The sequence below is a fragment of the Mesorhizobium sp. B2-3-4 genome (assembly GCF_006442315.1).
In the GTDB taxonomy this organism is placed as follows: domain Bacteria; phylum Pseudomonadota; class Alphaproteobacteria; order Rhizobiales; family Rhizobiaceae; genus Mesorhizobium.
The window spans coordinates 113,858-169,492 of the sequence record NZ_VFVY01000011.1 but is presented as its reverse complement, the minus strand read 5'-3'; the positions used below and the strand labels follow the sequence as shown (position 1 = coordinate 169,492).

Here is a 55,635-nt window from a genome sequence, read left to right as displayed (position 1 = left end):
CACCAGCGGCGCCGAATCCTCGTCGCGCACATATTTCAACGCGATCGAGAAGTGCGTCGGGTTGGCGATGATGAGCGTCGCCTTCGGCACCGCAATCATCATCCGCTTGCGCGCCCGGTCGCGGGCCAGCGAACGCAGCCGCGATTTGACGATCGGGTCGCCCTCCGACTGCTTGAACTCGTCCTTGACCTCCTGCTTGCTCATGCGCAGATCCTGCTTCCAGTGGAAGCGCGACCAGACGATGTCGATCGCCGCGATCAGTCCCATGACGAAGACGATCGCCACCAATATGTCGACGGCAATGCCGCGGATGACGAGGCCGAAAGCGACCGGATTGGTGATCATCCCGGCAAGCAGCTTGCGGTGATCTTCCGACAGCGTGAAGGTGAGCACGGTGATGGCGAAGCCGACCTTTGCCAGCGATTTCAGGAACTCGACCCAGCCCTGGGTACCGAACATCCGGTTCCAGCCCTTGACGATCGATATGCGCGACATCTGCGGCCTGATCCGCTCGCCGACGAATTGCGGCATGTTTTGCAGCACCGAAGCGCCAATGCCGGCAACACTCAGCAGCACCAGCAGGCTCACGACGGCGCGACCCACTTCGAACAAAACCTGCTTGTAGAGCGCGATGACATCGGTCTCGGTGTCCATCGGCCAGGCCTCGGGCTTCTCCAGAAACATCGCCAGGAACGTGCTGAGGTCGATGACGGCGTCCTTGGCGTAGAAGACCGTGAACACCAGTATAGCGACGAACGATGCGAGGAGCGCCGTTTCCCTCGAATGGGGCAGCTTGCCCTGTTCGATGGTATCGCGGATCTTCTTTTCCGTCGCCTCTTCGGTTTTCGAGTCCTTGTCGGTTGCGTCGGACATGCCTAGAGCGTGATGCCGAAAAGTGTGAAGCGGTTTTCGGGCGACATCATGCTCTAATCCTTTGATTTAGAGGCAATTTCAGACGTCAGGCCAATTCGACCTGAAGTCATTCCGGCTCTAGGCGGCGTTCTGCGTCGAGGGAAGTTCGAATGCGCCTTCGCGCGACAGCCTGATGGTGGTCGTCACGATCGTCTTGCGGGCCGTCATGATGTCGGCGGCGGGGACGCCCTCCGAACCTTGCCCGAGCTCGGCCTCGATCATGCGCCGCGAGCGGGCGCCGATCGCCGACAGCACCGCTTCGGCCAGCGCCGCCGACGTGCCGCGCAGCGCCAGCGTGACAAGCTCGGTCGACAGCCCGTCGAACAGAAGCACGCGCGCCTTCTGGCTGAGCAGCGGCAGATCGTCGAAAGCGAACAGCCTGGCGCGAACGCCGTCGAGATCGGGAGTGCCGGCCGCTTCGAGATCCTGCATGACCTCCTCGAGCAGCGGCTTTTCCAGCTCGTTGAGCACGCTGGCGACGCGCGCCTGCCCGGCCGACGTGTCCTTGGTCGAAGTATCCGACAGCACGCTTGCGCGCAGCCGGTTCTCGACGATCCTGGTGGCGGCGGGCGGCACGTTGGCCATCGTCACCATGCGCTTGATGATTTCGCCTCGCATCGGCTTGGTCAGCGTCAAAAGCACGCTCGCCGCCGCTTGCGGCGCCAGTTTCGACAGCACCATGGCCGCCGTCTGCGGATGTTCGCCCGCCAGGAAGGTACCCAGCCGGGAGGGTTCGAGCTTTTCTAGATCGGGCCAGATCGGCGGCGGTCCTTCGGGCGCCGCCTCCGGCTTCTTGTTGCCCATGATAGCGCTCATCTCTTCGGGCGAGAGAGATTCGTTGAGGATCGTATCCATCCGGTCGGCGGAATCGAGCAGGCCCGCGCCCTCGGTGAACTCGGCCTCGAATTCGGCGACGATGCGCTCGAGATCGCTCTGCGGAATTGTCCTGAGCAGCCGGGCACCCTCGATCAACGCCTTCAGCTCCTCCTGCTTGAAGAATTTCAACAGGCGGCTGGCCGACGGTTTGCCCATCGCCACCAGTATGGCCGCCGCCTTCTGCGCGCGTGTCAGGGTCGCCAGCGGCGTCGTCATGTGTCTCGCCTCCCCCGCCATGGGCACACCCAGCTAGTCATGTCTAGGCGCTCTTCGTGCCGGCGATGATTTCGGTCAGCCTGATGCCGAAGCGCGACGGGTCGCTTTCGAGCACGGTGATCTCGCCGCGTGCGATCTTGCGTCCGTTCACCACGACGTCCACCGGCTCGCCGATGCGGCGGTTGAGCGCGACCGTCGAACCCTTTTGCAATGCCATCAGGTCGGCGACCGCCATCTCGGTGCTGCCCAGGATGATCTGGACATCGACGGGGATGTTCATGATGACGCTCGAATTGGCCGAGGCCGCAGCCCTCGCCGCCATCTCGGGACGCTGCTCTTCCTCGTGCAGGACGCCGCGCAATTCCTCGATGGCGCGATCGAGCTGCTCGTCCGGCTGGTCGGGCTCTGCTTCTACCTTGGTCTTGGCCATGCGTCGTCTCCAATAGCTCAGGCGCGCCCGGCACCGGCCGGCATGAGCCCATCGATGAAGTCCTGCCCGGCATCGAAAGGATGCCTGATTCGGACGGTGTAATTCTGCCCCAGTTTCCCGAACTCGCATACGAACAGCGTCTGGCCGCGCGCGCTGAGGCGAGCCCGGGACTGTGCCGTTTCGTCGAAGTCGATCACCTGGCCCACTTCGAGATTGGCAAGGTCGCCGAGCGTCAGCCGTGCCAGCGGCATGGTCGCTTCGAGCGACACGGTCGAGCGCATGACCTCTTCCGAGAAACGCGCCCGCCAGCTGGTGCCGTGATCGTCCTCGCCGGCGCTGCCCGTACCGTCGCGGCCAGCCAGCACGATACGCTGCGGCATCGTTATCGTGATCGAGCCGCTGTCGACGGGCGTGGAGATGCCGAGGACGATGCGGATCGCGGCGCCGTCGCGCAACACATGCCGTCTGGCCTCGATGCCCGACATGGCGCGCGGCACGGGCAGCCGCAGTTCGAGCGCGCGCCGCCCCGACCCGTTCAGCGCCTGCGCCACCTCCTGGAACACCATGGTCGAGACATCGGTTTCGATCGACGACAGGTCGCGCTCGATCGGCGACACCGGCATGTCCGGGTCGCCGCCGAACAGCGTCGACACGATGATCGCGATCGCGGGACCATCGATGACCAGCGTCATTGCGTCCGAAGATGCCGGCGAGCCGACCACGGTCATGGCGAAGGTATCGCCGGCGCGCGAACGCGCCTCGGGGACACGGCTGACTTCCACGGTCTTGAGGTCGACGGCCACCGGAGCGCCAAGCTCGCTCGCGAGCGCCTTCTGCAACAGCGGTACGGCGCGCTCGGCCATGGCGCGGCCGGCGTCGATGACCTGGTCGGCCTCGCCGCTGTCGCCAACCAGGCGCTCGATGATCAGCGAGCGCGCTTGCGCGGGGCTGCCCGGACTGGTCATGGCCGTGTCGGCACCGATCTGTCGTGCATCGCTCAAGCGGCCTTCTTCTCGGCGGTACCGGTGTTCATCGTGCTTTGCTCGACGGCATCGATGGTCGGCCGCTCATAGGAGGAGATGGTCTTGCGGCCGAACTCGATCGCCACCTGCGGCAGCGCGCCGTTCATGTAGGCGAGCAGCGTCTGCTTGACGATGATGTAGAGGCGGTTCTTCTTCTCGCGCACCGTCTTGATCTTGGTGGCCACGGGCCCGACCACGGCATAGGACAGGAAGATGCCGAGGAAGGTGCCGACCAGGGCGGCGCCGATCAGGCCGCCGAGGATTTCCGGCGACTGGTCGAGCGCGCCCATCGCCTTGACCACGCCGAGCACCGCGGCGACGATGCCGAGCGCCGGCAGGCCGTCGCCGACCGCGACCAGCGCGTGATAGGCCTTCATCTTGTCGGTCTTGATGGTCTGGATTTCCTCGTCCATCAGCGCCTCGATCTCATGCGAACGGGCATTGCCGATGATGATGATGCGGCAGTAGTCGCAGATGAAATTCATCAGGTCGTGATTCTTGAGCACGGTCGGAAAGGCCTGGAAGATCGCCGATTCCTCGGGATTGTCGATATGCGCCTCGACCTCGCTGCGCGACTTGGAGCGCAGCTCGCGCATCAGGCTGTGCAGCACGCCGAGCGTTTCCAGATAGTCCTGCTCCTTCGGCACGGCCTGCTTGAAGGCTTCGAGAATGCCCTTGCCGGTGTCCTTGACCGTCTTCATCGGATTGGCGACCAGGAAGGTGCCGAGCGCGGCACCGCAGATGACCACGGCTTCCCATGGCTGGACCAGCACGTGCAGATGCCCGCCCATGGCCATGAAGCCGCCAAGGACGCAGCCAAGCGTCACCACAAGTCCAATCAGAATGCCCACGACCGGTCCTTCCGCATTTCACGTCGGACAAGGGATAGTCCCCGTGCCTTGTGTGAGGCTTGAATCCAAGCGGTGGGCCCGATTCAGTTTCGCGCAAGGAAGTGAGTTTATTGTGCTGGCATAGCTTCGGCCGGAGGCGTGTCCTTGCTCAGTACCTATACCAGCTACCAGTTGATCACCAAAGACATCAACAAGTCGATCGACCGCATCGAGCAACAGCCGACGGTCGACCGCGAGACGCAATATTATCTCGCCAACATCACCAAGGTGAAGTCGATCGACGATTTCGTCAACAATGATCGGCTGTTCAAATACGCCATGAAGGCCTACGGCCTAGAGGACATGGACTACGCCAAGGCCTTCATGGTCAAGGCGCTCAAGGAAGGCGTCACCGACCCCGACAGTTTCGCCAACAAGCTGACCGACAAGCGCTACGCGCAATTTGTCAGCGCCTTCAACTTCGCCGCTAACGGCGCCGATACGACCATCTACAACAAGGCGCAACAATTGGTGACGAGCAACTATGCGCTGCAGGTCAAGATCGGTGCCGCGCAGAACGGCCTCTCCTACTACCAGAGCGAAACCGCCTACTACGTCACCAACATCTCCAAGGTTAAGTCGATCGACGACCTCATGGGCAACAGCCGCCTTTTGACATACGCGATGGCCGCGTTCGGCCTCGATAGCGAGACCGAACCGGCGGCGACCGTCAGGGCGATGCTCGAAGGTGGCGTCAGCGACCCCAACAGCCCCGCCAACAAACTGACCGACAAGAGCTACGCCAACTTCGTCGCGGCCTTCGACTTCGGCCAGTATGGCGATCAGACCACCACACGCGATGCTGTCCAGCAGGCGGTGCCGCAAGGATACATGACTGGAGCCGGGCTGACACTGGTCAAGCCCAGCGCCCAATACATCAAGGGCGAGGCGGATTATTATGCCGCAAACATTTCCAAGGTGAAATCGATCGACGACCTCATGGCGGACAAGCGGCTGCTTACCTTCGCCATGGCCTCTTACGGACTGGATGCATCGACCGAAAAACCTGCGCAGATCCGCACGATGCTCGAGGGCGGCGTCAGCGATCCCGACAGCCCGGCAAACGCGCTGACGGACAAGCGGTACGCCAACTTCGTCACCGCGTTCAACTTTGCCCAATATGGCGACCAGACGACGACCCGCGACGAAGTGCTGAAGGACACGCCCAAGATCTACACCTCGGGATCAGCGCTTGGCCTGATCCCGCCGAATGCGGATTATATCAAGTCGGAAACCGCGTACTATCTGGCCAACGTCACGAACGTGAAATCCATCGACGACCTGATGGCCAACAGCCGTTTGTACAATTATGCGCTGTCGGCCTACGGACTCGATCCGGCTAAGGAAAGCAAGGATCTGATCCGCAGCGTCCTTACCGGTGGCATCCGCGACGCCGACAGCGTCGCCAACAAGATGACGAACAAGGCCTATGCCGGCCTCGCCACCGCGTTCAATTTCGAACAGTACGGCGAGGACGCCACCACCATCAATGCGGCGCAGCAGCCGACCGTCGACAAATACATGCGCCAGACGCTGGAGGAGGATGCCGGCAAGACCAATGAAGGCGTTCGGCTGGCGCTCTATTTCGACCGCAAGGCACCTGACATCACCAGTTGGTACGACGTGCTGGCCGATACCGCGCTCGCCAGCGTCGTGCGCACCGCGCTCGGCCTGCCCGATTCCTTCGCCACCGCCGATATCGACAAGCAGGCGCAGTTGTTCGAGCAGAAGCTCGACCTCTCGGATTTCACCGACCCCGTGAAACTGAACAAGTTCCTGACCCGCTTCACCAGCATGTACGAGCTCAACAATCCGACCTCGCCGGCCGTGACCTCGATCAGCGTGCTCTTCGCGAAACCCACCACCGTCGGAATCTCCACCGATCTGATGATGGCCATGCAGCAGTTGAAGTTCTGACCATGCGAGACAGTCTCTATGTCGCCCTCTCCGCGCAGATGGCCCTCGAGCGCCGGCTCGATACGATCGCCGACAATGTCGCCAACGCTAACACCGTCGGCTTTCGCGCCACCGGGGTGAAGTTCGAGGATGTTGTGTCGGGGACCGGGCAGAAATCGGTTTCATTCGCGTCGTCCGGCAAGACCTATCTGTCTGGAGCCCATGGTTCCATGACGGAGACCGGCAACCCGTTCGATTTTGCCATCCAGGGCGACGCCTGGTTCGCCATCGACACGCCGGCCGGCACCGTCATGACCCGCGACGGCCGCTTCTCGATGAACGAGAACGGCGAGTTGATGTCGATCGAGGGCCACCCGGTGCTCGACGCCGGCGGCGCGCCGATCCAGCTCGATCCCCGCAACGGTCCACCAAAGGCCGGCGCCGACGGCTCGCTGCGCCAGAACGACCAGCTGGTCGGCTCGATCGGCCTCTACAATTTCGATCCGGGTGAGAATTTCGTGCGCTACGGCAACTCCGGCATCGTGCCTTCGCGCACGCCCGACCCGGTCACCGACCGCTCCGACGTCGGCGTCGCCCAGGGTTTCGTCGAGGAATCCAATGTCAATCCGGTGCTGGAAATGACCCGGTTGATCATGGTCCAGCGCGCCTTCGAGAACACCGCCGCGCTGATGCGTCAGACAGACTCCTCCAGCGACGAGGCGATAAAGACGCTCGGCTCGAAGTCTTAGCATGGCGTCGGAGCATCCATCCATCCGCGCACCTGAAAGACAGCTCCAGCCAGCGCCGGAGCACCGGCTTGCCGCCTTGGAGCGGATCATCAGGCGCTTCGGCGACGGCGACGGGCTGGTCAAGCGCGGCGGCCTCGTCACCGAGGTCACATCGACGCACTACAAGGTGCGCGGCCTTTCCGATTTCGCCCGGCTGGGAGACATTGTCGAGCAACGCGGCCTGGCCGGCACGCGCCGCGGGGAGATCGTCAAGATCAGCCGTGACGAGGTTGTGATCGCCCCCTTCGAACGCACCGCCGACGCCGGCATCGGCGATGCCGTGTTCCGCCGCGGGCCGCTCGCGGTGACGCCGCATGCCTCGTGGCGCGGCCGCGCCATCGACGCGCTCACCCGGGCCATCGATGGCGGTCCGCCCTTGCTCAGGGGCGACGATATGTCGGCCGGCGCAGCGACACCTGGCGCCATGGCGCGGCAACGCGTAGGCACCGCCTTCATGACCGGCGTCAAGGTCATCGATATCTTCACGCCGCTCTGCTTCGGCCAGCGCATGGGCGTTTTCGCCGGCTCCGGTGTCGGCAAGTCGACGCTGCTTGCCATGCTCGCCGGTGCCGACGCGTTCGACACGGTCGTCGTCGCGCTGATCGGTGAACGCGGCCGCGAGGTTCGCGAATTCCTCGAGGATACGATCGGCGACAGCATGGTCAAGACGGTCGCCGTCGTCGCCACGAGCGACGAGAGCGCCATGATGCGCCGGCGCGCGCCCGACACCGCCATGCGCGTGGCCGAACATTTTCGCGACCAGGGCCACCGTGTGCTGCTGGTGCTGGATTCCATCACCCGCTTCGCTCACGCGTTGCGCGAGGTGGCGACGGGAACCGGCGAGCCGCCGGTCGCCCGCGGCTATCCCGCCTCGGTCTTCACCGAGCTGCCCAAGCTGCTGGAGCGCGCCGGTCCCGGCGCCGAAGGCAAAGGTTCGATAACCGCCGTCATCTCCGTGCTGGTCGATGGCGACGACCACAACGACCCGGTCGCCGATTCCGTGCGCGGCATCCTCGACGGCCATGTCGTGCTCGACCGCGTCATCGCCGAACAGGGCCGCTACCCGCCGGTCAATCCGCTGTCATCCATATCGCGGCTGGCCGGCAAGGCCTGGAGCGTCGAGCAGCGAGCCCTGGTGACACGGCTGAAATCGATGATCTCGCGCTTCGAGGACACGCGCGACATCCGCCTGCTCGGCGCCTATCAGGGCGGCGTCGACGCCGAACTCGACATGGCCGTGCGCCAGGTGCCGCTGATTTATGAGGCACTGACGCAATCGCCCAGGGACCGACCGTCCGCCGATCCGTTCTCCGACCTCGCCCGTCACCTCAAGGGAAAGCAGAATGCCGAACCAGGAGACTGAACGCCAGTACACCGAGCGCCTCCTTAACGAGATGATCGCCGAGGCACAGGCCGCGGAGCAGGCTCGCGAGGAGGAAGCCCTGGTCGCCAGGGCAAACGCCGCCGGCGCCGTGGCCGCCAGGACCGCGGCTGTTCTGGCCAGGGCGGCCAAACCGGCTCTGCCGCGATCCGAACCTCTTCTGGTCCGGGCGGCCCCTTCCTCAACGCCTGTGGTTCCCGGCGTCGATGCACCCGAGATGATACAGGCAAGCCGCGAATCGTTGATCGACGGCCTCTTTCCCGACACCGAATGGCCGCAACCGCCAAAGGCGCAATTTCCAAGATTGAGAAAGAAGGCGGACCGGCGCAGCGACCTTGTCATCGCCGCGCTTGGCGTCACGCTTGGCCTGATCTGCGCCCTGTTTCCCTGGTATATCTTCTTCAACCAGGACCAGTTCGGCGTGCAGGCGATCAAATTCGGCGGCACCGGCACCAATTCGGGACGTGCGGGCGGCGGCGTGGTTGCCGCACGCAGCGCGCCGCTGACCGCCAAGGACGTACCCAATGCCGGTGTCGACCTGCTTGCCACCGGCACGGTGCAGGACGATTCCAAACAGGAGCCGCCCGGCGACCAGCCCTTCCCCGCCGATGTTGCGAAGTTCCGCATGGTCCATGTCGCCAACGGCCGCGCCATGATCGAGGACGACACCGGCCTGTGGATGGTTCAACGCGGCTCCACGCTGCCCGATTCCAGCAAGGTATCGGCGATTGAACAGCGCAACGGCAAATGGGTCATGCTCACCAGCACGAACCAGGTGATCGAGCTTTCCAAGTAAGGCCGTCACGACCATCCGCAAGGTCCGCGCAAGACTGGCGGCCTAGTCTTTGGGCACATGCCCGGAGATTCCCATGGAGCCCGTTTCCCTTTTCGATCTCGCCGCCAAGCAAGCGCAGTGGCTGTCAGTGCGTCAGTCCGCTGTCGCCGGCAACATCGCCAATGCCAACACGCCGGGCTACACGGCAAACGATGTCGAGCCGTTCGAGAAGGTGCTCGACCGCACCGCGGTATCGCTGCAGATAACCGAGCCCGGCCATCTCGGCAGCGCCGCGACCAATGCCGGCTTCTCCATCAAGCCGCAGGAAGACGACGGCGTGATCATGCCGTCCAAGAACACGGTCGTGCTTGAAGACCAGCTCCTCAAGGCCGGCGAAGTGCGCCGCTCCTTCGAGCTCAACACGGCCATCGTCAAGGCATTCCACTCAATGATGATGATGGCGGTGAAGAGCTGATCATGGACGCGCTGACCGCAGCCCTCAAAGTCGCAGCATCAGGCCTCGGCGCCCAGTCCGAGCGCCTGCGCGTTGTTTCGGAAAACCTCGCCAACGCCCAGTCGACAGGCACCACGCCGGGCGCCGACCCGTATCGCCGCAAGACCATCAGCTTCGTCTCCGAACTCGACCGCGCCTCCGGCAGCTCCACGGTCGAGGTGAACTCGATCGACCGCGACCCGAGCGACTTTCCGGTCGAATTCCAGCCCGGCAACGAGGCCGCCGACGAGAAGGGCTACGTCAAGATGCCCAATGTCAACGTGCTGATCGAAATGGCCGACATGACCGAGGCCAACCGCTCCTACGAGGCCAACCTGCAAGTCGTGAAGCAGGCGCGCGACCTCATTTCAATGACCATCGACCTGATGAGGAACCAATGATCGTCAACGGCATCGGCGCGCTCAACCTCAAGCCTGGGCTGGGCGACACAGCCACCGACCTGCTGCAGGGCGGCGTTGCGTCGGCGGCATCCGCCAACATCGGCACCTCATTCGCCGAAGCCGTCAGCCAGGCGGCCTCCAAGACCGTCAACACGCTGCAAAATGCCGAGCAGGTGTCGCTGCAGGCACTCAAGGGCGACGCCGACACCCGCCAGGTCGTCGATGCCGTGATGAGCGCCCAGCAGGCGCTGCAGACCGCTGTCGCCATCCGCGACAAGGTCGTTTCGGCCTATCTCGAAGTCAGTCGCATGGGTATCTGAGGAGCAGGCCATGAAAGCACTCGCCATCGCCGCCACCGGCATGAATGCCCAGCAGACCAATCTGGAAGTCATCGCCAACAACATCGCCAACATCAACACCACCGGCTACAAGCGGGCGCGCGCCGAATTCTCCGACCTGCTCTACCAGGTCGACCGCACGCAAGGCGTGCCCAACCGCTCCAACGCCTCGCTGGTACCGGAAGGCGTTTCCATCGGCCTCGGCGTCAAGACCACCGCCGTGCGCAACGTCCACACCCAGGGCGAACTGACCAGCACCGGCAACAGTTTCGACATGGCGCTGACCGGCAGGGGCTGGTTCCAGATCGAGGGTGCCGATGGCGGCACGCTCTACACGCGCGCCGGCGCCTTCAACACCAACGCCACCGGCCAGCTGGTGACGGTTGACGGCGCCAGCGTCATTCCGGCCATCACCGTGCCGGTCGACGCCGTCGAGGTCATCGTCAACAAGACCGGTCAGGTCTTTGCCCGCATCGACGGTCAGACCGACCTGCAGAATCTCGGCCAGCTCCAGATCGTCAACTTCGCCAACGAGGCCGGCCTTGCGCCGCTCGGCGACAATCTCTTCCAGGAAACGACGGCTTCGGGGCCGGCCAATGTCGGCGTGCCCGGCGATCCCGGCTTCGCCACCATCCAGCAAGGCTATCTCGAGGCTTCCAACGTCGACCCGGTCAAGGAAATCACCGAGCTGATCTCGGCGCAGCGCGCCTATGAGATGAATTCCAAGGTCATCCAGGCGGCCGACGACATGGCCTCCGTCGTCTCCAAGAACATCAGGTAAGGGATGATGGCGATGCCGATCTCCTGCTCCGCATTCCGCCGCGCCGCGCTGATCCTTGCGCTGGCGGCCGGCGGCATGCCGGCTTTTGCCCAGGAATCGACAGGTCAATCGGCCAATCAGATCGCCAGCAATCAAGCCACCGGCGAGGTCGTGCTGATCCCCAACCGCGTCATCTATCCCGGCGAAACCATCGAGCTCGGCGCCTTGAAGCAGGTCACCCTCATCCCCGGCAAGCACAAGCCCGATGCGATGGCGACGCGCGCCGAGGAACTCCAGGGCAAGATCGCCAAGCGCACGCTGCTGCCCGGCCGCTACATTCCCTCCGCCGCCATCCGCGAGGCCTGGCTGGTCGAACAGGGCGCCGCCGTGCAGGTCTTCTTCGTTGCCGGCGGGCTGACCATCACCGCCACCGCCGTGACCTTGCAGCCGGGCTCGGCCGGCGACTTCATCAAGGTTCGCAACAGCGACAGCGGCAAGATCCTCTCCGGCACGGTGATGGCCGACGGCACCATCCAGGTCGGCGCTTCATGATGCGCCCGCTTACCCTTCTGCTCGCGGCAGCACTTGGCCTGCAGCCGGCGCTGGCCGATGGCCTGACACCCAAGGCCAAGCGTGAGCTCGCCGCCAGGGATGGCGGTGTCTACACCGATCCAGAATATGACCCGGCCACCACCACGCGCATGTTCCGCGTCTCGCCCGGGCCGAGCCAGCTGCCGCCGGGCCAGGTCGCCTCGCGCATCAAGGACATCGCCCAGCTGCAGAGCTCGCGCGACAACCAGCTCGTCGGCTACGGCCTCGTCATCGGCCTCGCCGGATCCGGCGACAGCCTGCGCAATTCGCCGTTTACCGAACAGTCGATCCGCGCCATGCTCGAAAATCTCGGCATCGCCACCGAAGGCGGCAGCGCGCGCGCCAAGAACGTCGCCGCCGTCATCGTCACCGCCAACATGCCACCCTACGTGCAATCGGGCGCCCGTATCGACATCGACGTTTCCTCCATGGGCGACGCCACCTCGCTTGCCGGCGGCACGCTGATCATGACGCCGCTCAAGGCCGCGGACGGGGAGATCTATGCCGTCGGCCAGGGCGCGGTCATCGTTTCCGGCTTCACCGCCCAAGGCCAGGCCGAGCAATTGACGCAAGGCGTGCCGACCGCGGGCCGCGTGCCGAACGGCGCCATCGTCGAGCGCTCGGTGAAGGCCGAGTTCGACGACCAGTCGACACTGACGCTGCAACTGCGCAATCCCGATTTCTCGACCGCCATTCGCATCGCCGACGCCATCAACGACTACACCGCCCAGCGCTTCGGCATGCGCGTGGCGGCCGAGCGCGATTCCCGTACGGTGCAGATCAGGCGGCCGAAAAGCGTCTCGGCGGCCCGCTTCTATGCCGAGATCGAGAACCTGGTGGTCGAATCCGACACGCCGGCCCGCGTCGTCATCGACGAGCGCACTGGCACCATCGTCATCGGCAACGACGTCAAGATCTCGCGTGTCGCCATCAGCCACGGCACGCTGACGGTGCGCATCACGGAGGCGCCGCGCGTCGTGCAGCCCGAACCCTTCTCCAAGGGCGAAACCGCCGTCGAGCCGTTCACCGCCATCGATGCCAGCCGCCCCGACGCCCGCGTCGCCGTGCTCGACGGACCCGACCTGCAAACCCTCGTCTCCGGCCTCAATCGTCTCGGCGTCAAGCCGGACGGCATCATCGCCATCCTGCAGGGCATCAAGTCGGCCGGCGCGCTCCAAGCCGATCTGGTTCTCCAATAGCGATGCCGATGATCCCTCTCCTCTCATCCCATGAAAGCCGCCGCTGCCACGCGATCCTGATCGCGGCCGCGGCTCTCGCGGCCATGTCGTTCGCCGGCGTCACGCGCGCCGAGGACACCGTTCGCCAGGTTCTGCCGGGAGCGCAGCCCGCCGTGGCACCGCTGCAATTGACGCGGGAGAAAGCGCCCGACCAGAGCGAGATCGAGCGCTTCTGCTCCAACATCGCCGACGCCGCGCGCGACCGCCGCTATGCCTTGCAGGCGGAGGAGCTGAAACAGCTCCAGGCCGGCATCGACCAGCGCATGAAGGCACTGGACGAGAAGAAAGCCGAATATGAAAGCTGGCTGAAGCGGCGCGAGGTCTTCCTGGCGCGGGCCGAAGACAGCGTCGTCAAGATTTATGCCGGCATGAAGCCCGATGCGGCGGCCGAACGGCTGGCGATCGTCAACGCCGACCTGGCCGCGGCCATCCTGATGAAGCTCGATTCGCGCAAGGCCGGCGTCATCCTCAACGAAATGGACCAGAAGGCGGCGGCGACGCTCACCGGCATCATGGCCAGCGCAGCCCGAAGGGTAGATCCGTCATGATCCGCAGAATACTCATCCTGTGCGCGGCGGCGGCCTTGTCCGGCTGCGGCACCAACTTCAAGGAGATCGGCAGGGAACCGTCGTTGTCGCCGGTCGGATCGGGCATCGGCAGCGACGGGGTCGCGCCCTACAGCTATCCCCAGCCGCCCGCCGCGCCGGTCAAGAAGTTCTCGCTTTGGGACGACCGCCAGAGCCGGCTGTTCACCGATCCCAGAGCGCTACGCGAAGGCGACATCCTGACTGTCAGGATCAAGCTCAACGATAAGGCCAACTTCAAGAACCAGAACGACAGAAGCCGCACCGCCGCGCGCAAGCTGGGCTACGACGTCACGCTCGGATGGGAAGGCAACAGCACCAGCGGCAAAGGCGACGCCGGCCTGAGCTCCAGCACCGAAACCAACGCCGACGGCGAAATCAAGCGCTCCGAGAATCTGGAGCTCAATGTCGCCGCCGTCGTCACCGAGGTCCTGCCAAACGGCAATCTGATGATCAGGGGTTCCCAGGAAGTGCGCGTCAACTACGAGCTCCGGGTGCTTACGATCGCCGGCATGGTGCGCCCGTCGGACATCGGCGCGGAGAACACCATCTCTTATGAACGCATCGCCGAGGCGCGCATCTCCTATGGCGGCCGCGGTCGCGTCAGCGAGGTCCAGCAGCCGGCCTACGGCCAGCAGGTCCTCGACCAGGTTCTTCCGTTCTAGGTCTTGGCCTTCTGGGGATTGGGGAGCAAAGCACCGTGGCCAATGTCGAACAGGTTCAGCCTCGCAAGGGTCCCTCCCTTGCCGTCCAGGGTGCCATGCTGCTCCTGGTGACGGCGGCCGCCATCGGCATGGGCTGGATGTCGGGCGGCTATCTCAAGGGCGTCGGCGCGCCATCGTCGGTGCCGGTAGCGCCTGAAAACGAGGGCAAGGTCGCCCAGCCCGAAGCCGCCCAACAGCCGGGCACAGGCCCGACACTCGTCGCGCTGGCGCCGATCACCACCAACATCGCCTCGCCGGCCGATACCTGGATCAGGATGGAAGTGTCCGTGGTCTACGACGCTCCGCAGCCGCCGGCGATGACCGAGGACATCCACCAGGACCTGCTGGCCTTCGTGCGCACGCTCAAGATGCACCAGATCGAAGGCGCCAGCGGCTACCAGCACCTGAAGGCCGATCTCGACGAACGCGCCTCGATCCGCAGTCAGGGGCACGTCAAACAGGTTCTCGTCAGGACATTGCTGCTCGAATGAGAAAATTTCTTCTTGCCGCGGCGCTGATCGGTGCCGCCACCTCCGTCGCGGCGGCCCAGCAACTGGACCTTGGCGGCATCGGCAAGGCCGATGGCACCACCGTCGGCTACATCATCCAGATGTTCGGCCTGCTGACCGTCCTGTCGGTGGCGCCGGGGCTGCTGATCATGGTGACGAGCTTCACCCGCTTCGTCATCGCCTTCTCGATCCTGCGTGCCGGCATCGGCCTGCAGTCGACTCCGGCCAACCTCATCCTCATTTCACTGTCGCTGTTCATGACCTTCTATGTCATGGCGCCGACCTTCGATCAGGCTTGGAACACCGGCGTCAAGCCGCTGATGGACAACCAGATCAGCCAGACCGAGGCCTTCGAGAAGATTTCGGATCCATTCCGCACCTTCATGCTGCACAATGTGCGCGACAAGGATTTCGACCTTTTCGCCGATCTCGCCCGTGAGCGCGGCCAGGTCGTCGCCAAGGAGACCGTCGACCTGCGCATCCTGGTGCCTGCCTTCATGATCTCCGAAATCAGGCGCGGCTTCGAGATCGGCTTCCTGATCGTGCTGCCATTCCTGGTCATCGACCTGATCGTGGCCACCATCACCATGGCGATGGGCATGATGATGCTGCCGCCCACGGTCGTGTCGCTGCCGTTCAAGATCCTGTTCTTCGTCCTGATCGACGGCTGGAACCTGCTCGTCGGCAGCCTGGTGCGCTCCTTCACCTGATCCGCCGCTCCGGCATCAGGCATCGTTTGCCCCTCCGTGCCGGGCGGAGGGCCGCGGGCGCGAATTTTCTCCAAATTATTTTCGATTAACCGTCCAGTTTAGGTCTTTGGTAGGGACTGGCCGCCATAGTCGCTCGCAGATGGCGGGTGACCCAAAACGCAACGGTCATTGGCATGATGCCGCTCCGTCATACCGGACAAACCGGTATGCAAAAAAACACCCTGTAAAAACAAGGTACGAGTAGCCATGGCCAGTATCATGACCAACGCTTCGGCGTTGACCGCCCTGCAGAGCTTGAATGCCACCCAGAAGAGCCTCGACACCACTCAGGCCCGCATCTCGACGGGCTACCGCGTCTCCCAGGCTTCCGATAACGCCGCCTACTGGTCGATCGCCACCACGATGCGCTCCGACAACCAGCAGATGTCGACCGTTTCGGACGCCCTCGGTCTCGGCGCTTCGAAAGTCGACACCGCCTACACCGGCATGAACAGCGCGATCGACACCATCAACCAGATCAAGACCAAGCTGACCGCTTCCTACGGCCAGACCGATGCCGACAAGGCAAAGACCCAGGTCGAAATCGCCGCCCTGCAGAAGCAGTTGAAGGCCTATGCCGACGGCGCTACCTTCTCGGGTACCAACATGCTTTCGGTCGACAGCGGCACCGGCACTGCGGCAGCCGACGTCAAAATCGTTTCGGCCTTCAATCGCGACGCTTCCGGCAAGTCCTCGATCAGCACGATCGATGTCAACGTCGAAAGCATCAAGCTGTATGAAGCCGGCACCACGACGGGCACCAAGAAGGGCATCCTCGATGCCGACCGCCTCGGCACCACCGGCGCTGCCGTCACCACGGCTGCCCAGAACCCGACCGCAGGTGCTGCCCCGGCAACCGGCGACACCTATTCGGTGGCCACGCTCGCAGTCTACGACACGACCACGGGCAAGGGCTTCAGCGATGCCCAGATCGCTCAGCAGATGAACGTTGTCGACGCCGCGCTCAAGGGAATGACGGACGCCGCCACCAAGCTCGGCGCCGCCAAGAGCTCCATCGATCTGCAGAAGACCTTCACGTCGAGCCTGATGGACTCCATCGATCGTGGCGTCGGCCAGCTCGTCGATGCCGACATGAACAAGGAATCGACCCGTCTCCAGGCCCTACAGGTTCAGCAGCAGCTCGGTGTCCAGGCGCTTTCGATCGCCAACGGCTCGTCGCAGTCGATCCTGTCGCTCTTCCGCGGCTGATCTTACTAGCTCAAGCAGTACAAACAATCATGCGGGCCGCGCCAAAAGCGCGGCCCGTTTTGCGTTTGCACCAGCCCCGCGCAACGCTCGTTCCTTAACCCTCGAAGCCGGTCTTTTAACTGACCATTAACCATACCGCGCTAGTTATGGTTAACCAACGCTTACGACGGATTGCCCAATCGGCCTCCTTGGCACGGCGATCCACAGGCGGGCCGACCGGCCCGCGAGGGTTAAAGCCGGTGAGGGCCGGCCTTGGAAAAGGAGTGAGTTTCTTGGCGAGCATCATGACGAACGCTGCGGCGTTGACTGCACTTCAAAGCCTTAACGCCACCAACAGATCGCTCGAGCAGACGCAGGCCCGGATTTCGACCGGGTACCGCGTCTCCGAAGCCTCCGACAACGCCGCCTACTGGTCGATCGCCACGACCATGCGTTCCGACAATCAGGCTCTCTCTACTGTGCAGGATGCGCTCGGCCTCGGCGCCTCGAAGGTCGACACCGCCTATACCGGCATGAACAACGTCCTGACGACCATCGGCAACCTCAAGACCAAGCTGCTTTCTACCATTGGCCAGACGGATGCCAACAAGGCAAAGACGCAGACCGAAATCACCGCGCTTCAGGCGCAGATGAAATCGTTTGCCGATGCTGCTACTTTCTCCGGCTCGAACTATCTGTCGGTGACGTCCAAGCAGGTCTCCGCCGCCAATGACGGCGTCCAGCCTGACGCCCAGATCGTGTCGTCGTTCAATCGCTCTTCGTCGGGCGCGATCTCGCTCGGCACGATCGATGTCGATGTCGAGAGCACCAAGCTTTTCGACAGCGGGCTTCCCACCGCCGTCAAGAACCAAGGCATTATCGACCGTGCAACCTCGGTCTACGCCACGGCCGCGGCCCAGAATCTCTACGATACCGCCTATGCCGCCTCGATCGCCAGCGGCAGCACCGACATCGCGGCCAACACCGCCGGCCAGACCGCCGCGGGCACGACGGTTGCCAAGATAGACAACGTCTCGGCCTTTAATCTCGACATCACGGCGTCTGGTGTGACCGACGACATCATCACGCAGATGGTCAACAAGATCGACGACGTCATGAGCCAGTTGACCGACTCCGCCACCATTCTCGGCGCCGCCAAGAGCTCGATCGACCTGCAGAAGACCTTCACGCAAAGCCTGATGGACTCCATCGACCGCGGCGTCGGCCAGCTCGTAGATGCCGACATGAACAAGGAATCGACCCGCCTCCAGGCGCTGCAGGTTCAACAGCAGCTCGGCATCCAATCCTTGTCGATCGCCAACAGCTCCTCGCAGTCAATCCTGTCGCTGTTCAAGAACGGCTAGGCTGATCTTAGCCGACGGATTGCATTTGCTTCCAATTGACGGGCCGCGCCGCAAGCGCGGCCCGATTTCATTTTCGCACAAGCTTCGAGAGCTAGTGTCCCGGCTGACAGTCATGCTGGGAGTCGCTCAACCGTGCCGGAACAGATCCAGAGCATCATCTCGAATCTCCGCGGCTTTGGCGTCAGGCGCCTCGCCATGCTGGCCGGCATTGCCGTGCTGGTGATGGCGGTCATCGGCGTTGCCTCGGTCTACCTCAACCGCCCGGCCTATGACACGCTTTATGTCGGGCTCGACCGCTCCGACGTGAACCAGATCGGCCTGGTGCTGGGCGAGGCCGGCATCGGCTTCGACGTCGGCGCCGACGGGACTTCCGTGCTGGTGCCGGCCGGCACCACGGCGCAGGCACGCATGCTACTTGCCGAGAAGGGCCTACCGACCAGCGCCAATGCCGGATACGAACTCTTCGACAATGTCGGCGCGATGGGACTCACCTCCTTCATGCAGCAGATCACCCGGGTGCGGGCGCTGGAAGGCGAGATCGCCCGCACCATCCAGTCGATCGCAGGCATCAAGGCGGCACGTGTCCACATCGTCATGTCCGAGCGTGCCAATTTCCGCCGCGACGAACAGCAACCTTCTGCCTCGGTCGTCATCCGCTATGCCGGCATCGACGCGGAGAAAAGCGCCATGTCGATCCGCCATCTCGTCGCCGCCGCCGTTCCCGGCCTGTCGGCCGACAAGGTGACGGTGCTCGATTCCAACGGCAACCTCCTGGCCGCGGGCGACGATCCATCCAACACCAGCGCCGCCCGTACGCTCGGCGTAGAGCAGACCGTCGAGGCGCAGATCGGCGACAACATCCGCCGCGCGCTGACCCCCTATCTCGGCCCGGACAATTTCCGTGCCAGCGTCAAGGCCGACGTCAACACCGACACCCGCCAGACCGAAGAGACGATCTTCGATCCGGAATCGCGCGTCGAACGCTCGGTGCAGTCGGTGCGTGCCAACGAGAACAGCAACCAGAAGCAGGCCTCGACCCCGGCCAGCGTCGAGCAGAATCTGCCGGAAACCCAGGCGACCAGCACCGAAGGTCCCCAGACCTCCTCGGCCAACGACCGCAAGGAAGAGATCACCAACTACGAGATCAACTCCAAGAAGATCGCCACCGTCTCCAACGGCTACAGCGTCACCAAAATGTCGATCGCCGTAGTCGTCAACCAGGACAGGCTGAAGGCGATCCTGGGCAAGGACGCGACGCCGGAACAGATCGCCAAGCGCGTCGCCGAAATCCAGAAGATGGTGAGTTCCGCCACCGGCTTCGACGACAAGCGCGGCGATGTCATCGACGTCTCGGCGGTGGAGTTCATCGACGGACTGGACGGCGAGGCGGTTCCGCAGGCGGGAATGCTCGATTCCATCGGCCAGCATGCCGGCACGCTGATCAATGCCGGCGCCTTCATCGTCGTGGTCTTCCTGGTCGCCTTCTTCGGTCTGCGGCCGATGGCGGCGGCTCTGACGGCCAAGGCGACGCCCGCCATAGCGGGCCCCAATTTCGATGAGGTCCAGCGCTCGCTGCCCACGCCGGAGGCGGTCGCCTCCGGTGACGCGGGTGCCACCGTCAGCGCCTTGCCTGGCACGCGTGCCGGCGCCACCTCGCTCGATGACCTGCGCCAGAAGATCAGGCCTGCCCCGCAGGAACGGCTCGCCCGCATGGTCGATATCAACGAGGAACGCACCGCGCAGATCCTGCGCAAATGGGCGGCCCAGGAAGTCGCGGCGTAGACCATGGCTTCCGCAGCCCTCTTCGATCTTCTCCCGGATTTCGGCACGCGCGCGCAACGCGCCAGCCCGCCTCAGACCGTCGCCGAGCACAAACCGGAGGCGGCGGCACCGACGGCCGATATCGGCACGCTGATCGCCGAAGCGGTCGCTCAGGCAGAGACAACGCTCGCCGAACGGCTTGCCGCGGCTCATGAGGCAGCGCTGGAAGCGGAGCGTCAGGCCAATGCCGAGGAGGCGAGGGCCTTTCTGGAAAGCTTCGGCGGCGATGTCGGCAATGCGGTCTCGTCGCGCATCGACGCCATGGAGGCGCGCGTGACGGATCTTGTCGCCGCCACGGTCGCCCGCATCATCGGCGGCGTCGTCAGCGACGATCTGCGCAAGCGTTCGCTTGAAGCGCTCGCCGGCGCGGTCCGCGAAGCTGTCGGCGATGGCGAAGCTGTGCGCATCGCCGTGCGCGGGCCGCACTCGCTGTTCGAAACGCTCAAGGCATCGCTTGGGCCACGTGCCGAAAATCTCGACTTCATCGAAGCGCCCGGCTTCGATCTGACGGTCACCGTCGACGAGGCCGTGTTCGAGACGCGCATGGCCGAATGGTCGGCAACCCTTTCCGAGGTTCTGTCATGAGCGTCGCCGATGCCGATCATGGCAGGCACGAGATCATCATCGTGCGGCGCGGCCATGACGACCACGACGAAGGCCATCATGGCGGCGTCTGGAAGATCGCCTTCGCCGACTTCATGACCGCGATGATGTGCTTCTTTCTGGTCATGTGGCTGATCAATGCCGCCAACGAACAGACCAAGACGGCCGTCGCCTCCTACTTCAACCCCGTCAAGCTGGTCGACCGCGAGTCGAGCCGAAAGGGCCTTAAGGATCTCGGCAATGGTCCGCGCTCTGTCGGGTTGACGGCCGACGACCCGCAGGAAGCGACAACCAAGGCCGGACAGGACGGCACCGGAGCCGCGGGCTCATCCGACCGCAAACAGGACAAGCAGGAGCCGCAGCAGGCGCAACAGTCGGACGAGCATCTTTTCGCCGACCCCTATGCGGTGCTCTCGGAGATCGCCACCGATACCGGCGTCATGCAGAATGTCAGCCAGAAGGGCGATGGCGGCGCGCAGAATTCCGGCCCGGCGACCGGCGCCTCCGGCGGCGCGTCCTACCGCGATCCTTTCGAGCCGGACTTCTGGTCGCAGCAGGTCGCCGCGCCCGGCGCCGAGGCGAGTGCCCAGCGCCCAAGGATCGAGGGCGACCCGCTCAAGCCTGGCGACAAGGCGGCCGAGACGCAGGTGGCCAGGGTCAAGGCCGTGCCTGCGGCTCCGCCCATCAAGGACGCACCGCTCGAGCCCCTGGCCGCGGATGGCAAGGAAGCCGCCGCGACAACGGTCAAGACCGGCGATGCCAAGGCGGGCAACAGCAAGGCTGGAGACGACAAGGCCACGGACGCGGACAAGGCGGATGTGGACAAGGCGGGCACGGACGCCGCGAAGCAGGAGGCCGCGAAATCCGAGGCCGCGGACAAGGCTCCTACCGCCGCCGCCCTGAAGGCGGCAGCCGACGTCAAGCAGCAACTGGCCGCCGCCTTCAAGCTCGGTGACAAGCTGCATGACGGTGTCTCGGTCGAGGCCACCGACAAGGGCGTCGTCATCTCCATCACCGATCAGCTCGACTTCGGCATGTTCGAGGTCGGCTCGGCGGTGCCGAGCCGTGAGCTGGTGCTGGCGATGGAAAAGATCGGCCGCATCGTCAACAGCCAGAAAGGCACGATCAGCATCAACGGCCACACCGATGCGCGCCCCTTCCGCAGCGCCAACTACGACAATTGGCGGCTGTCGACGGCGCGGGCGCACTCCGCCTACTACATGCTCGTGCGTGGCGGCGTCGACGAACGCCGCATCACCGAGGTTGCAGGCTTTGCCGATCGCCAGCCCAAGGATGCCGCGGATCCGCTGTCGGCGGCCAACCGTCGCATCGAGATCCTGATGGCGACCGGCGGATGAAGCGGGCGGCGCTCACCAGCCGCCTGATGGGCCTGTTGCTGCTGGCCGCGGCGTATCCGTCAGCGGGTCTCGCCCAGGATATGCTGCAGCCTTATCAATTGGTGCGCTCGTTGCAGCTCGTCCAGGACCGCATCGCGGCCGGCGATCATGCCGCGATGCCGATGCAGGCCAAGCTGCTCGAGATGACCGATGCGCGGTTGCGCGCGGCGGATGCCGAGGATTTCAAGGACCCCAGGAACTTTCGCGCGCTCCTGGTCTACGGCATGAGTGGCGGCAATCCGGTGACGGTCGAGGCGGCCGTATCGCGCGCCGCCTCGGATTCGCAGAACCTTGCCATAGCCAAAGGTGTGATCGACTATCTGAACGGCCGGCCCGGCGCGGCGATCGAGGCACTGGGGCCAGTCGACCCGATGACCCTGCCGGGCGATCTCGGCGCCTTCCTCGCTTTGGTCAAGGGGTCACTGCTTGCCACGGACCAGCCGGCGGCCGCGCTCACGCTGCTCGACGAGGCCAAGCTGCTCAGTCCCGGCACGCTGGTGGAAGAAGCGGCCTTGCGGCGCTCGGTCGGCATTGCCGTCGCGCAAGGCGACGCGGCACGGTTCGCTCTTGCCTCCACCCAGTATGTCGAGCGCTACCTCTACTCGCCCTACGCCAGCCAGTTCGCCGATTCCTTCGTCTCCGGCGTGATCACCCTGCACATGTCGGTCAGCCAGGACAAGCTTGCCGACATCACCTCGATGATGGATCCAGAGCGCGAGAAGGTGATCTATCTGCGCATCGCCCGCCGCGCCGCGATCGATGGCATGAGCGACTTGTCGGCCTTCGCATCGGCGAGGGCCGAACAAGGTCGCGACGGCAATACCAATCAGGGCGATCCGCGCGCCTTGCTCTATTCCAGCCTGTCCACCGTCACCTCCGACACCATCGAGGACGTGCGCGCCAAACTGGGCAAGATCGACCGCAGCAAATTGTCGGACGGCGACCGCGCCTTGCTCGACGCCGCCCAGGCCATCGCCGGGGAAGTGGTGGCACCGCCTGCTTCCCTTCCGGCTGTAAATCCGGCGCCGGCCGCGGCCGCGCCATCGCCCGAACCCGAGATTGCCGCATCGGCCACTGATGCCGCCGGATTGCCGCCCGTCGAGGGTGCCGTCTCCGAACAGCCGGCGGTTGCACCGTCGCCAGACGCGGCTGTGGCTGCGCCGAGCGCGTCCGAGCCCGCGCCCGACGCGGCAACCGTGCTGCCGGCATCGGCTCCGGCGGCGCCGGCCAGCGCCGACACGACCGACCCTACCGACGCAGCCATGACAAAAACCCGTCGACAGCTCGACCTGATCGACCAGATGCTTGGAGCCGCCCCGAAATGACCCCCAGCCTCGGCTCGGCCCTGCCAGGATTTACCGCCGCGCGCACGGCCGAGCAGCCGGCCGCCGGAAAAAAGGACGATGCCGGCTTCGGCAAGATGGTGCATGGCGGCGCAGGCCCCGTCCATTCGGAAAAGCAACCACCGACCGAGGCAGGTTCCCGCGATCCGCGTTGGAACAGGCTTGCCGCGAATCTCGCGGCAAAAGCAGGCGAGGACGAACCGATGCCCGCGACCAAGGCAAGGGCAACGCCGACCGGATCACACGCGGCGAAATCCATGAAGGACGGCAAGAACGACGCGACGCAAAAGGATGCCGACATCGACGCATCGGCAACCGACGCCGGCGCGACGCCGCTCGACGAGCATTTGCCGCTGCTGATGGCGTTTCATGACCTGCGCCATTTCTCGACATCGGCCAAGTCGGCCGGCTCGGATGCGAGCGCAACAGGTCAGGACGCCGCTGTCGACGGACAGCTTCCATCCAAGGCTTACCGGCAGGATTCCAGCGCTGGTCTGGACGAACTCGAGCCCATGTCAAAGCCTGAGCGGGTGTCGCTCGTCGATGGGCCGTTGACGAAGCTCGACGGCAAGGCCGCCCGCGAACCGGCCGGCGCGCCAAGACACGACAGCATGATCGCGGCCGGCCCCCTGCCCGAGGCGGCGCCCGCCGAGGTTCCCAGCGTGGAGCCGAAACAGGCTGCGCCGCAATTGAAATCCATGGCCGACCTTCAGTCCTCATTGCGGTCCGAGCCAGGCAAGCAGCTGTCCGCGGCGGCACGCGTCGACGTCGTTTCCGAGCGCAGCTTCCCCGCGCCGCCGCAGGCACCGATCAGCCAGGCGGCCCTCAATGTCATCGGCGCCATTTCAGCCGACGGCGGTCCGAACCAGGTGCTTTCCGCGGCCTCCGCGACCGCTCAACTGACGGGCTCTGTTGCCGTTCCGACACATGTATTGAAGATCGAACTTCACCCGGCCGAACTGGGCGTGGTCACGGCCCATCTGCGCCTGTCAGGAGAACAACTTTCGATTGAGTTGAAGCCCGAAACACACGATGCCTATCGGCGGCTCTCCAGCGACAGCGAAGCGATCGTCAAGTCGCTGCGCGGGCTTGGCTTCGAGGTTGATAAGGTCACCATCCTGCAACCTTCGATAGCTGTCCCCTCTACAACCCGCACGGATGCCACCGCCTCGCCGGGCGCCGCGCCCGGCCGCGATCCGTCATCCTTTCAGCCCGGAAATTCCGGCGGCGGCAATGGCGGGGCCGCCGGCCAGCAGTCCGGTCAGCAATCCGCAAGGGGTAGCCATGATGACGCGCAAGCACACGGCCGCGCCGCTTCGCATCCTCGCGAGCGCGCTGGCGGCGATATGTTTATCTAGCCTCGCCAGCGGCGCCGGCGCCGCCACCAATCCTTGCGAGCCCGAGATCCTGCGTGCCGCCGACCGCTACGGCGTGCCCGCCGGCATTCTCTATGCCGTCGGGCTGACCGAGACCGGCAACAAGGGCAGCCTTCAGCCCAACGCCTTGAATATAGAAGGAAAAGCGGTCTTTCCGAGAAACCGGGCCGAAGCGCTTGCCGCCTTCGCCAACGCCCAGCGGGAGGGTAAGACGCTGATCGATCTCGGTTGCATGCAGATCAATCATCACTACCACGCCTCGCATTTCCGCAGTGTCGAGGACATGCTCGACCCGCGCCAGAACGTCGACTACGCAGCGCGCTTCCTGGCCAGCCTCCACGCCCGTCATGAGACCTGGTCGATGGCGGTCGCCCGCTATCATGCCGGTCCCGACAACGACCCGGCGCAGAAGGTCTATGTGTGCAGGGTGATCGCCAACATGGTTGCCACCGGCTTTGGCAAATGGACGACGAACGCCCGCGCTTTCTGCAACCCGTAAGCGCATTTTCTGCTTCTAATACATCAAATCCGTGGCTGCCAGGCCACCGATTCGACTTGGTCAAGACTTGGACCGGCAAGCATATCTGGCTGCACGCTAATGCAACCGATACGATTCCAGACTCCCAAGAAACTAGTTACAAGAAATGACCGTGTTCAGGATTCCCGCCAGCGGATACGCCTTTCCCCACGGGGCAGATGAGCTGATTCGGAAGGCGGGGCCGATGATCGTTATCGTTGACGAGCGAGAGCTCGTGACAGAGGGCTACAATTCACTTTTTGACCGCGAGGGCGTCGCCTGCGCCGGCTTTGCGCCAAGCGAATTCGGCGAATGGGTGAACTCGGCCGCCGATACCGATCTGCGCTCGGTGCGAGCCTTCCTGATCGGCGATTGCCGTGACGGCGCGATCTCCCCACGCCAGATCCGCGACCGCACCGGAGCTCCGGTGATTGCGCTCAGCGAGCAGCATTCGCTGGAAAACACGCTGCGGTTGTTCGAAAGCGGTGTCGACGACGTCATCCGCAAGCCGGTGCACATCCGCGAAATCCTGGCCCGCATCACCGCCATCCGGCGCCGTGCCAACGAGGATGTCGCCTTTACCGAGATCGGCGCCATGCGCATCTTCATGGACGGCCGCGATCCCGAGATCGACGGCCAGCCGCTGCCCTTACCGCGCCGTGAGCGCCGCATCCTGGAATATCTGGCGAGCAACCGCGGACGTCGCGTCACCAAGACCCAGGTGTTCAACGCCATCTACGGCATCTTCGACGAAGAGGTCGAGGAGAACGTGGTGGAAAGCCACATCAGCAAACTGCGCAAGAAACTGCGTGAGAAGCTGGGCACCGACCCCATCGATTCCAAGCGCTTCCTCGGCTACCGGCTCGTATTCTGATGCAGCACCGCGCCAGCCTCGCGCAAGACAGGACGCGTAGCCTCGAAGCCAGTGGCATGGATATTGCGGAGACATCTCGATGAGCCTCTACGGAATGATGCGGACCGGCGTTTCCGGCATGAACGCCCAGGCAAACCGCCTGTCGACGACAGCCGACAACATCGCTAACTCCGACACCACCGGCTACAAGCGGTCCTCCGCCGAATTCTCGACGCTGATCATGCCGTCGACGGGCGGCGCCTACAATTCCGGCGGCGTCACCACGACGATCCGCCAGGCGGTAAGCGATCCCGGCGTGCTTCAATACACCACCTCGGTTTCCGACCTTGCCGTCAGCGGCGACGGCTTCTTTGTCGTCCAGGATCCAAGCGGCACCCCTTTCCTGACCCGCGCCGGCGCCTTCGTTCCCGACGCACAGGGCCGGCTGGTCAATGCCGCCGGTTTCCAGTTGATGGCCTACAGCTACGCCAACGGCACGCCGGCAGCGACCGTCAACGGCTTCGAAGGTCTCGAGCCCGTCGTCATTTCCGACCAGGGATTGACCGCAACGCCGAGCACCGAAGGTAATTTCAGCGGCAATCTGCCGGCAGGTGCAACGCCGGTCGCCGCCGGCAGCCGGCCCACCGACAACGTTGCCGGCTCGCAGTACACCCAGAAAACGTCGATGGTCGCCTATGACAACCTCGGCAACAAGAAGCTGCTCGACGTCTATTTCACCAACACCGGCGCCGGCACCTGGCAGGTGGCGGTCTTCGACCAGTCCAAGGCCACGGCTGGAACCGGGTTTCCATACGCTGCCGGCGGCGCGCTGGGCTCGGCCAACCTGACCTTTGATACCACCACCGGCAAACTCACCGGCACTCCCACCGGCGTTACGTTCACGGTGCCGGGCGGCGCCAGCCTCGATCTCGATCTGTCGGCGCTCACCCAGCTTGGCACCGGCTTCACCGTTTCCGACGCCAAGGTCAACGGCAACGCGCCGAGCACCATCGACAAGATCCAGATCAGCAAGGACGGTACCATCTACGCCCAGTACAAGGACGGCACCTCCAAGGCGCTCTACAAGATTCCGCTGGCCGATGTGCAAAGCCCCGACCAGCTCAAGGCATTGCCTGGCAACGTCTATGCGCAAGGCACCGAGTCCGGTGCGATCCGTGTCGGCTTTGCCAATGAAGGCAAGGCCGGTTCCATCATCTCGGGCGCGCTCGAAAATTCCAACGTCGATATCGCCGAGGAATTGACCGACATGATCGCGGCACAGCGCAGCTACACCGCCAATTCGAAAGTCTTCCAGACCGGTTCCGATCTGATGGACGTCCTTGTCAACCTGAAGAGATAAACCGGGCTCCGCCCGTGAAAGACCAGCATGTCGCTTTCCTCCGCATTGAGTATCGCCCAATCGGCGCTTCTGGCCACCTCGCGGCAGACAAGCGTTGTCACGCGCAACGTCTCGGACGCCTCCAATCCGGACTATACGCGCCGCATCGCCGTCGTCTCCAGCACGACGCCGGGCGCCCGGGTGGTCGATATCCAGCGCGTGACCAACGACCTGCTGTTTCGCCAGAATCTCGGCGCGCTGTCGGCCTATAGCGGCCAGAACGCGCTCTACAGCGGCATGGATCAGCTGAGCGTGGCGGTCAATGGCGTCGACAATGCGTCCTCGCCCTCGACGGCCATCGCCAATCTGCAGCAGCAGCTGCAGCTTTACGCCACCTCGCCGTCCAACCAGAATCTCGGCTCCACGGTCATCGACGCGGCCAAGCAGGTCGTGCGCTCCCTGAACGAAGGCTCCAAGGCCATCCAGGACTTCCGCACCCAGACCGACGGTCAGATCGACACCGCTGTCAAAGATCTCAATTCGTTGCTCGGCCAGTTCCAGGATGCCAACCAGGCCGTCATCTCCGGAACCCGTTCCGGCACCGATGTTTCCGACGCTCTCGATCAACGCGACGCGCTGCTGAAAAAAATCGCCGACTATGTTCCGGTCTCGACTTTCACACGCGGCGACAACGACATGGTCATCACCACTGGTGACGGCACCACATTGTTCGAGACCATCCCGCGCACGGTCAGCTTCACGCCGTCGGCCGGCTATGCCGCCGGAGCCGCCGGCAACACCGTCTATATCGACAACGTCCCCGTCTCGGCGGGTGCCGGCGCCAATACCAGCGCCAGCGGCAAGCTTGCCGGCTTGCTGCAGCTGCGCGACGGCGTTGCCTCGACCATGCAGGGCCAGCTCGACGAGACCGCGCGCGGCCTGATCACGGCCTTCGCCGAGACCGCGCCTTCGCAGCCCAACGCCGCCGGCCTGTTCACCTGGCCCGGCGCGCCGGCCGTGCCGGCCGCGGGCACGCTGGTCAACGGCCTTGCCGGTTCGATCAGCATCAACGCGGCGATGGATCCGAGCGTTGGCGGCAACCCGACATTGCTGCGCGACGGCGGCGCCAATGGTGCTGCTTATGTCGCCAATACCGATGGCGGCGCGTCATATTCCAGCCTCCTGGTTGCCTATGGCGACCGGCTCGACCAGCCGATGACGTTCGATTCCGCCGCCGGAATTTCGGCGACATCAAGCGTTTCCGACTACGCCGCCAATTCGATCGGCTGGCTCCAGGCCATGCGCCAGCAGGCTTCGACCGCGTCGGACGCCAAGGAAGCGCTGGCCCAGCGCAGCGCCGAGGCGCTCTCCAATGCCACCGGCGTCAACGTCGACCAGGAAATGTCGTTGATGCTCGATCTCGAACATACCTATCAGGCGTCGGCCCGGATGATGAAGACCGTCGACGATATGATGACGGCCCTGTTGAACGCGGTGGGATAATCCATGACCTCAGTCTCCTCGGCCGCCCTCACCAACGCCATGCGCTACCAACAGATGCGCATGCAGGCGGACCTCGTCAAAGCCACCAAGGAATCGTCGACCGGCAAGGTCGCCGATGTCGGCCTTGCGCTCGGCGGCCGCACGGCTCAGTCGGTCACCTTCTCGCGTGACCTCGACCGGCTGAACGTGGTCATCGATTCCAACGGACTGGTCGCCGCCCGGCTTTCCTCGACCCAGACTTCGCTCGGCCAGCTTTCCACCGTGGCGCAGACTTTCCTGTCCAGCCTGACCACCGCTTCGTCAGGCGACAACTCCGACAGCCTGACGCAATCCAATGGCCAGACGACGATCCAGCAGCTTGCCTCGATCCTCAACACCAGCGTCAACGGCGAATATCTGTTCGCCGGCACCAACACCGACGTCAAGCCGATCAACGACTTCACGGCGGCTGGCTCACCGGCCAAGGCTGCCTTCGATGCCTCCTTCGTCGCCAAGTTCGGCTTCGCGCCCGATGATCCGGCCGCGGCCGACATCACCGCCGCGCAGATGGACGACTTCATCACCAACGACGTCACGCCGCAGTTCCTCGGCGCCGGGTGGCAGACCAATATGTCGAATGCCACCGACCAGCAGATCGTCAGCCGCATCGCGCTCAACGAAACCACCGCGACCTCGACCAGCGCCAACAGCGACGGCATCAAGAAGCTCGCCATGGCGGCGGCAATGGTTTCGAGCCTGATGTCCACCAACATCAGCCAGGCTGCGAAAGGCACGATTGTCAGCCGTTCCGAATTGCTTGTCGGCGAGGCGCTGAGCGGTATCGGCCAAGTCCAGTCCGAAACCGGCATCGTCCAGAAGCGGGTGTCCGACGCCAGCGACCGCATGAAGACGCAGGTCGACCTGTTCGAGCGCCACATTCTCGATCTCGAGGCCGTCGACCCGGCGGAAGCCGCGACCCGCGTCGCCAATCTGACGCAGCAGATCGAGAACTCCTTCGCATTGACGGCGCGCCTGCAGCAGCTCAGCCTGCTGAATTACCTGACCTGACAACCCTAGCGGACCGGTAGAGCCAACGATGTACCAATTCTCCTACGCCGACATCCAGAGCAACTCCGTCTCGGATGCCAAGGATCGCGAGCGGGAGCTCCTGACCCGCTCGATCGACATGTTGTCGGCCGCCGCCGCGGCCGGCCAGGATTCGATGGAGGCGGTGGAGGCGCTGCATTTCACCAACCGCGTCTGGACCGCCTTCGTCGAGGACCTTGGCTCCAGCGACAATGCGCTCCCCAAGGAATTGCGCGCCAACCTGATCTCCATCGGCCTGTGGCTGCTGCGCGAGGCCGAGGACATCCGCCAGGGTCGCACCAACAATTTCGAGGGGCTGATCGAAGTATCGCAGATCATCCGCGACGGCATTCAATGACCAACACGCTGAAGATATCCCTGAAGCCCAACGAGAAGATCTATATCAACGGCGCGGTCATCCGTGTGGACCGCAAGGTCACCGTCGAGCTGATGAACGATGTGCAGTTCCTCCTCGAGAGCCATGTGATCCAGGCCGACGAGGCGTCGACGCCGCTGCGCCAGCTTTACTTCATCGTCCAGGTCATGCTGATGAACCCCGCCGGCGCCGATGAAGCACGCGAAATGTTCCGCCGCTCGCTGCCGCTGCTCATTGCCAGTTTCGAAGACGCCGGGATCGGCAGCGCACTGAAGCAGATCGACCGAATGGTCGGTGAGGATCATATCTATGAGGCCTTGAAGGCGATCCGTTCGCTTTATCCTCTCGAACGCCGCGCGCTTGGCGGCAATGACGATGTTCCGGGCGCCGCGCGCCCGATGGCCGTGGGAGCACGATACTAATGACCGTGGACATGACGACGACGATACCGGTTGGCGCCAACCAGACCACCACGCAGACCTCCAAGACCGCCGTCGACTACAACTCGTTCCTGAAGCTTCTGATCGCCGAGATGAAGAACCAGGACCCGACCAAGCCGATGGATTCGACGCAATACGTCGCCCAGCTCGCCACCTTCTCCCAGGTCGAGCAATCGGTGCAGACCAACACCAAGCTCGACCAGATCATGCAGTCGTCGGCGCTGTCGCAGGCCGACGCTCTCATAGGTCGCAACATCACCTCGGCCGATGGCAAGACCACGGGCACGGTGGCGTCGGTCACGCTTGGCAGCAACGGCCTGATCGCGGTGCTGCAGGATGGCACCACGGTCCCCGTCGGCGCGGGCGTGTCGATCAAGCCGGCGAGCTAGGCCTGACGCCCACATGAACGAGGCCGACGCTCTCGACATCGTCCAGTACGCGGTGTGGACGGTGCTGACCGCGTCCGCGCCGGTGGTGCTGGTCGCCATGGCGGTCGGCATCGGCATCGCCCTCATCCAGGCACTGACGCAGGTCCAGGAGATCACCTTGACCTTCGTGCCCAAAATCGTCGCCATCATGCTGGTGGTGGCGCTCACTGGCCCCTTCATCGGCGGTCAGATATCGGCCTTCACCAATGTCATATTCGAGCGCATCCAGAACGGCTTCTGAACGATACCCGGAAGGGTCGCTCGACCGACTTCCATACAGACTTGCGCCCGGATGGAACGCTGCTTGCAGGCGGTGGCGTTGCGGCTAGAGTGCCGTTCCATGATCCGGCAAATTGTCGGCCGACATAGCGGTATTGTCTCGATGGCGTCTCGCACACCCCTCAACCAGGCCGGCACGCCATGTGCGGCATAGCCGGCGTCTGGCGCAAACGCGATCCGATCGGCGGTGGCGACATCGCCGACGTCATCAGCATGATGCAAGCGCTGGCCCATCGTGGGCCGGACGACCATGCCAGCTGGAACGACAGCCGGCTGGCACTGGGTCACCGCCGGCTCTCCATCATCGACCTGTCGGCGCAGGCACGCGAGCCGATGCTCACCGCCTGTGGCCAGGGCGTGCTGGTCTACAATGGCGAGGTCTACAATTATCGCTCGCTGCGGGACACGCTGCAGGCTGAAGGCAGACGGTTCCGGACGGTTTCTGATACCGAAGTGGTTCTCGAAGCGCTGCACCATTGGGGACCGGACAAAGCCATCCCGATGTTCGACGGCATGTTCGCGATCGCCTATTTCGACGCCCGTGCCGGCGCCCTGTGGCTTTCGCGCGACCGTCTCGGCATCAAGCCGATGTCGGTGGCCGAGACGGGGGAGCGGATCCTGTTCGCCTCCGAGGACAAGGCGATCCTGGCCTGCGATGGCGTCGCCCGGACCGTCGACGCGCGCGAGATGACGTTGCGCCTCGCCTGGCAGAGCCGTGATTCCTGTTCCAGCCTGTTTCAGGGCATAGAGCGGCTGCCGCCGGCGGGCCTATGGAAGATCAGTGATGCCGGCGTCGAGAAGCGCTGTTTCTGGCATGTCCTCGATGTGCTGGAGGCTGGCCGCATCGTCGGCGATAGAGCCACCGACGCCGAGCACATGGCAACGCTGGAAGCGCTGATCGAGGACAGTGTCAGGCTCCATTGCATCGCCGACACCAGCCTGGCCGCGGCCTGCAGCGGCGGCGTCGATTCGGGCCTCGTCACCACGCTGGCCAAACGCTTCAGGCCGGAGATGACGGCCTATGTCGTCGATCCCCGCATTGGCCACAGCGAGGCCGGCGACGCTCAGCGCACCGCCAGCCACGCCCAGGTGCCGCTGAACAGGGTGCCGGTGGACAAGGACCGGTTCCTCGACCTCTGGCCAAGGACCATATGGCATCTGGAAAGCGACGGCTGGCATGCAAGCCATGTCTGCCTGCTCGCGCTCGCCGAACAATGCCGGGCCGATGGCGTCAAGGTGCTGCTCACCGGCGAAGGCGCCGACGAACTCTTTGGCGGCTACGACTGGCAGGAAGCCAGCCTGAAATTGTGGCGGCCCTGGTCCTGGCCGGGTCGGCTGTTCCGGTCCAGGCAAAAACTCGCCCGCAGGTTCGAGCGCCAGCGCCATGCCCCCTTCCGGACAGCGCTCGGTTTTGCCCATGGCTGGGATCGCAACGCCGTGCTCAGGGCGCTCTCGCCGGAATTGAATTTCCTCCAGGCAAGGATCTTCGACCGGCTGGAACCGGTGACGCCGCTTGGCGATCGCGCCTTCCTGGGATGCTGCCTTCACGACATGTATTCGCATCTGCAGGACCTGCTGAACCGGCATGACCGGCTCAGCATGGCAGCCTCGGTGGAACTCAGGGTGCCGTTCCTCGAAAACCGGCTGATCGACTTCGCGATCCATCTGCCCCGGCGACACAAATACCGCCAGAAGCAGGGAAAATGGCTTCTGAAGAAGGTAGCGGAAAAACACATTCCGCTTCAGAACGTGAAGGCCAGGAAGAACGGTTTCCAGGTGTCCGCGAGCTTTACCGCCGGCACCGAGACCTTGTTGGATGGTGGCTTTCTACGCGATGCGATGAAGTGGCCGGCATCTTCGGTCGCGGACCTGATAGACCTGGCCAGGCGCGACCAGCCGTCGAGGCTTCGGCTGGTGGGAATGGAGCTTTTCCTGCGTCTCCATGCCGGCGGCCAGTCCGCCAGCCAATTGAGCGAAGCTCTGCATGCGGCCGTGGCCGCGGCGCGCTAAGGGCAGGCCAGGCGTCAATAGGGCGGCGTGGCCCTTCGCTATCCCCTTGTTGGACCATGATCTTCCTTGCAAGGCATTCGCCCTTTGCACCGCGATGCCATAGTTTCGGCAAATCATGCGGGGAAACGGATTCCCGCAAGGATCAGCGCGCCGTGGCAGGAACCATCCATGATTGACGAAAAGCCGGATAGCGAAAGCGTCTCGGCGCTGGCGCCGTTCCGGCATGGCATCTTCCGGGCCGTATGGGGTGCGAGCCTCGTCTCCAATTTCGGCGGCTTGATCCAGGGCGTCGGCGCCGCCTGGATGATGACCACAATCGCCACCTCGCCCTACCAGGTCGCCCTGGTCCAGGCCTCGACCACCTTGCCGATCATGCTGTTCGCGCTCGTTGCCGGAGCCATTGCCGACAGCTTCGACCGTCGCAAGGTGATGCTTGTCGCCCAGACCTTCATGCTGGTCGTCTCGGTGCTGCTGACCGTATTCACCTACTACAATCTGCTCACTCCCTGGACGCTTCTGGCCTTCACCTTCCTGATCGACAGCGGCACGGCGCTGAACAGCCCGTCCTGGCAGGCTTCCGTCGGCGACATGGTGCCGCGCAACAAGGTGCCGGCGGCCGTTGCGCTCAACTCCATGGGCTTCAACCTGACGCGCAGCGTCGGCCCGGCGATCGGCGGCATCATCGTGGCGGCGGCAGGTGCGGCGGCCGCCTTCGCGGCGAACGCGGTCAGCTATATCGGCCTCATCGTGGTGATGGCGCGCTGGAAGCCCAACGTGCCGGCGTCGACCTTGCCGCGCGAGTCTCTCGGCGCGGCCATGGGCGCCGGCCTGCGTTACGTCGCCATGTCGCCCAACATCGGCAAGGTGCTGGTCAGGGGCGCCGCCTTCGGCTTCAGCGCCGGCGCGGTGCTGGCGCTGTTGCCGCTGGTAGCGCGCGACGTCGTCAAGGGCGACGCCTTGACCTACGGCATCATGCTGGGCGCCTTCGGCATCGGCGCCGTCGGCGGCGCGCTGATCAGCGTGCGGCTGCGGCAACTGCTCTCCAGCGAGACGATGGTGCGCTGCGCCTTCGCCGGCTTCGCGCTCTGCGCCTTCAATGCGGCCGTCAGCCAGCATGCCTGGCAGACCTCGCTCGGTCTTCTGGTCGGCGGTGCCTGCTGGGTGATCGCGCTGTCCCATTTCAACGTCACCGTGCAGATGGCGACGCCGCGCTGGGTGGTCGGCCGGGTCCTGTCGGTCTACCAGACCGCCACCTTCGGCGGCATCGCGCTGGGCTCATGGATCTGGGGTGTCGTCGCCGACGCCCATGGCGCCGAGACGGCGCTGATCGCCGCGGCGATCGCCATGCTGGCCGGCGGCGCCATCGGCCTCGTCCTGCCGCTACCGCAGCAGCAGGTGCTCAACCTCGATCCACTCAACCGCTTCAAGGAGCCGCACCTCGCCCTCGATCTCAAGCCGCGCAGCGGTCCGATCGCCATCATGATCGAATACATCATCCGGCACGAGGACGAGGGGGAATTCATCGCCACCATGGCCGAACGCGGCCGCATCCGCCGCCGTGACGGCGCCCGCAACTGGACGCTGGCGCGCGATCTCGAAAATCCGACGATCTGGATCGAGCACTACCACACGCCGACCTGGCTTGAATATGTCAGGCACAATGGCCGCATCACCCAAGCCGACGCTATGGTCGGCGAACGCCTGCGGGCGCTGCACTCAGGCGACGAGCCGCCGCGCGTGCGCCGCGTCATCGAGCGCCCGACGACAGCCGGCACGACGCTGGTGCCGGCAAAGGGACCGATCGAACACTGACGGGGCCCTGGAGCCCCGAACGCTACCCCTCGCCCGACAGGTCCCGGCGCGCCTTTTCGAGTTCCTCGGCATAGCGCCGCATCAGATGGCCCTCGGTCAGCAGCCCAAGCACGATGTGGTCGGCAAAATCCTCGACGACGGCCAGTTCCTCGGCGCCGGCGCGCTGGAAGGTTTCGGCGGCGGCCTGCACGTTCATGCTGGGCACCAGGACGGCGTCCTTGTATTGCGCCAGATCGCGCACCGGCACCTCGCCGCCGGAGGGATCGCTGTGCAGTTCGGCCACGATCAGGACGCCGACATATTCATCCCCCGGATCGACGGCGATGACGCGCTGAGCCGACCCCAACGGGATTTCCTTGCGGAAGGCGGCAAGCGTGGTCGAGGCATCGATGGTCTTGATATCCTCGCGCATCATCGAGCCGACGGTGAGGCTGCGCATCCAGCCGACATCGTGGGCGCTGCGGATCGTCTCGCCGCGCAGATGGAAGCGCCAGGTCGAGAACGAATAGCCGAAGGTTTCGCGGACCAGGATGGCCGCCATGATCGAGGCGGCCAGCACCACGCCGGTCAGCGTCAGGTCGCGGGTCGATTCCAGTGCCAGGAACGTCATCGTCAGCGGACCGCCGACGACACCGACGGCAAGCGAGGTCATGCCGACGACCGCGGCAACCGAGGGATCGATGCCGGTTGCCGGTGAAACCAGCGCCATCACGCCCGCGAACGCCTTGCCGAGCAGCGCGCCGAGAAACAGCGAGGCAAAGAACAGTCCGCCGCGAAAACCGGACCCCAGCGAGATGGCCGACGCCGCCAGCTTCAGCACGAAGACGCTCGCCACCACCGCCAGCCCGTAATTCATGGCGAACTCGCGATGCAGCGCGCCATGGCCGCTGGACAGCACCTGCGGCGTGATCAGCCCGAGCAGGCCGACCAGCACGCCGCCGATGACCGGGCGCAGCGAGGCATCGACCGACAGCCTGTTGAAGCCGCGCTCGATCAGCGTCACCAGATGCATGATGGCGATCGAAGCCGCGCCGCCAAGCAGGCCGAGCAGCAGGAACGGCACATACTGGCTGGCGGTGAGTTGCGGCAAGCCTGAAAGCTCGAGCGGGAACGGCACGCCGCCGAACACTTCCGCCGTCAGCGAGGCGCAGATCGCCGCGGTCATGACCGGCGCGACATTGGCGACCGAATAGATGCCGATAACCAGCTCGAAACCGTAGAAGGCGCCGGTCAGCGGCGCGTCGAAGGCGGCCGCGATGGCACCGGCGGCACCACAGCCGACCAGGACACGGACATCGTTGCGGCGCAGCCGGAAGGCCCGCGCCAGCCTTGAGGCGACGCCGGAGCCGACCTGCGTATAGCCGGCTTCCAGTCCGACCGAAGCGCCGAAGCCACTGGAGATCATCGTCTGGGCGACGATGACGGACGTATCGGTGAGCGACATGCGCCCGCCATAGAGGGCGTTGGCCTCGATCGGGTCGACCGGGGTGCGAAATCGCCGCTTTCTCAGCCAGATCACGCTCAGGCCGAGCAGGATGCCACCGATTGCCGGTATCGCCGCCTGCATCGGATTTGCGAGCGAGAACATGCCTGACAGCCGGCCGCCGGGCTGAACACCGAACAGCAGCCCGTGCAGATCCTGCACGATCTGGCTCATTGCCGTAACCAATATGCCCGCCATGACGCCGACGGCGCCCGCCAGGATGACCACGGCGATGCCGCGCGCCTCGAGGAGAGGAACTGACCTCAAAAGCACAGCGCGCAGCCGACGGGCGTAGACTTGGGGTTGGTTTCTGGAAAGCACCGGGGCGGCTCGCCGATATCAAAGGCAACGGAAGACCCGCCTGATACGCCGAGCGGCACGTCGTGACAACCACAATGCCGACATCCAAGGCGCCAATATGGCCACGAAACCGCCCGATCCGGCCTTTCCCGTCCTGGAGGTGGAGAGCAACCGGTCCGTGCGGTCAGTCCGGGATCGTCAGTTGTCCGCAATCGTCGTCGGCAATGAAGGTCGCCAGGAGTTCGGCGGGCTCGGTGGTGCTGGCATTCTCGGCGAAGAGATGGATCGCGCCGGGCGGCTCGAACCAGGTCTGCCCCTGCGTATAGGTGCCGACGGGGCCGCCCGCCAGTTGCGAGCGCAGCGTTCCCTTCAGCACGAAGGCGCTCACCGAGCCCGGATGCCGGTGGCGGGGCGTATAGGCGTTTGGCGGGAACGCGACGACGACCGTGGTGATCGACTTTCCCGGTACGTTCGGGAGTTTTTCGCAGGAGACCGGCGTGATCACGGTCTTGGGCCGAGCGGCGGCGGGGCTGCCCTCGGCAGCGCCGTCCATGTTCATATGCGATTCCACGCCAACCGGTACGACGCCGGTCAGACCCGGTCCGGCCCATTTTGCCGCCAGCGCGAACAGCACCGCGACGGCGCTCACGGCGATCATGGATTGGCCGGTGCGCAAACGGGCTCGATTGCTGATCATATCTATGTCTCCAGGCCGGTTGGTTCAGGCAGGCCAGCGGAAATCGGCGCGCCAGCAGAGCTCCTTGATCGCCTTCAGTGTCGAGACCGCTGCATTGGGTTCGGCAATGTTGAAGGCGCCGGGCGAGCCCTTGTCCAGCGCAAGCAGCGCCGCATAGGCGGCCGCGTCGACATGCAGCGGCGAGCCGCCGCCGGGCGCATCGGCACCGGTGCCCGGGCCATAGAGCTGACCGTAGCGCAGGACGACGCCGGCGAGCGGCGCGCCGAGCACCGCCTTTTCCAGCGCAATGACGCCGCCGACGCTGATGGCGCGATTGCCCTGCGCCTCCGCATCGAGCGGGTCGCCTTCGGCATGCGGCTGCGGGCCGGGCGCATAGGCCCACGCAATGCTCTGCGCGACCAGGCGGCCAGCGCCGGCGGCCTTCGCCGCGTCGACCAGATTGCGCGTGCCCTCGTCGCGGATGCGGGCATTGCGCATGATCGCCCCACCCATCCTGGCCGGGTCGAGACCCGCCGGCAGGTCGGTCAACTGGTGGACGACGATGTCGGGGCGGGCGCCAAGCATCGCACGCGACAGCGCCGCGGCGTCGAACACATCCACAACCACGGGTTCGATGCCAAGGGCTTCCAGCCTGGCGGCCTTGTCGGCATTGCGCGTTGTGCCCGTCACCTGATGACCGGCGGCCAGGAGCTGCGGGATCAACCGCTGCCCGATGGCGCCCGAAGCGCCTGCAAGAAAAATTCGATGACCCATCGTCACGCGCTCCTTATCGACATATTATCAGTGTTCGAACAAAATATAAGAGCTCTGACATTATGCGCAAGCCGGAATCGTCCCCATCAATTCCCGCCCCGGGTGAAGGCAAGCGTGGCGAGGAGGGTTATCTCGGCTATCTCCTGCGCCAAGCGGCCGGCGCCCATCGGCTGAAGGTCGACCGCGCACTCGCCGATCTCGGGGTGACGCAGCCGCAATTCGTCACGCTGACCATGCTGGCCGCCTATCCCGGCCTCTCCAATGCCGATCTTGCCCGGCTGGCGCTGCTCACACCGCAAACGCTCAGCGTCATCGTCACCAATCTTGAGCGGGCCGGCTCGCTGCTGCGCAAGCCGCACGCCGTGCACGGCCGCATCCAGCATATCGAGCTCAGCGCCACCGGGCAGGCCCTGCTGCGGCAATGCCGGGACCGTGTGCATGCGATCGAGAGCGAACTGACCGCCGGTCTCTCTGCGCCGGAAGAACGCGCTGTCAGGCGCTGGCTGGTCGGCGTCGCGACCGCCGACACGACGGAGGCCTGATTGCTTGCCGACGGCAGGCGCGGATCCGCAAGCCGGACCGCTCAGGTCGGCATTGGTTCACCGGCCTCGTAGAGCACGAGCTTGCGCTCGCCGATGCCGAGCCCCGGCCAGCTCGCCCGCCAATCGGCAAGATGCGGCGCGCGAAAATGCGCATCGAGCGCGGCCTTGTCGCTCCACACTTCCGTGACCCTGATCAAGCCGGGATCGAATACATCCTGCGAATAGGAATATTCGAGGCAGCCGGGTTCGGCGCGGCTGGCCGAGACCATGCGTTCCATCGCGGGCCTTGCCTGGTCGAGCCTGTCGGGCGGCAGGCGGATCGTACCGATGATCAGGAGCATGGATCGTCCTTCCACGAGAGAACCGTGTTGCCAGTCTCCCACCCTCGCGCAAGCTTGACCAGCTACCCTCGCCAGGCTGTCGCATGCTCGGCAGCCCATGGGTTTGAGGACGAGAATGGCGATCAGCGAAAGCATCCAGCCCGGCGCGGTGGCCAAGAACGGCCGCGACATCTTCTTCGCGCTCGGCATTGTCGTCATCCTGGCCGTGCTGTTCCTGCCGATCCCGGCCTTCCTCATCGACATCGGGCTCGCCTTCTCGATCGCGCTTTCGGTGCTGATCCTGATGGTGGCGCTGTGGATCCAGCGGCCGCTCGATTTCTCGTCTTTCCCGACCGTGCTGCTCATCGCCACCATGCTGCGCCTGTCGCTCAACATCGCCACCACGCGCATGATCCTGTCGCATGGCAATGAGGGCACGCACGCCGCAGGCTATGTCATTGCCGGTTTCTCCAAGCTGGTCATGGCTTCGGACTTCGTCATCGGCCTGATCGTCTTCATGATCCTGATCGTGGTGAATTTCATCGTCATCACCAAGGGCGCCACCCGTATCGCCGAGGTCGGCGCGCGCTTCACCCTCGACGCCATCCCCGGCAAGCAGATGTCGATCGACGCCGATCTCTCGGCCGGCATGATCGACGACAAGACCGCGCAGCTGCGCCGGCGCGAGCTCGAAGAGGAATCCTCCTTCTTCGGCTCGATGGACGGTGCGTCGAAATTCGTGCGCGGCGACGCCATCGCCGGCCTCATCATCACCGCCATCAACATCGTCGGCGGCATCGCCATCGGCTATCTCCGGCATAATATGGGCATGGGCGAAGCCGCCGACGTGTTCATCAAACTGTCGGTCGGCGACGGTCTCGTCACCCAGATCCCGGCACTCATCGTCTCGCTCGCGGCCGGCCTGCTGGTTTCCAAGGGCGGCACGCGCGGCTCGGCCAACCAGGCGGTGTTCGGCCAGCTCGGCGCTCATCCACGCGCACTCTACGTGGCGGCGGCGCTGCTGGTGCTGCTCGGCCTGATGCCCGGCCTGCCCTTCTTCCCCTTCTTCGCGCTGGCCGGCGGCATGGCCGGTCTCGGCTACGTCATCCCGATGCGCCACAACCGCGCCGTCGCCGAAGCCGAGGCGCTGAAGAACCAGGAGAAGGCGACAAAGGCCGAGGAGGAGAAGAATTCGGTCAAAGCCTCGCTCGCCACCGCCGAGATCGAACTCCTGATCGGCAAGCAGCTTTCGACCCGGCTGCTGGTCTCGCATCAGGAACTGGTCTTCCGCATGTCCAAGATGCGCAAGAAATTCGCCCAGCAATACGGCTTCGTCGTACCGGAAGTGCGTGTCGCCGACGATTTCGCCATCCCCCCGAAAAGCTACCAGATCAAGGTGCATGGCACCGTGGTCGCCGAATACCAGATGCGCGTCGGCGAAATCATGGTGCTGCTCGGCAACCGCGACATACCCGATATCCCCGGCGAGGAAATCCGCGAGCCGGCCTTCGGCATGCGCGCCTATTCCGTCATGGAGACCTTCGCCGAGGATCTGAAGCGCGAGAACTTCACCTTCGCCGACAACATGTCGGTGCTGCTCACCCATCTTTCGGAAGTCATCCGCAACAACCTGCCCCAGCTCCTGTCCTACAAGGACATGAAGGCGCTGCTCGAACGCCAGGACCAGGAATACCGCAAGCTCGCCGACGAGATCTGCACCACCCACATCTCTTACCCCGGCCTGCAGGCGGTGCTGAAGCTGCTGCTGGCCGAGCGCGTCTCGATCCGCAATCTGCATCTGATCATCGAGGCCATCGCCGAGATCGCGCCGCATGTGCGCCGCACCGAGCAGATCGTCGAACATGTGCGCATCCGCATGGCTCAGCAGATCTGCGGCGACCTCTCCGAAGGCGGCGTGCTCAAGGTGCTGCGTCTCGGCAACCGCTGGGACCTTGCCTTCCACCAGAGCCTCAAGCGCGACGCCAAGGGCGAGGTGCGCGAATTCGACATCGATCCGCGCCAGCTCGAGGAGTTCGGCCAGGACGCCACCAAGGCGATCAAGAAGCATCTCGAGGCCGGCGAGCGCTTCGTCCTCGTCACCGCACCCGATGCCCGTCCTTATGTGCGCATGATCATCGAGCGGCTGTTCACCACGCTGCCGGTGCTCTCCCATGTCGAAATCGCCAAGGGCGTCGAGATCAGGGTGCTCGGGACGATATCGTGAGCGTTCTGTCGCAAGCGGTCGTCATCGCAGCGTTCCTCGCCTTCTGCCGCATCGGCGCCTGCTTCATGCTGATGCCGGGCCTGTCGAGCGCCCGCGTGCCCGTCCAGGTCAGGCTGTTCGTGGCGGTCGCGGCCACCGGCGGCCTGCTCGCCTTCCTGTGGGACAAGATCTTTCCCTTCGTCGATCCACGCCCGCAGATCCTGGTGCCGATGATCATCTCGGAGCTTCTGGTCGGCGGGCTGATCGGCGCCATGACCAGGCTCTACATGGAAGCGCTTCGCTTCATGGGCGCGGCCATCGCCATGCTGATCGGTTATGGCGGCTCCGGCGGACCGGCGATCGAGGAACCGGAGCCGCAGGCGGCGCTGGCCGCCATCATTTCCTTCTCGGCGCTGTTGATGCTGTTCGTCTTCGACTTCGACCACGAGATCGTCCGCGCGCTGGTGGCGTCCTACACGGTCGCGCCGATCAACGTCTTCTTCAATCCGCAGGCAGCCCTGGTCGACATCACCGACACCGTGTCCGACACGTTCTTCCTGGTCATCCGCCTCGGCAGTCCGTTCGTCGCCTATGCCATCCTCGTCAATCTGACGATCGGCTTCGTCAACAAGCTGACGCCGCAGATCCCGATCTATTTCATCTCCCAGCCTTTCGTCATCGCCGGCGGCATGCTGATCTTCTATTTCGCCGTCGGCACCATGCTGTCGCTGTTCGTCGACGGCTTCGTCGACCTGACGCTGGCGAGGTGACATGAGCACGCGCAAGGATCGCCTGAGGAAACTGATCAAGGTTCAGGAGCAGCTGAAAGCCCTGCACGAAACCCGCCACGCCACCTTCGTGGCCGCCGCGAACGCCGCCGAGACCGAAGCCCGTGAATTGATCGGTCATTTCGACCAGGACAATTCCCTCTCCGGCCTCTTTCCCGACCTCTATCACCGCCGTATCGCCCAGGCCGTCGTGCGCCAGGAAGCGAGCCTGGAAAGCGCCAGGCAGGAAGCCGGCCTGATTGCCGCCGCCACCGCCCGCACCAACATGGTCGAGCGCGCCTACAAGGATGTGCGCAAGCGCGACGAACGCGAACGCTCCGACCGCGAAAGGCTGGATTTGATCGCGCAGAAGCGGGTGGAGGAATAGCGCTTCGCACACCTCACTTGCTGACGGTGCCCGGCTCCAGCGCCTTGACCGCGCCGGGCCGTGCATCGGCCCCTTTGGGCATGACAGGGCCCGGATGGAAGCGCGCGCCTTTCAGCCAGAGCTTCAATGCTTCCCAATGGATGCCGGCGATGATCTTCAGCGTCACAAGGGGAAATTTGGCCAGGCACGCTCCGAGCTGCGGCGTGGCAAGCTGACGGGCGCTGCCGGCAAAGGTCGCCGACAGCAACGGTTCGCCATTTTCCGTCTCATGGATGCGAAGCCTGACCGTCTTGCCGGGCGGCAGGATACGAAAATAATAGCGCGCATCCATGCCGATGAAGGGAGAGACGTGGAAGACCTTGGCTTGTGTCTGGCGCACGCCCGCGGGGCCGAGCTCGCCCGGCCGGATCGGCGACACGTAGATATGCCGGCCGCCGAACGTGTTGCGCACGGCGTAAATCAGGGCGACCAGCGCGCCGGCATCGTCGTAGCAGAAATAGACGGATATCGGATTGAAGACGTAGCCCAGTATGCGGGGATAGGCGAGCAGCAGCACACGTGCGGCCGGCTCGCCAAGACCGGCGTTGGCGAGATGCCTGTCGGCGAAGGCCCGCAAGGTTTCGCCAGGGATTTCGACATGGTCGCTCTCATAAAATGAGGCCAGGCCGGGCCGATTGACACCCAGCAGCCATGTCATGCGGCCGAGTTCGGCAAGCCGGTCTATGTCGACCAGCACGCAGAATACGCGATAGACGAAGCGGTGGCCGAACGGCTTCAGCCGCGCATGCATGACTTCGCCCGGATAGAGCACGCCCGCTGCCTGCGGCGGCAGACCGTTCTGTTCGAGTGTGGTGACGCGTTGCTCCATTGCAGGGGTTTGCCGCTATTCCGCTGCCAGGAACGCGGCGGAAAAAGCCTCTTCGCCCTTGCGCCATGGTACTTTGGCGCCGAGCGAAATCGCCGCGTTGAGGCCCGAGCGCAGGCCGTCCTCATGAAAGCCGTGGCCAGTCCAAGCGCCGGCAAAGTAAGTGCCGCGCGCGCCCTGGATGTCGTCGAGGCGGGCTTGCGCCGACAAGGCCCGGGCATCGTACTGCGGATGGTCGAACGTCCACTCGCCGAAGATCAGATCCGGGCGCGGCTCGACAACCGGATTGAGCGAGACAAACAACGGCTTTGCCGCATCGATCCCTTGCAGCCGGTTCATCCAGTAGGTGACCGACACTTCGGGTTCCGCGCCGTCGCAGGAACAGCGCAGATAATTCCACGCCGCCCACGCCGCCCGCCGCTTCGGCATCAGCCTCGGATCCCTGTGAAGCACGACCCGGTTGGGGCGATAGGGTATGGCCGACAGGATCGATTCTTCGACGCTGGTTGCGTCGCCGAGCATGGCCAGCGCCTGCTCGCTGTGGCTGGCAATGATGACATTGTCGAAACGTTCCGGCTCGGCATCACCGGCCCACACCGTGATGCCGAGCGCATCTCGGACAAGCGTCTTGACGGGCGACGAAAGCCGCAGCCTCGATCCCAGCGGCGCCAGCAGCTTTCGCAGATAGTTGCGCGAACCGCCGCTCACCGTTCGCCACACTGGCCGCGTGTCGTTGTCGATCAGCCGATGGTTCTCGAAAAAACTGATGAAGCTCGCGGCCGGATAATCCAGCATCTTGGCGCGTGGTGTCGACCAGATCGCCGCTGCCATCGGGATGAGATAATTGTCGCGGAAGCCCGCCGAGAAACCGCGGGTGCGAAGATAGTCGCCGATCGTGACATTACCCAGCGTGCCGTTGTCGCGCTCGGCGATGCACGCCTTGTTGAAACGCAGGATTTCCCGCAGCATCCACAGGAAGCCCGGCGAAAAGAAATTGCGTTTCTGGGCGAATATGGTGCGTAGCGTCGAGCCGCACCATTCGAGCTTGCCGCCGTCGAGCGAAAGCGAAAAGCCCATGTCGCTCTCATGGGTGGCGACACCGAGATGCGAAAACAGCGCGGTGAGATCCGGATAGGCCAACTCGTTGTAGACGATGAAGCCGGTATCGACCGAAACCGGCGCGCCGTCATAGTCGATGTCGACGGTCGCGGTATGGCCGCCCGCACGATCCGAAGCCTCATAAAGGGTAACGTCCGCACCCGAATGCAAGGCCCATGCAGCGGCGGCGCCGGAAATGCCTGACCCGATGACCGCGATTTTTTTCCTGCCTTGCGGGCGGCCACGGCTGATGGGCACGATGTTCATCGAGAATCCTTGTTGGAAATCATGGCTGTAAGGCGCGGGTGACGCCAGGTATCGTTGTAGATACGCAGGGATCCGGTGCGAGTTTCACTCTGCCGTGCCGGATATTCCTGTGGTCAGGTGAAGGGCACCGGTCGAGCCGCATCGTCAGCGGGCACGGGACCAGTTGACCGACTTGCAGACCAGTCCGCCAACCATGCAGCCGCGCGTGACAAGGCTTTTGCCGGCCACCTTGAGCTGGATCGCATAGGTCAGCGAGCGCTTTGCATCGAAGGCCTTGCCGGTGAGAGTATCGGCGGACTTCGGTTTCAGCGTCATCACAAGCTTGTCGCCGACGGCTTCACCGCCGCTGGTGTCCTTGATCCAGACATTGGTGGCGCAGATGTTCGAACCGCAGGGAGCGATCCGAACCTTCGCATTGCCGTCGCCACGGTTCCATGTGCCGCTCGGGTCAGGGGCCGATGCGGCAAATGCCGATCCCGGGAACGAGACAAAAAATATCAGACTTGCCGCCACTGCCACTCGGTTCATCACGCGCCCTGTCATCCGTTTTATGGAGCTACGGGCGATATGCCGGATGAGTTTCGGCCGGCCGAAACTATCGCCGCTGAAAACCGTTGCTGCGACAACGGCCAACGCCAATTCCGGAGCGAAGATGATCAAGACCTACGGCATCGCCTATCTGACGACGGCGGTTGTGTTCCTGTGCATCGACGCCGTCTGGCTGACGGTGATGAGCAGCCGGCTCTACAAGCCGCTGCTGGGCCCGATCCTGCTCGACGATTTCAACGTCAAGGCGGCAGTACTTTTCTACGTCATCTACATCGCCGGTGCCGTCTATTTCGCCGTGCAGCCCGCCTTTCAGAGTGGATCGTGGACGACCGCCGCCTTGAACGGCGCGCTGTTCGGCCTCTGCGCCTACGCCACCTACGACCTGACCAACCAGGCGACGCTGAAGAACTGGCCGGTCGCGGTCACCATGGCTGACATCTGCTGGGGAACCGTACTCACCGCGATCGCCGCGACGGCGGGCTTTCTCGTCTCCAGCGGGCTGTCGCGAACGCCTTGATTGACCTCAGCCTCCGGCCCGGCGGCCAATCAGGTTCATCACCAGAAGACCGATGAAGGCCGTCAGTGTCCCGGCGCTCAAGGCGTTCATCTTCAGAAAGCCCGCATACTCTTCGGTCGAATAGAGATGAACGGGCTCGCCGTAGCGTCCATGCAGGGCCGTGAAGGCCAGCATGCCGATGGCCGCGATGACGATCGAGACCGCACGCTCGCCCGGCCGGAACAGCACGAAGCAGAGCAGGATGCAGGGCAACAGAAAAACTTCCACGCCGGAGGCCACGCCGAACACCTTGGCGCTGAGCATCGTGTTGCCTATTCCGGCCAAGGGCAGCAACGCACGTCCGGCACGGCTGTTGACGCGCGCAAGTGCCGGCACCGCCAGGAAGAACGGCGTCGAGATGAATGTGTAGAAGGCGGGCGCAATGTCGGGGCCGACCGACCAGTAGACATAGAGCGGATAGAAAGGCTGGTTCCACAACACGACGAGGGCAACCAGATTGGCGGTGGCGACGAGCGGGTCGTCATGCGCGAAATAGGCTTTCGCCGCGTTCCAGGCGCGCGACATTTCTGTTCCAACCGGCATTGCCAATCTTATCCGGCCGCGCGCAGCAGATAGTGGCTGACGCCCCATTCCTCGCCATTCGCATGGCCGAAGAGCCCTGCTGTCGCGAGGAAAAACAGACGCCAGCGCCGGCGCCAGATCAACGCGTCCTTGCCATAGACCTCAACGAGGATCCGATCGATCTCGGCCAGGTTGGCGTCCATATTGGCGAGCCACTGATTTGCGGTGCGCTGGTAGTTGCTGCCATTCCATCGCCATTCCCGCTCGACGTCGAACAGGCCCGGGAACTGCCGGATCAGATTGTGGCTCGGCATGATGCCGCCGGTGAAGAAGTGTTGCGCAATCCAGTCCGACTTGTCGCGGTGATCGAAACGGTAAGACCGGCTTTTGTGCGTGAAGACATGGATGAAAAGGCGCCCCCGCGGCGCCAGCCAGGATTGCACGCGTTCGAGCAGCTTTTGCCAGTTGGACATGTGCTCGAACATCTCGACCGAGACGATACGGTCGAACATGCCGCCCGGATGAAAATTGTTCATGTCGGCGGTCATGACACGGATGTTGGCGAGCCCCCTCGCCCGGGCCTCAGCCTCGATATGCGCCCTTTGAGGCGCCGAGTTCGAGACAGCAGTAATCCTGGCGGCGGGAAAACGCTCCGCCATGAACAGCGTCAGCGAACCCCAGCCGCAGCCGAGTTCGAGGATGTCCTGGCCATCGGCGAGATCCGCATGGGCGACAGTCTCTTCCAGTGCGAGCAACTCGGCCTCCGCCAGGCTTTCATGTCCGCGCCGGTAAAGGCAGCAGGAATATTTGCGCCGTGGCCCGAGCACCAGCCCGAAGAAGGCCGGCGGCAGTTCGTAGTGCTGCTCGTTGGCTGCCTGCGTGTGCTCGGCGATCGGATGGCCGGCCATCGCATGAACGAAAGCCTGCTCATGCGTGGCGGGACGTTCCACGAGGCTTCGCCGGGTGCGTCCCACCAGAAAGCCGATCCCGGTCCGGGTCACCGGATCGGGAAAAGGGGCGCGCTCGACGGTGCGTATGGCGGATGCGATGAGGTTCACGAAGGTCGGCCTTTCGAAATTTGCGCTGGGACATGCCGGGAAGGCCCCGGCCAGAACGCATTGACGCGCGCCTGGTAGGCACGGAACGCCTCGCCACGCGATTTCAGCATGTGCGCCTCGAGCGGCGGGATGCCGGACACATGAACCAGAAGCCAGTACATGAAGAGCGGACCGGAGACGGCGATCCAGCCCCATGGGTAGGTGCTTGTCGGATCCAGCGCGATGGCGACATAGGCCAGCCAGCCGAACCACTCGAAGAAATAGTTGGGATGGCGCGAAATCCCCCAAAGGCCGACGTCGCAGACTTTCCCCTTGTTGGCCGGATTTTCGCGAAACCGGGTAAGCTGGCGGTCGGCCAGCCCTTCGCCAAGGATGGCGATCACCAGGATAGCGATGCCAAGCCAATCGCCGATCCGAAGCTGCGGCGCCGGATTGCGGGCTGCCGCGAAGATGGAGACGGCGAGCAGCAGTGCAGCGCCCGCCTGTATCTGAAGGAACCAGAACAGCCGGCGTGGAAAATCCTTGCCCCACTCACCGCGCAGTTGCGCGTAGCGCGGATCGTCACCGCCGCGTAGTGTCCTGACTGCTATGTGCAGGCCAAGCCTGATCGACCAGATTGCAGCCAGCAGCGCCACGATCACCGGCCGCGTCTCGGATTGCTGCCAGCCGGGCCATGGAACAAGAGCCATGGCGATGCCGGCGGCGCCCACCGCGAACGACCAGATCGCATCCACCCAGCCCGATTTGCCGTCCCGGCTGGCGATGAACCACGCCGCCGCCATGGCAAGCGACAGGCAAATACCCACACCGACGAACAAAGCTGCAAACGTCACGACATAGCCCGGCACATGGCGACCTCTTTGGCTGAGTAACGGATTCACCTGGCGGCAAGTTTCCGTCAACCTTGCGGTTTTGCCGCGTATCCCCGCACGAACGGACGAATTCGTACCGGCAAGCCTGCCACAAGCTTGTTGAGGCATGGTCGCTTGAGGAAAACCGGCAAAAGGCGGACTTTCTTGGCGATTTCTCCACCCAGCGACATCGTGATGGATGTCGCCCGAGCCGCGGAACCGGCTGATATCGAGGCGGCCCGCGCGGCGCTGACCAGGCGTGCGGGCGGTGCGGCCGGCGCGTTCTCGGTCGACACCACGGCATCGGTGGAAGCCGGCTCGATCCTGTCGCGCGCCACGGCCGACCACGCGGCCACGACCGATCCTGCCAAGAAGTTCAAGAAGTTCGAGGCGATGGTCCTGCAGACCTTCATCCAGAACATGCTGCCCAAGGATACCGAAGGCGTCTATGGCACCGGTCTCGCCGGCGACATGTGGAAATCGCAGCTCGCCGAGCGCGTCGCCGACGTCATGGCCGATCGCGGCGGCATCGGCATCGCCAAGTCGCTGCTCGCCGACCACTACATGGACGGCAAGCGCAAGGTGCCGATCGGCCCGGTTTCGAATGGACCGGAAAAGACCGAGATCGATCAGCAGACCCGTCTCTCCACCTCGCTGGTCCAGGAATTGCAGCGCAAGGCCGCCAGGTCGATGACCGGCGATGAGATAACAACAAAAACAGACATCAAGATCTAGACTGGGAAACACCATGGCCGACTCTTCGGAATTCATAGCCAAGCTGCCCGCGCGCACGACAGGGCCGGAAGCACCCACCTCTTTCGCGCGACCTGGGAACCTTGCCGCCATCATCGGCCGCATCGAGGAGGTGGTCGAGGAAGAAACCGCCGGTATCCGCACCGACACCGGCTATGACCTCAAGGCGTCCAACGCCCGCAAGAGCCGCTATCTCTACGAACTGACCCGCGCCATGAAGGGCGGCAGCGAAGCCGAGTTTCTCGAACAGCACCGCGAGGGCCTGACCCGGCTGCGCCAGAAACTGGCCCGGAACGAGGCGGCGATCCTGGCGCATCTGAGCGCCGTCAACGAGGTCGCCAGCCTGTTGCGCAGCGCCATCCAGCGCGCCGAAACCGACGGCACTTACTCCGTCGGCGAATTCGGCAGGCTGAGAGGCTAGGGAGCGGCGATGCCGGGCTCGGATTTCGAATGATCAAGGTCATCGCCATAGCGGTCTGGATCTGCGCCGCCACCCTCGGCGCGGTATTCTATTCTTTCCAGGCAGCAAGTGACCGGGGCGTCGGCGAGAAACCCAAGCCGATGCTGGGCGGGCTGGACTATGTCAAGACCGACATCATCTCCGTGCCGCTGATCCGCGACTCCAGGATCGACGGCTACTTCCTGGCCAAGCTCGTCTATACCGTCGAGCCCGAACAGATAAAGAAGCTGTCGATCCCCGCCGAAGCGCTGATTACGGACGAGGTCTACAGCTATCTCTACACCCATCCCCAGATCGACTTCACCAAGAAGGCGACGATCGACCTCGACGCCTTTCGCGCCGCGATCCGCGACACCGTCAACACCCGCGTCGGCGCGACCCTGGTGCATGAAGTCCTGGTCGACCAGGTCAATTTCCTGAGCAAGGACGAGATCCGCGACAACTGGCTGCGCCGGCGGCAGGATGCCAGCACCCCCGCGCCCGAGACGCCCAAGCCGGTCAGCGCGCACTGAACCATCTTTCGGCCAGGCGATGCCGGGGCCTCGATAGCAGCCGGCGTTGGGCTCACTCCTGCAATTCGCGTTGACGTAAACGTCAATCCAAAGCTATATGCGGCGGCGACGATGATCGCCCGCGATGCCGGCAGCGACTTCGGCTGGACCGAAGTGCCGTCGCGTGACGGATGCAACCAGACGAGATGAATCAGACAGGGAGAACAGCGTGAGCGTTCAGGAGATTGCCGAGAAGATCAGGTCGCGCGTGGCCAGCAGCGGGTTCGATCGTTCCGTGAAATTCGACACCGGCAGCGACGGCGTCATCGTCATTGACGGCGCCGATGTCTCGAACACCGACGCCCCCACCGACTGCACTATCAAGCTGTCGCTGGACGATCTCGATTCGCTGATCGCGGGCGACCTCAACCCGACCATGGCGTTCATGACCGGCAAGATAAAGGTCGAAGGCGACATGACCGTCGCCATGGCGCTCAGCCAGTTGATCGGTTGAACAGGCGCGGCCCACGAGCGGCTGCGAGCTAACGAAAAACGCCGCCTTTTCAGGCGGCGTTTGTTTGCATGGCGGTCGCGCCTGGAGCCTCAAGCCGCCAGGGTCGGCGCATGCCCCTTGAGCTTGCGGCCGGACGCCTTCAGCGTGCCCGTGGCGCCGTCGAGCGCGCCCTGCGCCAGCTCCAGCGCCAGCAGGCGGTGCCGCTCGTAAGGCCCCGGCATGGCGAGCCCACCGGTCCTGGCGGCCGAAAAGCCGAAGCGCCCGTAGTAAGGCTCGTCGCCGACCAGCAGGATTGCCGCATGGCCGAGCCGCGCGGCTTCCGCGATGGCATGGCGCATCAGCGCCGAACCGATGCCGGCGCTCTTCAGCGACGGGTCGACGGCAAGCGGGCCAAGCAGCAGCGCTGCCGGGCCGCCGTCGCCCAGGGTGACGTCCCAAAGGCGCACGGTGCCGGCCACGCCGCCCGTGGCATCGCGAGCGACGAAGGCCAGGCCCTCCGAGGGCCTGCGGCCGCGCCGCAGCTTCTCCGAGGACTTGGTCTTGCGCTTCGGCCCCATGGCGCGATCGAGCAAGGCTTCGCGCGCCGCGACGTCGGCAACGGTCTCGGCGACCATGGCGAAGGCCGGCGCATGAGCTACGATTTCAACTGACATTTCCATTTCCGCAATCCCTGGCGAGCGGAGATCTGTTCCACAAGCGAAGCCGGGCGGACGACAAGCGCCCGCGCCGGATGACCTGACCGGTTCTCAGCGCATTTTCAGGCGAAGTAGTGGCCGAAAATGCGCCAAAAAAAGAACCGTCAGATCACGTAGGATCGGAGAGGCTCGAAGCCGTTGAACGCGACCGCCGAGTAGGTGGTCGTGTAGGCGCCGGTGCCTTCGATCAGCACCTCGTCGCCGATGGTCAGCGACAGAGGCAGCGGATAGGGCGTCTTCTCGTACATCACGTCAGCCGAATCGCAGGTCGGGCCGGCGAGCACGCAAGGTGCCGTCTCCGAGCCGTCATGGCGCGTGACCAGCGGATAGCGGATTGCTTCGTCCATTGTCTCGGCGAGGCCGCCGAACTTGCCGATGTCGAGAAACACCCAGCGCACATTGTCGTTGTCGGCCTTCTTCGAGATCAGCACGACTTCCGACTTGATGACGCCGGCATTGCCGACCATGCCGCGGCCCGGCTCGATGATGGTTTCGGGCAGCGCGTTGCCGAAATGCTTGCGCAGCGCCGAAAAGATCGCCTGGCCGTAGGCCTGCGCCACCGGCACGTCCTTCAGATAGCGGGTCGGAAAGCCGCCGCCCATATTGACCATCTTCAAGACGATGCCTTCGTCGGCGAGCGTCGCGAACACCTTCTTGGCGTCGCCCAGCGCACGGTCCCAGGCGGTGAGATCCGTCTGCTGCGAACCGACATGGAACGACACGCCATAGGCATCGAGGCCGAGGCCCTTGGCATGGCGAAGCACGTCGACGGCCATCGCGGGCACGCAGCCGAACTTGCGCGACAGCGGCCATTCGGCGCCTTCGCCATCGGTCAGCACACGGCAGAACACGCGGGCGCCGGGAGCGACGCGGGCGATCTTCTCGACTTCCTCGACGCAGTCGACCGCGAACAGCCGGATGCCGAGCTGGTAGGCGCGTGCGATGTCACGCTCCTTCTTGATGGTGTTGCCGAAGGAGATGCGGTCCGCCGGCGCACCGGCGTCCATCGCCATCTCGACTTCGGCAACGGAAGCGGTGTCGAAGGACGAGCCCATCGCAGCAAGGAGGCGCAGGATTTCCGGCGCCGGATTTGCTTTCACCGCATAGTAGATCTTGGAATCGGGCAGAGCCTTCTCGAAGGCGCGGAAATTGTCGCGCACGACATCGAGGTCGACGACGAGGCAGGGGCCGGACGGACGTCGGGTGGCGAGGAAGTCGAGGATGCGCTGGGTAGCCATCGGGATTCTCCATCACGCCTTACAGCGCGCACAAGGGTGCGGACGCGGGCCATCGGCCTCGCGAACACGCGGTCAAACAAAGGCGGGACGAAAATTCCATGGAACCAGCCGGTGGAGACCCCGGAACCATGAAACGCCGTCTCGCGGCGATGAACCTAGCCTTGCCCGGCTTCGGTTCGCTTTGTCTGCCTTGGCTTGGATTGGGAGAACCCCGTTCCGCACTGCCGGCAATGAAGGTGTGCCTCTTCAGTAACCCCGGTCTTTGGACAACCGGCAGAGAACCAGAAAGGCCCGCACCGTCGTTGCTTCAAGGTGTCCTCGGTCTGGCGGTTGGCCGCTAAACCGACTGGAGGGGTTAGCTCCAGTTACCTTACCGATTGCCCTCACCATTCGAGGATCGGCGGACACCCACAGGCACGTGCGACTTTGGGCAAGCGCGATATAGGAGCGAAGGATTTCACAATCAATAAAAATCGTATCCCAGGTTGTAAAATTTCTGGCATCGAACAATGTTGGCGCAACCGTATCCGGATATCGAACGATGACAGGCACGCACGGCCCCTTCAACGCCTTCCTCGATCTTCGCCAGATGCCGGTGGCGCATGCCGAACTTGGGCCCCTGGCCGGCTTGCGGCTGGCGGTGAAGGATATTTACGACGTCGCCGGCTACCGCACCGGTTGCGGCAATTTGCAGAAATTCGCCACAGGTCACGCCGCTTCGCGCACAGCGCCCGCTGTACAGATGATTCTCGACGCGGGCGCGCGTTTCGTCGGCAAGACCCAGACCGACGAACTCGCCTTCGCCCTGTTCGGCCAGAACGCGCATTTTCCGTTTCCGGTGAACCCCGCCGCGCCCGACCGCGTCACCGGCGGCTCGTCCTCGGGGTCGGCCACGGCGGTGGCGGGCAGGCTGGCCGACATCGCCACCGGCTCCGACACGGGCGGCTCGATTCGTGCGCCGGCGAGTTTCTGCGGGCTGATCGGCCTGCGCACCACGCATGGCCGCATTTCCCTCGACGCCACCATGCCGCTGGCGCCGAGCTTCGACACGTTCGGCTGGTTCGCCGACGACATCGAAACCTACGAGACCGTCGGCAAGCTGCTGCTCGGCCGCGATCCGCACCAGCATTCCCTGGACCGCCCGCTGTCGCTCGGCTGGCTGGACGAAATGGTCGCCCGCCCGGCGCTCGCCGAATATGCGGAAATGAAGGCGCTGGCGGCCGCGGTTTTCGGCGCGCCGGCAACGCCGACGGCGCGCTTCAGCTCTTCCCCCGATGAACTCTACTGGTGCTTTCGCCGGCTGCAGGCCAGGGAGGCCTGGGCGGCACATGGTGCATGGATCACCAGCGGCGAGCGTGAGCTTGGCCCCGGTGTCGAGGAGCGCTTCGGCTTTGGCCGTGCCGTCGATGAGCGGACGGCGCAGGCCGAGAAGGTGCGCCGGCTGACGTTCCGCGGCGAACTGAACGCGCTCCTCGGCAAGGACGGTTTCCTGATCCTGCCGACGGTGCCCGGCCCGGCGCCTTATGTCGACTCGACGCCGGAGCAGTTCCAGGCCTATCGCGAACGCGCCTTGCATCTCTTGTGCCTGGCCGGCCTGTCCGGCTTTCCCCAGATCACCTTGCCAATCGGCCTGGTCGCGGGCGCTCCCTTCGGCCTGTCGCTGCTTGGCCCTTCCGGCAGCGACATTGCCCTGATACGGCTCGGCCGGAAACTTCTAAAGCGTGTCGCGCAAAAGTGACTCCGGTTTTGCGACAACGACATGCATCGACCAAAACTCAAGGCGCGCCGCATGGATCCGTTTCGACGCGACACGCTTTGACCGCCGCACGAAAGACCTGATCATGGACACACTGACCCGCATGCGTGCCTTCATCGATGTCGTCGAGGCCGAGGGCTTTTCGGCGGCGGCGCGCAAGATCGGCCGCTCCAAGGCGCTGCTGTCGAAATATGTGCGCGAGCTGGAGGACGAGCTCGGCGCGCTGCTTTTGAACCGCACCACGCGCCAGTTCTCGATGACCGAGGCCGGCCACACCTATTACCGGCGCGCCTCGGAGATCGTACGCGAGGTCGATAGCCTGGCCGACGCCGTGCGCGAATCCTCCGGCGACGTGCGCGGCCGCATCAAGCTGTCGGCGCCGCGCACCTTCGCCGACGCGCCGATCGGCCAGTCGCTGATCGACTTCGCCAAGCAATATCCCGAGATCGTGCTCGACATCCAGCTCGACGACCGGTTCGTCGACCTGGTCGAGGAAGGCTTCGACCTCGCCGTGCGCATCTCGCGACTGGAGAACTCGTCGCTGATCGCCAGGCGGCTGGCGCCGTTTTCGATCAAGCTCTGCGGCTCTCCCGAGCTGATCGCCAGACACGGCATGCCGACGCGACCACAGGATCTCGGCCACATGCCGTGCATCGTCGACACCAATGGCCGCGGCCTGAACAATTGGCCGTTCAAGGGCGACAATGGCGATCCGGTGAGCATCGCCGTGTCGGGCCCGATCGAGGTCAACAGCCCGATGGCGGCGCGTGCCGCTGCCTTGTCCGGGCTGGGGTTCTGCATCCTGCCCGATTTCATCGCCGCGCCCGACCTCAAGAGTGGCCAGTTGGTCGCGGTCCTGGACGACCGCATCCTGGCGGGCGGCGGCATCTTCGCCGTCTATCCGCATCGCCGTTATCTGCCGGCCAAGGTACGCGTTTTCGTCGACTTCCTGGTGCAGTGGTTCAGGACGCGCGAGAGCGCTTGATCGGCCTGACCGCAAGGCGCGCCGTCTCCCATACGCCCGGCGGCGCCGGTAACCCCGGCGCACTTTTGGGTGAAGAGGCTCCCGTGTCCCAATTTCGCCCGCTTTTTGACAACTCTCGACAACTCCTCAGAGGCCGATGGAATCGCGATCTGGAATGCACCTGAAACGGCACGCAATCATGCTGGCTTCGGCCATGGCGGCGACCTTTGCCGCGACGGGACCGGCCGAGGTGCACCCGCATGTCTTCGCCGAGGCCC

Annotated in this window: 61 protein-coding genes (2 of these 61 only partly in view); 44 read left to right on the top strand and 17 right to left on the bottom strand. The window is 64.3% G+C overall.

Annotated features, from left to right (window positions below):
- The 5 genes from flhB to motA form a co-directional block, all read right to left on the bottom strand.
- Positions 1-873, bottom strand: partial view of a flagellar biosynthesis protein FlhB gene (gene flhB / locus FJ967_RS18280; RefSeq protein WP_140733213.1) — the 5' portion only. It extends 210 nt beyond the left edge of the window; 873 of the gene's 1,083 nt are visible here — the first part of the coding sequence; its start codon is at positions 871-873; its stop codon lies beyond the left edge, outside the window.
- Between the two features lie 117 nt (positions 874-990).
- Positions 991-2,004 (bottom strand): flagellar motor switch protein FliG, encoded by a 1,014-nt coding sequence (locus FJ967_RS18275; protein ID WP_140733212.1) that lies wholly within the window; start codon positions 2,002-2,004, stop codon positions 991-993.
- Positions 2,005-2,047: 43 nt separating this feature from the next.
- On the bottom strand, positions 2,048-2,434 hold the full coding sequence (gene fliN, locus FJ967_RS18270; RefSeq protein WP_140733211.1) for a flagellar motor switch protein FliN: 387 nt from the start codon (positions 2,432-2,434) through the stop codon (positions 2,048-2,050).
- 17 nt (positions 2,435-2,451) lie between these two features.
- Positions 2,452-3,399 carry a FliM/FliN family flagellar motor switch protein gene (locus FJ967_RS18265; RefSeq protein ID WP_140733249.1) on the bottom strand — a complete coding sequence of 316 codons (948 nt, stop codon included), beginning with the start codon at positions 3,397-3,399 and terminating at the stop codon, positions 2,452-2,454.
- A 32-nt stretch (positions 3,400-3,431) separates the two neighbouring features.
- Entirely contained in the window at positions 3,432-4,307 is an 876-nt protein-coding gene (gene motA, locus FJ967_RS18260; protein WP_140733210.1) for a flagellar motor stator protein MotA, read from the bottom strand.
- 144 nt (positions 4,308-4,451) lie between these two features.
- Between motA and FJ967_RS18255 the strand changes: the two genes are divergently transcribed.
- The 32 genes from FJ967_RS18255 to FJ967_RS18100 all read left to right on the top strand — a co-directional run bounded on the left by FJ967_RS18255 (position 4,452) and on the right by FJ967_RS18100 (position 35,267).
- Positions 4,452-6,263: a DUF1217 domain-containing protein gene (locus tag FJ967_RS18255; protein WP_140733209.1), complete on the top strand. Its 1,812-nt coding sequence runs from the start codon at positions 4,452-4,454 to the stop codon at positions 6,261-6,263.
- A 2-nt stretch (positions 6,264-6,265) separates the two neighbouring features.
- Positions 6,266-6,991: a flagellar basal-body rod protein FlgF gene (flgF, locus tag FJ967_RS18250; RefSeq protein ID WP_140733208.1), complete on the top strand. Its 726-nt coding sequence runs from the start codon at positions 6,266-6,268 to the stop codon at positions 6,989-6,991.
- Between the two features lies 1 nt (position 6,992).
- Positions 6,993-8,393 (top strand): flagellar protein export ATPase FliI, encoded by a 1,401-nt coding sequence (gene fliI / locus FJ967_RS18245; protein ID WP_140733207.1) that lies wholly within the window; start codon positions 6,993-6,995, stop codon positions 8,391-8,393.
- Complete coding sequence (locus FJ967_RS18240; RefSeq protein ID WP_140733206.1) at positions 8,374-9,207, top strand: hypothetical protein; 834 nt, start codon at positions 8,374-8,376, stop codon at positions 9,205-9,207. The genes fliI and FJ967_RS18240 overlap by 20 nt, the downstream gene beginning before the upstream one ends.
- Positions 9,208-9,280: 73 nt before the next feature.
- Positions 9,281-9,661, top strand: coding sequence for a flagellar basal body rod protein FlgB (gene flgB / locus FJ967_RS18235; RefSeq protein WP_140733205.1), 381 nt, complete (start codon positions 9,281-9,283; stop codon positions 9,659-9,661).
- 2 nt (positions 9,662-9,663) lie between these two features.
- Positions 9,664-10,080, top strand: coding sequence for a flagellar basal body rod protein FlgC (gene flgC, locus FJ967_RS18230; RefSeq protein WP_027060084.1), 417 nt, complete (start codon positions 9,664-9,666; stop codon positions 10,078-10,080).
- Positions 10,077-10,400, top strand: coding sequence for a flagellar hook-basal body complex protein FliE (locus tag FJ967_RS18225; protein ID WP_181175964.1), 324 nt, complete (start codon positions 10,077-10,079; stop codon positions 10,398-10,400). The genes flgC and FJ967_RS18225 overlap by 4 nt, the downstream gene beginning before the upstream one ends.
- A 10-nt stretch (positions 10,401-10,410) precedes the next feature.
- Positions 10,411-11,199 carry a flagellar basal-body rod protein FlgG gene (gene flgG / locus FJ967_RS18220; protein WP_140704515.1) on the top strand — a complete coding sequence of 263 codons (789 nt, stop codon included), beginning with the start codon at positions 10,411-10,413 and terminating at the stop codon, positions 11,197-11,199.
- Between the two features lie 6 nt (positions 11,200-11,205).
- Positions 11,206-11,730 (top strand): flagellar basal body P-ring formation chaperone FlgA, encoded by a 525-nt coding sequence (gene flgA / locus FJ967_RS18215; RefSeq protein WP_181175962.1) that lies wholly within the window; start codon positions 11,206-11,208, stop codon positions 11,728-11,730.
- The gene (locus tag FJ967_RS18210; protein WP_140733203.1) at positions 11,727-12,968 is read left to right on the top strand and encodes a flagellar basal body P-ring protein FlgI; all 1,242 of its coding nucleotides are present in this window, start codon (positions 11,727-11,729) and stop codon (positions 12,966-12,968) included. The genes flgA and FJ967_RS18210 overlap by 4 nt, the downstream gene beginning before the upstream one ends.
- 2 nt (positions 12,969-12,970) lie before the next feature.
- Positions 12,971-13,555: a MotE family protein gene (locus tag FJ967_RS18205; protein ID WP_181175960.1), complete on the top strand. Its 585-nt coding sequence runs from the start codon at positions 12,971-12,973 to the stop codon at positions 13,553-13,555.
- On the top strand, positions 13,552-14,256 hold the full coding sequence (gene flgH, locus FJ967_RS18200) for a flagellar basal body L-ring protein FlgH (RefSeq protein WP_140733201.1): 705 nt from the start codon (positions 13,552-13,554) through the stop codon (positions 14,254-14,256). The genes FJ967_RS18205 and flgH overlap by 4 nt, the downstream gene beginning before the upstream one ends.
- 35 nt (positions 14,257-14,291) lie before the next feature.
- A complete protein-coding gene (locus FJ967_RS18195; RefSeq protein WP_140733200.1) occupies positions 14,292-14,786 on the top strand; it encodes a flagellar basal body-associated FliL family protein in 495 nt (164 codons plus the stop codon).
- Positions 14,783-15,514: a flagellar type III secretion system pore protein FliP gene (fliP, locus tag FJ967_RS18190; protein ID WP_135898514.1), complete on the top strand. Its 732-nt coding sequence runs from the start codon at positions 14,783-14,785 to the stop codon at positions 15,512-15,514. Before FJ967_RS18195 ends, fliP begins: the two co-directional genes overlap by 4 nt.
- Before the next feature lie 246 nt (positions 15,515-15,760).
- Positions 15,761-16,762 carry a flagellin gene (locus FJ967_RS18185; protein WP_140733199.1) on the top strand — a complete coding sequence of 334 codons (1,002 nt, stop codon included), beginning with the start codon at positions 15,761-15,763 and terminating at the stop codon, positions 16,760-16,762.
- Positions 16,763-17,034: 272 nt separating this feature from the next.
- Complete coding sequence (locus FJ967_RS18180) at positions 17,035-18,105, top strand: flagellin (RefSeq protein ID WP_140733198.1); 1,071 nt, start codon at positions 17,035-17,037, stop codon at positions 18,103-18,105.
- A gap of 132 nt (positions 18,106-18,237) precedes the next feature.
- A complete protein-coding gene (gene fliF / locus FJ967_RS18175) occupies positions 18,238-19,887 on the top strand; it encodes a flagellar basal-body MS-ring/collar protein FliF (protein ID WP_140733197.1) in 1,650 nt (549 codons plus the stop codon).
- A 3-nt stretch (positions 19,888-19,890) separates the two neighbouring features.
- Positions 19,891-20,511, top strand: a complete 621-nt coding sequence (locus tag FJ967_RS18170) for a hypothetical protein (protein WP_140733196.1) — start codon at positions 19,891-19,893, stop codon at positions 20,509-20,511.
- Positions 20,508-21,887, top strand: coding sequence for a MotB family protein (locus FJ967_RS18165; protein ID WP_140733195.1), 1,380 nt, complete (start codon positions 20,508-20,510; stop codon positions 21,885-21,887). Before FJ967_RS18170 ends, FJ967_RS18165 begins: the two co-directional genes overlap by 4 nt.
- A complete protein-coding gene (locus FJ967_RS18160; RefSeq protein WP_140733194.1) occupies positions 21,884-23,251 on the top strand; it encodes a chemotaxis protein MotC in 1,368 nt (455 codons plus the stop codon). The genes FJ967_RS18165 and FJ967_RS18160 overlap by 4 nt, the downstream gene beginning before the upstream one ends.
- A 275-nt stretch (positions 23,252-23,526) precedes the next feature.
- Positions 23,527-24,627 (top strand): flagellar hook-length control protein FliK, encoded by a 1,101-nt coding sequence (locus tag FJ967_RS18155; protein WP_246675299.1) that lies wholly within the window; start codon positions 23,527-23,529, stop codon positions 24,625-24,627.
- Complete coding sequence (locus tag FJ967_RS18150) at positions 24,557-25,144, top strand: transglycosylase SLT domain-containing protein (RefSeq protein WP_246675304.1); 588 nt, start codon at positions 24,557-24,559, stop codon at positions 25,142-25,144. Before FJ967_RS18155 ends, FJ967_RS18150 begins: the two co-directional genes overlap by 71 nt.
- A gap of 223 nt (positions 25,145-25,367) precedes the next feature.
- Positions 25,368-26,036: a response regulator transcription factor gene (locus FJ967_RS18145; protein WP_140733192.1), complete on the top strand. Its 669-nt coding sequence runs from the start codon at positions 25,368-25,370 to the stop codon at positions 26,034-26,036.
- Between the two features lie 79 nt (positions 26,037-26,115).
- A complete protein-coding gene (locus FJ967_RS18140) occupies positions 26,116-27,375 on the top strand; it encodes a flagellar hook protein FlgE (protein ID WP_140733191.1) in 1,260 nt (419 codons plus the stop codon).
- A gap of 27 nt (positions 27,376-27,402) precedes the next feature.
- Positions 27,403-28,857, top strand: coding sequence for a flagellar hook-associated protein FlgK (gene flgK, locus FJ967_RS18135; RefSeq protein WP_140733190.1), 1,455 nt, complete (start codon positions 27,403-27,405; stop codon positions 28,855-28,857).
- Between the two features lie 3 nt (positions 28,858-28,860).
- Complete coding sequence (locus FJ967_RS18130; RefSeq protein ID WP_140733189.1) at positions 28,861-29,904, top strand: flagellar hook-associated family protein; 1,044 nt, start codon at positions 28,861-28,863, stop codon at positions 29,902-29,904.
- A gap of 28 nt (positions 29,905-29,932) precedes the next feature.
- Positions 29,933-30,280 (top strand): flagellar biosynthesis regulator FlaF, encoded by a 348-nt coding sequence (gene flaF, locus FJ967_RS18125; protein ID WP_140733188.1) that lies wholly within the window; start codon positions 29,933-29,935, stop codon positions 30,278-30,280.
- Positions 30,277-30,720: a flagellar biosynthesis repressor FlbT gene (gene flbT, locus FJ967_RS18120; protein WP_140733187.1), complete on the top strand. Its 444-nt coding sequence runs from the start codon at positions 30,277-30,279 to the stop codon at positions 30,718-30,720. The genes flaF and flbT overlap by 4 nt, the downstream gene beginning before the upstream one ends.
- On the top strand, positions 30,720-31,127 hold the full coding sequence (gene flgD, locus FJ967_RS18115; protein WP_140733186.1) for a flagellar hook assembly protein FlgD: 408 nt from the start codon (positions 30,720-30,722) through the stop codon (positions 31,125-31,127). The genes flbT and flgD overlap by 1 nt, the downstream gene beginning before the upstream one ends.
- Before the next feature lie 13 nt (positions 31,128-31,140).
- Positions 31,141-31,407 (top strand): flagellar biosynthesis protein FliQ, encoded by a 267-nt coding sequence (gene fliQ / locus FJ967_RS18110; RefSeq protein WP_013893193.1) that lies wholly within the window; start codon positions 31,141-31,143, stop codon positions 31,405-31,407.
- Positions 31,408-31,586: 179 nt separating this feature from the next.
- Complete coding sequence (gene asnB / locus FJ967_RS18105; RefSeq protein ID WP_140733185.1) at positions 31,587-33,455, top strand: asparagine synthase (glutamine-hydrolyzing); 1,869 nt, start codon at positions 31,587-31,589, stop codon at positions 33,453-33,455.
- A gap of 168 nt (positions 33,456-33,623) precedes the next feature.
- Positions 33,624-35,267, top strand: a complete 1,644-nt coding sequence (locus tag FJ967_RS18100) for an MFS transporter (protein ID WP_140733184.1) — start codon at positions 33,624-33,626, stop codon at positions 35,265-35,267.
- Positions 35,268-35,289: 22 nt separating this feature from the next.
- Here the strand turns inward: FJ967_RS18100 and FJ967_RS18095 are convergent, their stop codons facing one another.
- The 3 genes from FJ967_RS18095 to FJ967_RS18085 form a co-directional block, all read right to left on the bottom strand.
- On the bottom strand, positions 35,290-37,071 hold the full coding sequence (locus tag FJ967_RS18095; protein ID WP_140733183.1) for a chloride channel protein: 1,782 nt from the start codon (positions 37,069-37,071) through the stop codon (positions 35,290-35,292).
- A gap of 163 nt (positions 37,072-37,234) precedes the next feature.
- A complete protein-coding gene (locus tag FJ967_RS18090; protein ID WP_140733182.1) occupies positions 37,235-37,747 on the bottom strand; it encodes a cupin domain-containing protein in 513 nt (170 codons plus the stop codon).
- A gap of 24 nt (positions 37,748-37,771) precedes the next feature.
- The gene (locus FJ967_RS18085; RefSeq protein ID WP_140733181.1) at positions 37,772-38,500 is read right to left on the bottom strand and encodes an NAD(P)-dependent oxidoreductase; all 729 of its coding nucleotides are present in this window, start codon (positions 38,498-38,500) and stop codon (positions 37,772-37,774) included.
- A 62-nt stretch (positions 38,501-38,562) separates the two neighbouring features.
- Here FJ967_RS18085 and FJ967_RS18080 point away from each other — a divergent pair, with 62 nt between their 5' ends.
- Positions 38,563-39,042 (top strand): MarR family transcriptional regulator, encoded by a 480-nt coding sequence (locus FJ967_RS18080; protein WP_140733180.1) that lies wholly within the window; start codon positions 38,563-38,565, stop codon positions 39,040-39,042.
- Between the two features lie 41 nt (positions 39,043-39,083).
- On the opposite strand, the gene FJ967_RS18075 is transcribed toward FJ967_RS18080, so the two are convergent.
- Positions 39,084-39,383, bottom strand: a complete 300-nt coding sequence (locus FJ967_RS18075) for a putative quinol monooxygenase (protein ID WP_140733179.1) — start codon at positions 39,381-39,383, stop codon at positions 39,084-39,086.
- Positions 39,384-39,498: 115 nt separating this feature from the next.
- On the opposite strand from FJ967_RS18075, the gene flhA reads away from it, so the two are divergent.
- Genes flhA through FJ967_RS18060 form a run of 3 tightly spaced genes read left to right on the top strand, consistent with a single transcriptional unit; the run spans position 39,499 to position 42,720 of the window.
- Positions 39,499-41,586: a flagellar biosynthesis protein FlhA gene (gene flhA, locus FJ967_RS18070; RefSeq protein ID WP_140733178.1), complete on the top strand. Its 2,088-nt coding sequence runs from the start codon at positions 39,499-39,501 to the stop codon at positions 41,584-41,586.
- Positions 41,583-42,335: a flagellar biosynthetic protein FliR gene (gene fliR / locus FJ967_RS18065; protein WP_140733177.1), complete on the top strand. Its 753-nt coding sequence runs from the start codon at positions 41,583-41,585 to the stop codon at positions 42,333-42,335. The genes flhA and fliR overlap by 4 nt, the downstream gene beginning before the upstream one ends.
- Before the next feature lies 1 nt (position 42,336).
- Positions 42,337-42,720 (top strand): hypothetical protein, encoded by a 384-nt coding sequence (locus FJ967_RS18060; protein WP_140733176.1) that lies wholly within the window; start codon positions 42,337-42,339, stop codon positions 42,718-42,720.
- 13 nt (positions 42,721-42,733) lie between these two features.
- Here FJ967_RS18060 and FJ967_RS18055 read toward each other — a convergent pair whose 3' ends face one another.
- The 3 genes from FJ967_RS18055 to FJ967_RS18045 form a co-directional block, all read right to left on the bottom strand.
- On the bottom strand, positions 42,734-43,588 hold the full coding sequence (locus FJ967_RS18055; protein ID WP_140733175.1) for a DUF1365 domain-containing protein: 855 nt from the start codon (positions 43,586-43,588) through the stop codon (positions 42,734-42,736).
- A 15-nt stretch (positions 43,589-43,603) separates the two neighbouring features.
- Positions 43,604-44,950 (bottom strand): FAD-dependent oxidoreductase, encoded by a 1,347-nt coding sequence (locus FJ967_RS18050; RefSeq protein WP_140733174.1) that lies wholly within the window; start codon positions 44,948-44,950, stop codon positions 43,604-43,606.
- 144 nt (positions 44,951-45,094) lie between these two features.
- Positions 45,095-45,478, bottom strand: a complete 384-nt coding sequence (locus FJ967_RS18045; RefSeq protein WP_140733173.1) for a DUF2147 domain-containing protein — start codon at positions 45,476-45,478, stop codon at positions 45,095-45,097.
- Between the two features lie 127 nt (positions 45,479-45,605).
- On the opposite strand from FJ967_RS18045, the gene FJ967_RS18040 reads away from it, so the two are divergent.
- Positions 45,606-46,016 (top strand): DUF2177 family protein, encoded by a 411-nt coding sequence (locus FJ967_RS18040; RefSeq protein ID WP_181175974.1) that lies wholly within the window; start codon positions 45,606-45,608, stop codon positions 46,014-46,016.
- 6 nt (positions 46,017-46,022) lie between these two features.
- Here the strand turns inward: FJ967_RS18040 and FJ967_RS18035 are convergent, their stop codons facing one another.
- From FJ967_RS18035 to FJ967_RS18025, 3 genes are read right to left on the bottom strand one after another with little or no spacing between them, the layout of a single operon-like run.
- Positions 46,023-46,598, bottom strand: coding sequence for a hypothetical protein (locus FJ967_RS18035; RefSeq protein ID WP_246675298.1), 576 nt, complete (start codon positions 46,596-46,598; stop codon positions 46,023-46,025).
- A gap of 8 nt (positions 46,599-46,606) precedes the next feature.
- On the bottom strand, positions 46,607-47,635 hold the full coding sequence (locus FJ967_RS18030) for a cyclopropane-fatty-acyl-phospholipid synthase family protein (RefSeq protein ID WP_140733171.1): 1,029 nt from the start codon (positions 47,633-47,635) through the stop codon (positions 46,607-46,609).
- Complete coding sequence (locus tag FJ967_RS18025; protein WP_140733245.1) at positions 47,632-48,417, bottom strand: DUF1295 domain-containing protein; 786 nt, start codon at positions 48,415-48,417, stop codon at positions 47,632-47,634. Before FJ967_RS18025 ends, FJ967_RS18030 begins: the two co-directional genes overlap by 4 nt.
- 264 nt (positions 48,418-48,681) lie before the next feature.
- Between FJ967_RS18025 and FJ967_RS18020 the strand changes: the two genes are divergently transcribed.
- The 4 genes from FJ967_RS18020 (at position 48,682) to FJ967_RS18005 (ending at position 50,704) form a co-directional block, all read left to right on the top strand.
- The gene (locus FJ967_RS18020) at positions 48,682-49,221 is read left to right on the top strand and encodes a rod-binding protein (RefSeq protein WP_140733244.1); all 540 of its coding nucleotides are present in this window, start codon (positions 48,682-48,684) and stop codon (positions 49,219-49,221) included.
- A 13-nt stretch (positions 49,222-49,234) separates the two neighbouring features.
- Positions 49,235-49,660, top strand: a complete 426-nt coding sequence (locus FJ967_RS18015) for a hypothetical protein (protein WP_140733170.1) — start codon at positions 49,235-49,237, stop codon at positions 49,658-49,660.
- Positions 49,661-49,689: 29 nt separating this feature from the next.
- Positions 49,690-50,211, top strand: coding sequence for a hypothetical protein (locus FJ967_RS18010; RefSeq protein ID WP_140733169.1), 522 nt, complete (start codon positions 49,690-49,692; stop codon positions 50,209-50,211).
- 208 nt (positions 50,212-50,419) lie between these two features.
- Complete coding sequence (locus FJ967_RS18005) at positions 50,420-50,704, top strand: SCP2 sterol-binding domain-containing protein (RefSeq protein ID WP_140733168.1); 285 nt, start codon at positions 50,420-50,422, stop codon at positions 50,702-50,704.
- 89 nt (positions 50,705-50,793) lie between these two features.
- On the opposite strand, the gene FJ967_RS18000 is transcribed toward FJ967_RS18005, so the two are convergent.
- Positions 50,794-51,363, bottom strand: a complete 570-nt coding sequence (locus FJ967_RS18000; protein ID WP_140733167.1) for an N-acetyltransferase — start codon at positions 51,361-51,363, stop codon at positions 50,794-50,796.
- 140 nt (positions 51,364-51,503) lie between these two features.
- Positions 51,504-52,637 carry an ornithine/lysine decarboxylase gene (gene odc2 / locus FJ967_RS17995; RefSeq protein ID WP_140733166.1) on the bottom strand — a complete coding sequence of 378 codons (1,134 nt, stop codon included), beginning with the start codon at positions 52,635-52,637 and terminating at the stop codon, positions 51,504-51,506.
- A 541-nt stretch (positions 52,638-53,178) separates the two neighbouring features.
- Here odc2 and FJ967_RS17990 point away from each other — a divergent pair.
- The 3 genes from FJ967_RS17990 to FJ967_RS17980 all read left to right on the top strand — a co-directional run.
- The gene (locus tag FJ967_RS17990) at positions 53,179-54,375 is read left to right on the top strand and encodes an amidase (RefSeq protein ID WP_140733165.1); all 1,197 of its coding nucleotides are present in this window, start codon (positions 53,179-53,181) and stop codon (positions 54,373-54,375) included.
- Between the two features lie 103 nt (positions 54,376-54,478).
- Complete coding sequence (locus FJ967_RS17985) at positions 54,479-55,378, top strand: LysR family transcriptional regulator (protein WP_140733164.1); 900 nt, start codon at positions 54,479-54,481, stop codon at positions 55,376-55,378.
- A gap of 154 nt (positions 55,379-55,532) precedes the next feature.
- Positions 55,533-55,635 carry the 5' portion of a DUF1007 family protein gene (locus FJ967_RS17980; RefSeq protein ID WP_140733163.1) on the top strand. It continues 566 nt past the right edge of the window, so 103 of the gene's 669 nt are visible here — the first part of the coding sequence; the start codon lies at positions 55,533-55,535; its stop codon lies off the right edge, out of view.

Excerpts from the sequence above, each read along its gene's own strand:
- FJ967_RS18205 (WP_181175960.1), top strand. The coding sequence starts at position 12,971 with ATGCCGATGATCCCTCTCCTCTCATCCCATGAAAGCCGCCGCTGCCAC.
- FJ967_RS18050 (WP_140733174.1), bottom strand. The coding sequence starts at position 44,950 with ATGAACATCGTGCCCATCAGCCGTGGCCGCCCGCAAGGCAGGAAAAAA.
- FJ967_RS18000 (WP_140733167.1), bottom strand. The coding sequence starts at position 51,363 with ATGGAAATGTCAGTTGAAATCGTAGCTCATGCGCCGGCCTTCGCCATG.
- FJ967_RS18090 (WP_140733182.1), bottom strand. The coding sequence starts at position 37,747 with ATGATCAGCAATCGAGCCCGTTTGCGCACCGGCCAATCCATGATCGCC.
- flgB (WP_140733205.1), top strand. The coding sequence starts at position 9,281 with ATGGAGCCCGTTTCCCTTTTCGATCTCGCCGCCAAGCAAGCGCAGTGG.
- flgG (WP_140704515.1), top strand. The coding sequence starts at position 10,411 with ATGAAAGCACTCGCCATCGCCGCCACCGGCATGAATGCCCAGCAGACC.
- FJ967_RS18010 (WP_140733169.1), top strand. The coding sequence starts at position 49,690 with ATGATCAAGGTCATCGCCATAGCGGTCTGGATCTGCGCCGCCACCCTC.
- FJ967_RS18240 (WP_140733206.1), top strand. The coding sequence starts at position 8,374 with ATGCCGAACCAGGAGACTGAACGCCAGTACACCGAGCGCCTCCTTAAC.
- FJ967_RS18015 (WP_140733170.1), top strand. The coding sequence starts at position 49,235 with ATGGCCGACTCTTCGGAATTCATAGCCAAGCTGCCCGCGCGCACGACA.
- FJ967_RS18130 (WP_140733189.1), top strand. The coding sequence starts at position 28,861 with ATGACCTCAGTCTCCTCGGCCGCCCTCACCAACGCCATGCGCTACCAA.
- FJ967_RS18165 (WP_140733195.1), top strand. The coding sequence starts at position 20,508 with ATGAGCGTCGCCGATGCCGATCATGGCAGGCACGAGATCATCATCGTG.
- FJ967_RS18025 (WP_140733245.1), bottom strand. The coding sequence starts at position 48,417 with ATGGCGGCGGCGTGGTTCATCGCCAGCCGGGACGGCAAATCGGGCTGG.
- flgK (WP_140733190.1), top strand. The coding sequence starts at position 27,403 with ATGTCGCTTTCCTCCGCATTGAGTATCGCCCAATCGGCGCTTCTGGCC.
- odc2 (WP_140733166.1), bottom strand. The coding sequence starts at position 52,637 with ATGGCTACCCAGCGCATCCTCGACTTCCTCGCCACCCGACGTCCGTCC.
- flgF (WP_140733208.1), top strand. The coding sequence starts at position 6,266 with ATGCGAGACAGTCTCTATGTCGCCCTCTCCGCGCAGATGGCCCTCGAG.
- FJ967_RS18055 (WP_140733175.1), bottom strand. The coding sequence starts at position 43,588 with ATGGAGCAACGCGTCACCACACTCGAACAGAACGGTCTGCCGCCGCAG.
- flgC (WP_027060084.1), top strand. The coding sequence starts at position 9,664 with ATGGACGCGCTGACCGCAGCCCTCAAAGTCGCAGCATCAGGCCTCGGC.
- flbT (WP_140733187.1), top strand. The coding sequence starts at position 30,277 with ATGACCAACACGCTGAAGATATCCCTGAAGCCCAACGAGAAGATCTAT.
- fliQ (WP_013893193.1), top strand. The coding sequence starts at position 31,141 with ATGAACGAGGCCGACGCTCTCGACATCGTCCAGTACGCGGTGTGGACG.
- fliI (WP_140733207.1), top strand. The coding sequence starts at position 6,993 with ATGGCGTCGGAGCATCCATCCATCCGCGCACCTGAAAGACAGCTCCAG.
- asnB (WP_140733185.1), top strand. The coding sequence starts at position 31,587 with ATGTGCGGCATAGCCGGCGTCTGGCGCAAACGCGATCCGATCGGCGGT.
- flgH (WP_140733201.1), top strand. The coding sequence starts at position 13,552 with ATGATCCGCAGAATACTCATCCTGTGCGCGGCGGCGGCCTTGTCCGGC.
- FJ967_RS18265 (WP_140733249.1), bottom strand. The coding sequence starts at position 3,399 with ATGACCAGTCCGGGCAGCCCCGCGCAAGCGCGCTCGCTGATCATCGAG.
- FJ967_RS17990 (WP_140733165.1), top strand. The coding sequence starts at position 53,179 with ATGACAGGCACGCACGGCCCCTTCAACGCCTTCCTCGATCTTCGCCAG.
- FJ967_RS18160 (WP_140733194.1), top strand. The coding sequence starts at position 21,884 with ATGAAGCGGGCGGCGCTCACCAGCCGCCTGATGGGCCTGTTGCTGCTG.
- FJ967_RS18100 (WP_140733184.1), top strand. The coding sequence starts at position 33,624 with ATGATTGACGAAAAGCCGGATAGCGAAAGCGTCTCGGCGCTGGCGCCG.
- FJ967_RS18020 (WP_140733244.1), top strand. The coding sequence starts at position 48,682 with ATGGATGTCGCCCGAGCCGCGGAACCGGCTGATATCGAGGCGGCCCGC.
- fliP (WP_135898514.1), top strand. The coding sequence starts at position 14,783 with ATGAGAAAATTTCTTCTTGCCGCGGCGCTGATCGGTGCCGCCACCTCC.
- FJ967_RS18075 (WP_140733179.1), bottom strand. The coding sequence starts at position 39,383 with ATGCTCCTGATCATCGGTACGATCCGCCTGCCGCCCGACAGGCTCGAC.
- flaF (WP_140733188.1), top strand. The coding sequence starts at position 29,933 with ATGTACCAATTCTCCTACGCCGACATCCAGAGCAACTCCGTCTCGGAT.
- FJ967_RS18035 (WP_246675298.1), bottom strand. The coding sequence starts at position 46,598 with ATGCCGGTTGGAACAGAAATGTCGCGCGCCTGGAACGCGGCGAAAGCC.
- FJ967_RS18045 (WP_140733173.1), bottom strand. The coding sequence starts at position 45,478 with ATGAACCGAGTGGCAGTGGCGGCAAGTCTGATATTTTTTGTCTCGTTC.
- FJ967_RS18060 (WP_140733176.1), top strand. The coding sequence starts at position 42,337 with ATGAGCACGCGCAAGGATCGCCTGAGGAAACTGATCAAGGTTCAGGAG.
- FJ967_RS18140 (WP_140733191.1), top strand. The coding sequence starts at position 26,116 with ATGAGCCTCTACGGAATGATGCGGACCGGCGTTTCCGGCATGAACGCC.
- FJ967_RS18150 (WP_246675304.1), top strand. The coding sequence starts at position 24,557 with ATGACGCGCAAGCACACGGCCGCGCCGCTTCGCATCCTCGCGAGCGCG.
- FJ967_RS18210 (WP_140733203.1), top strand. The coding sequence starts at position 11,727 with ATGATGCGCCCGCTTACCCTTCTGCTCGCGGCAGCACTTGGCCTGCAG.
- FJ967_RS18080 (WP_140733180.1), top strand. The coding sequence starts at position 38,563 with ATGCGCAAGCCGGAATCGTCCCCATCAATTCCCGCCCCGGGTGAAGGC.
- fliN (WP_140733211.1), bottom strand. The coding sequence starts at position 2,434 with ATGGCCAAGACCAAGGTAGAAGCAGAGCCCGACCAGCCGGACGAGCAG.
- FJ967_RS18275 (WP_140733212.1), bottom strand. The coding sequence starts at position 2,004 with ATGACGACGCCGCTGGCGACCCTGACACGCGCGCAGAAGGCGGCGGCC.
- flhA (WP_140733178.1), top strand. The coding sequence starts at position 39,499 with ATGGCGATCAGCGAAAGCATCCAGCCCGGCGCGGTGGCCAAGAACGGC.
- FJ967_RS18155 (WP_246675299.1), top strand. The coding sequence starts at position 23,527 with ATGAAGGACGGCAAGAACGACGCGACGCAAAAGGATGCCGACATCGAC.
- FJ967_RS18225 (WP_181175964.1), top strand. The coding sequence starts at position 10,077 with ATGATCGTCAACGGCATCGGCGCGCTCAACCTCAAGCCTGGGCTGGGC.
- flgA (WP_181175962.1), top strand. The coding sequence starts at position 11,206 with ATGGCGATGCCGATCTCCTGCTCCGCATTCCGCCGCGCCGCGCTGATC.
- FJ967_RS18170 (WP_140733196.1), top strand. The coding sequence starts at position 19,891 with ATGGCTTCCGCAGCCCTCTTCGATCTTCTCCCGGATTTCGGCACGCGC.
- FJ967_RS18085 (WP_140733181.1), bottom strand. The coding sequence starts at position 38,500 with ATGGGTCATCGAATTTTTCTTGCAGGCGCTTCGGGCGCCATCGGGCAG.
- flgD (WP_140733186.1), top strand. The coding sequence starts at position 30,720 with ATGACCGTGGACATGACGACGACGATACCGGTTGGCGCCAACCAGACC.
- FJ967_RS18185 (WP_140733199.1), top strand. The coding sequence starts at position 15,761 with ATGGCCAGTATCATGACCAACGCTTCGGCGTTGACCGCCCTGCAGAGC.
- FJ967_RS18145 (WP_140733192.1), top strand. The coding sequence starts at position 25,368 with ATGATCGTTATCGTTGACGAGCGAGAGCTCGTGACAGAGGGCTACAAT.
- FJ967_RS17985 (WP_140733164.1), top strand. The coding sequence starts at position 54,479 with ATGGACACACTGACCCGCATGCGTGCCTTCATCGATGTCGTCGAGGCC.